We start from the raw sequence: 54,697 nt of genomic DNA on the forward strand, positions 1-54,697 counted from the left end.
CTGCGTGAGCACCTCCGCCAGCGCCGGGCGCGGCATGCCGGCAGCGGCCTCCTCCCACAGCGGCTGCGCCGTGGCGAGCTGGCGCAGCGTATGCGCCAGCAGCACCGCATCCGGCGCGGCCGGCAGCGCATGCTCGATGTCGACCGCCGGGTGCTGCTGCAGCCCCCAGACGCTGCGCACGACGGCCAGCCGCGGCGTGGCGCCGGCGTGGGCCTGCACACCGGCCTGGGCACAGAAGAAGAGCAGGTCATGCGCCAGGCGCTCCACCATGGCGTCGGGCGTGGCCAGCGGGCCGCGGCGCAGTTGCGCCAGCAAGCGCGCGGTCATGCGCTTGAGGTGCACCTCGGGCGTCAGCAGACCCTTGGCCTGGGCCTCGAACACGGCCGCGGCCAGCCCCCACAGCGTGGCCATGCGGCCGTCGGCGGCACCGCGCGCCAGGGCGGCGAACACGTCACTCAGGCCCGCCGCGGCCGGGCCACGCGGGTCGCGCATCACCGCCAGCGTGAGCTGCTCGGCGGCGGCGCGCGTGGCCGCGTCGGGCTGCAGCGGCGGCACGCGCTCGTCGGCCGGCAGCGCCAGCCAGCGCCAGGGCATGGGCCAGAGCTCGGCCGGGTGCACGCGCTCGGCGCCGCTCAAGGCCTGCAGCACGCTCCAGGCCGGCACCAGCGCCAGCGGCGACAGCGGCTGCCCCGCGCGCCAGCGCCGCAGGTATGTCAGCAGCGCCGCGCAGCCCTGCTCCACGGCCTCGACCACGGTGGCCCCGGGCGGCCCGGGCTGCGCCACGGCCTTGGACAGCAGCTCCGCGGCGGCCTGCGGCACGCACGCGGCCTGCGCGAAGCCGGCCACGCGCAGCGCGCCGGCCACCTGCTGCAGCTGGCGCAGCGCCAGGCCCAGCACCACGCCGGCGTCATCGGCGGCGGCCGGCTCGGCGGCGCGGCGCAGCCGGTGCAGCGCGCGCGGCACCGCTTCGAGCAGCCGCGTGAGCTCCTCATGCACCCGGGCCAGGGCGTCCGTGTCGGCGGCTTCGAGCTCGACCGGCGTGGAGGACGGGGGCGGCGCCGCGGCGACGGACAGCAGGGAAGCGGGTGATGCGTGGGAATCCATCGGCTCAGTGGAGCTTGAAGCGGGTCACCGACTGGCGCAGCGCCTCGGCGCTGCGGGCCAGCTCCTGCACGCGCTGGGCGGTGGAGCGCGTGCCGGCCTCGGCCTGCTCGGTGACGGCAAAGATGTGCTGGATGTTGGTGGCCACCACCGAGGCCAGCTGCGCCTGCGACAGCGCCTGCCCGGAGATGCGCCCGATGTGCTCGGACAGCTCGCGCGAGACGCGGTCGATGTCGCCCAGCGCCGCGCCGGCAGCGTCGGTCAGCCGCGTGCCCTGCACCACGCCCTGCGTGGTGCGCTCCATGGCGGCCACGGCGTCCTGCGTGTCGGCCTGGATGGCGCGCACCAGCGTGGCGATCTGGCGCGTGGCGTCGGCCGAGCGCTCGGCCAGGCGCTGCACCTCCTGCGCCACCACCGAGAAGCCGCGCCCGGCCTCGCCGGCGCTGGCGGCCTGGATGGCGGCATTGAGCGCCAGCACGTTGGTCTGCTCGGTGATGTCGGAGATCAGCTCCGTGATCTCGCCGATCTCCTGCGAGCTCTCGCCCAGGCGCTTGAGCCGCTTGGCGCTGTCCTGGATCTGGTGGCGGATCGCCTCCATGCCGCGGATGCTGTCGTGCACCGCCGCCTGGCCGCGGTCGGCCGCCTGCAGCGAGGCTTGCGCCACCTCGGCGGTGTGCTGCGCCTGGGCCGAGACCTCGTGGATGTGCCCGGCCATGGCCAGCACCGACTCGCCGGTGTCGCGGATCTCGCGCAGCTGCGCGGTGGAGGCGTCCAGCAGGGCCGCCGAGGTCTGCTCCACCTGCTGCGTGGTGGCGGTCACGCGCGCGGCGGTGTCCTGCACCTGCGCCACCAGGCGGCGCAACTCCTCGATGGTGTAGTTGATGGAGTCGGCGATGGCGCCGGTGACGTCGTCCTCGCTGACGGTGGCCTGGCGCGTGAGGTCGCCGCCGGCCACGGCCTGCAGCTCGTTCATCAGGCGCAGGATCGCCGACTGCGTGGCCTCGTTGCGCCGCTCCTCCTCGCGGCGGCGCGCTTCGGCGTCGCGCCGGCGCGCCTCGGCCAGCATCGCGCGCTGCGCCTGGTCGTGCACGTACACGCGCACCAGCCCCGCGCCGCCGCCCAGCGCGGCCAGCGTGCCCAGCAGCATCAGCAGTTCGGCCAGCCCGCCGAAGCCTGCCTCGCGCTCCAGCTGGTGCTGCAGGCTCTCCAGCCCGCGGCGCAAGGGCTCGCTATCGGCCAGGATCTCCTGGCGCGCCGCGCGCGCGGCGGCCAGCGGCTGCAGCTGCTCCAGGATCACGCCGGCCTCGCGCCGCGTGCGCCCGTACAGGTCCAGCAGTTCGGTGAGCCGCTCGCGCGTGGCGGGGTCGCGCGCGGGCACCAGGCGCTGGGCCGGGTCGCCGTCGAGCAGACCCTGCGCCAGGGTGCGGAAGGTGTCGAGATCCTGTCCCAGCCGCTGCAGCGCCTCGTGGCGCATCTCGTCGGCGCGCAGGAACTCGAAGGCGCTGCGCGGGATGCGCTGCGTGAGCATCATCAGCCGCCCCGCCACCGCCACCTGCGCGGGCGCGGCCTCGCGCTGCAGCTCCAGCGCGGCCACGGCTTCGGCGCTCTCCAGCAGCCGCGCCGACAGCGCGTTGAGCACCTGCAGCGCCTGCGCGGCCTGCGTCAGCCGCGACTGCTGCGCCAGCACGGTGCGGGCGTTCTTTTCGGCGATCTCGGCCAGCAGCAGCAGCTGCGCCACCTTGGGCTGCAGCTCCTCGGGGGCGGGCGTCATGCCGGTGCCCCCGCGCAGGCCGCGCAGGTTGCGCGCCAGCACGTCGGCGCTGTCCTCCACCTCGACGAAGGCGGCGGGCTGCCCGGCCAGCGCCTGCGTCACCGACTTGGCCAGGCGCTGCGACTGCATCAGCGCCTGGCCGCTGGCCGCCACCTGTGCCGCGCCGCGCTCGGCGCGCTGCAGTGCCAGCAGCGTGCCCGCCACCAGCGCGACCACGCCCAGCGCCAGCAGCGTCGCCAGCAGCCGCTGGCGCCGGGCCAGCGCCTGGCTGCCCGAGCGGCGCGAGCGCCGCGCCACGCGGCCGCGCCCGGACTGGCCCGCGGCGGCGGCCGCCTCGTCGGCCGGCCCCGGCCAGGGCCGCTCGGCGCCCGCGGCGCTGCCCCCGGGCGCGGCGGCGTTCATGTCCAGCGTCAGCCCGGCGGCGCCGGCCAGCGACTCGGCCGCCAGCGTGCTGTCGCCCGACCCGGCCCAGGCCGGACGCGCCGCCTCGGCCCGGGACTTGATGAGCCGGCGCAGCTTCATGCCGTCCCCGGCAGCGGCTGGGCCACGTGCAGGAAATGCGTGTCGCGCGCCAGCGCCGCCAGCCGCAACGCCTGCCAGGTGCGCCCTTGGTTGTCGCCGTAGAGCTCGCCCGCGAAGGCCGGGCGCGAAGCGGGCGCATCGCCCGCCGGGGCGCCGGCCGCCGTACCGGCCGGGATGCCGCCCAGGGCAGCCGCGTCCGCGCCGTTGACAGGCGGCGTGGGCAGGGGCACCAGTTGCGCCGCGCTGCGCAGGCCCGCCAGCCGGTCCACGCGCAGCGCGCAGTGCAGGCCCAGCGCCGGATTGAGGGCCACCAGGCGCGAGGCCGGGCTGTGCGGCGCGCCCGGCGGGCGCAGGCCCAGGAACACCGCCAGGTCCACCACGCCGTGCAGGTGGCCGCGCAGGTTGAGCACGCCTTCGAACCAGGGCTGCGCATGCGGCAACGGCAGCAGCGGCGGCGCGTGCTCGACGATCTCGCCGGCCTCCTGCAGCGGCAGCAGCAGCCGCGCGCCGGCGCACTCCACCGCCAGCCAGGCCGGGGCCTCACCTGCGGGCACCTCCTGCAGCCGCTGCGCCAGCCTTGCCTGCAACTCCTTCAGCGCGTCCTTGCGAGCCATGGGCTGCGGCGACGGCGGTACGCGGGCCCTCAGCCCAAAGCCTTGATCTTGCTGAGCAACTCGGCCGCGTCCACGGGCTTGACGACATAGTCGCGCGCGCCCTGGCGCATGCCCCAGACCTTGTCGGTCGTCTGGCCCTTGCTGCTGCAGATGATCACCGGCAGGTCGGCAAATCGTTCGTCGCGCGTGATGGTGCGCGTGAGCTGGAAACCATTGGCGCCGGGCAGCACCACGTCCATGAGCACCAGGTCGGGCTTGTCTTCGGCCAGGCTGGAGAGCGCCTGCTGGCCGTTCTCGGCCGTGCGCACGGTGTAGCCGGCCTGGCGCAACAGTTCGCTGAGGTGGTGCAACTCGGTGCGCGAATCGTCCACCAGCAGGATCTTTTGAATCGGCATCGGGAGTCCTTGGGCCGCGCGAGGTCGGGCGCGGCAACGCGATACGGTAACGCCTTCAGCCCGGCAGCGGACCGTGCCGGGCTACGGCCTGCAGCAATTGGTCCTTGGTGAAGGGCTTGGTCAGGTGATCCTGCGCCCCGGCCAGCCGCGCGCGGGCACGGTCGAAGAGGCCGTCCTTGGAAGTGAGCATGACCACCGGCACCTGGGCAAAGCGCGGATTGCGCCGCAGCAGCGCACAGGTCTGGTAGCCGTCCAGCCGCGGCATGAGGATGTCGCAGAAGATGAGCGCGGGCTCGAACTCGTCGATGAGCGCCAGCGCGTCGAAACCGTCCTCGGCCAGCAGCACCTCATGGCCGCCCTGGTGCAGGAAGATCTCGGCGCTGCGCCGGATGGTGTGGCTGTCGTCGATCACCAGCACCTTCAGCGGCGTGGTGTTCAGGGCAGCGGCGTCGAAAGCGGAGGCAGGGACGGTGTCGATCATGGAATGAAGGTCGTTCCGCTCGGGGCCGCGGCCCGGTGCAGATCAGATCTGCACCATCTCGAAATCTTCCTTGCGCGCGCCGCACTCCGGGCAGGTCCAGTTCATGGGCACGTCTTCCCAGCGGGTGCCGGGCGCGATGTCGTGTTCGGGGTCGCCGGCGGCTTCGTCATAGATCCAGCCGCAGATGAGGCACATCCAGGTTCGGGGTTCGCTCACTTGGTATTGTCAATCACTACAATCAACGGGCATTGTAGCCACGGCCTGCAGGGCGCCAGGCGCGGCTTCTGGCAGGCTGCCATGCCTCTTTTCACAAGTCCTGCGCCCCCGGCCGGCGCCGGCGCCGCAGGACCTTCAGGACCATCCATGAACCCCGATCCGAACCCCGCCGCGGCCTCCGACGAAGCGGCGCAGGAAGCCCCTGCGCCGGCCTGCGTGATGAGCTTCAACGCTGCCGATCCCAGCGGCGCCGGCGGCGTGGCCGGCGACGTGGCCACCATCGCCGCCATGGGCGCGCACGCGCTGCCCGTGACCACCGCCATCCTCATGCGCGACACCGCCGAGGTGTTCGACCAGCACGAGCTCGACGCCGAGGTGGTGACGGAGCAGGCGCGCTCCATCCTGGAGGACGTGACGATCTCGGCCTGGAAGGTCGGCTTCCTGGGCTCGGCCGAGGTGGTGGCGGCGGTGGCCGAAATCCTCTCCGACTACCCCGACGTGCCGCTGGTGGCCTACATGCCCAGCCTCAATTGGATCGAGGAGGAAGACCAGCGCGAGCCCTACCTCGACGCCTTCCGCGAGCTGATCCTGCCCGCCACCGAGGTGCTGGTGGGCAACCACAAGACGCTCACCGACTTCCTGCTGCCCGACTGGGAAAGCGAGCGCCCGCCCTCGGCGCGCGAGCTGGCCGTGGCCGCCGGCGAGCACGGCGCGCGCTTCGTGCTGGTGACGGGCGTGCACCTGCAGTCGCGCGGCGGCGAGCAGTTCCTCGACAACGTGCTGGCCTCGCCGCAGGCCGCGCTCACGGGCGAGAAGTTCGAGCGCTTCGACACCGCCTTCGTCGGCGCCGGTGAAACGCTCTCGGCCGCGCTGGCCTCGCTGCTGGCCGCCGGCACCGAGCTGCAGGCCGCCGTGGGCGAGGCCCTGGCCTTCCTGGACCAGAGCCTGGACGCGGGCTTCCGCCCCGGCATGGGCAACGTGGTGCCGGACCGCTTCTTCTGGGCGCTGCCGCCGGAGGAAGAAGGCCTGGAGGGCGAAGCCCAGCCCGGGCAGGCCGTCGAGGCCGCGCCCGCCGCGGACAACAACAAGGGGGCCTCGCGCCGTGTCCACTGAAACCACCAATGCCGCGCTGTTCGAGCGCGCCCAGGCCGTCATTCCCGGCGGCGTGAACTCGCCGGTGCGCGCCTTCCGCGCCGTGGGCGGCACGCCGCGCTTCATCCGCCGCGCCCAGGGCGCCTACATGGTCGATGCCGAGGGGCAGCGCTACATCGACTACATCGGCTCCTGGGGCCCGATGATCCTGGGCCACGGCCACCCCGCCGTGCTCGACGCCGTGCAGCAGGCCGCCACCGAGGGCTTCAGCTTCGGCGCCCCGACCGAGCGCGAGGTCGAGCTGGTCGAGGCCATCATCGAGCAGGTGCCCAGCGTGGAGCAGCTGCGCCTGGTCAGCTCCGGGACGGAAGCGGCCATGAGCGCCATCCGCCTGGCCCGTGGCGCCACCGGCCGCTCGCTGCTGATCAAGTTCGAGGGCTGCTACCACGGCCATGCCGATGCGCTGCTGGTCAAGGCCGGCTCGGGCCTGGCCACCTTCGGCCACCCCACCAGCGCCGGCGTGCCCGCCGAGGTGGTGCAGCACACCATGGTGCTCGAATACAACAACGTCGAGCAGCTGGAAGAGGCCTTCGCGCTGCAGGGCGCCGACATCGCCTGCGTGATGGTCGAGCCCATCGCCGGCAACATGAACTTCGTGCGCGCCAGCGTGCCCTTCATGACGCGGCTGCGCGAGCTGTGCACGCAGCACGGCGCGCTGCTGGTGTTCGACGAGGTGATGAGCGGCTTCCGCGTCGCGCTGGGCAGCGCGCAGTCGCTCTACGCGGAATTGATCCCGGGCTTCAGGCCGGACATGAGCGTGTTCGGCAAGGTCATCGGCGGCGGCATGCCGCTGGCGGCCTTCGGCGCCAGCCGCGCCGTCATGCAGCACCTGGCCCCGCTGGGCCCGGTCTACCAGGCCGGCACGCTCAGCGGCAACCCGGTGGCCACCGCCTGCGGCCTGGCCACGCTGCGCGAGATCGCCAAGCCCGGCTTCTTCGAGGCGCTGGGCGCCAAGACCAAGCGGCTGGTCGATGGCCTGGTGGCCGTGGGCCGCGAGACCGGCGTGCCGCTGGTGGGCGACTGCGAGGGCGGCATGTTCGGCTTCTTCTTCGCCGAGGCACTGCCGCAGAACTACAAGGCCGTGATGGCCGGCGGCAGCGAGCGCTTCAACCGCTTCTTCCACGCCATGCTCGACCGCGGCGTGTACCTGGCCCCGGCGATGTACGAGGCCGGCTTCGTCAGCGCCGCGCACAGCGACGCCGACATCGCCGCCACGCTGGAGGCGGCGCGCGCGGCCCTGCGCGCGGCCTGATCCGCGTCAAGCGGCCCGGCACGCCGACCGGGCCCGAGCCGCCCCGAGCCCCGCCAAGGGGCTCTGCGGGCGGCTTCTAGAATTCGCCGGATGCACATCCACATCCTGGGCATCTGCGGCACCTTCATGGGCGGTCTGGCGGCGCTGGCGCGCGAGGCCGGCCACCGCGTCACGGGCTGCGACGCCAACGTCTACCCGCCCATGAGCGACCAGCTGCGCGCCCTGGGCATCGAGCTCATCGAGGGCTTCAGCCCCGAGCAGCTGGCGCTCAAGCCGGACATGTTCGTGATCGGCAACGTGGTCAGCCGCGGCAACCCGCTCATGGAGGCCATCCTCGACGCCGGGCTGCCCTACACCAGCGGGCCGCAGTGGCTGGCGCAGGAGGTGCTGCAGGGTCGCCATGTGCTGGCCGTGGCCGGCACGCACGGCAAGACCACCACGACCTCCATGCTGGCCTGGGTGCTGGAGCACGCCGGGCTGCAGCCGGGCTTCCTCGTCGGCGGCGTGCCGATGAACTTCGGCGTCTCGGCACGGCTGGGCGCCGGCAAGTGCTTCGTGATCGAGGCCGACGAGTACGACACCGCCTTCTTCGACAAGCGCAGCAAGTTCGTGCACTACCGGCCGCGCACCGCCGTGCTCAACAACCTGGAGTACGACCACGCGGACATCTTCCCGGACCTGGCGGCCATCGAGACCCAGTTCCACCACCTCGTGCGCACCGTGCCTTCCTCGGGTCGCCTGGTGGTCAACGCCCGCGAGGAGGCGCTGCAGCGCGTGCTGGCGCGCGGCTGCTGGAGCGAGGTGCAGCGCTTCGGCACGCGCAAGGAGGAGCCGGGTGCGCTGCGCGCGCGCGGCGAGCCCCATGCCTTCGACGTGCTGCGTGGCGGACTCAAGATCGCGCGCGTGGAATGGGAGCTGCTGGGCGAGCACAACCAGCTCAATGCGCTGGCGGCGCTGGCCGCGGCCGAGCATGTGGGCGTGGCGCCGGAAGTCGCGGCCGAGGCGCTGGGCCGCTTCCAGAACGTGCGCCGCCGCCTGGAGCTGCGCGGCGAGGCCGGTGGCGTGAAGGTCTACGACGACTTCGCGCACCACCCCACCGCGCTGCGCACCACCGTCAACGGGCTGCGCCGCCGCGTCGGCCTCGGGGCGCGCATCCTGGCCGTGTTCGAGCCGCGCTCCAACACCATGAAGCTCGGCACCATGAAGGCGCAGCTGCCCTGGGCGCTGGAAGAGGCGGACCTGAGCTTCTGCCACTCCGGCGGCCTGGGCTGGAATGCCGCGGAGGCCCTGGCCCCGATGGGCGAGCAGGCCGTGGTCTGCGAGGACATCGACGCGCTGGTCAAGGCGGTGGTGAAGGCGGCGCGGCCCGGCGACCACATCCTGTGCATGAGCAACGGCAGCTTCGGTGGCATCCACGCCAAGCTGCTGCAGGCGCTGGACAAGCTGGAGAACCGGGCGTGAACACGCCGGCCCGGGCGCCCACGCACCTGCTCTACCTGCACGGCTTCCGCTCCTCGCCGCGCTCGTTCAAGGCGCAGCGCATGGCGGCCTGGATGCAGGCCCACCGGCCCGACGTGCACTGGTGGTGCCCGCAGCTGCCGCCCTCCCCGCGCGAGGCCGTCGATCTGCTGCTGCAGGGCACGGCCGCCTGGCCGCGCGACGGCATGGCGGTGGTCGGCAGCTCGCTGGGCGGCTTCTACGCCACGGTGCTGGCCGAGCGCCTGGGCTGCCGCGCCGTGCTGATCAACCCGGCGGTGGAGCCGGCACGCGACCTGGCCAAGTACATCGGCGAGCAGACGGCGTTTCACGATCCGCAGCAGCATTTCTTCTTCCGGGCCGAGTTCGTGGACGAGCTGCGCGCGCTGCAGCCGCCGGCCCTCACGCAGCCCCAGCGCTACCTGGCGCTGATCGCCACCGGCGACGAGGTGCTGGACTGGCGCGAGATGGCGGCGCGCTATGCGGCCTGCCATCCGCACGTCATCCAGGGCAGCGACCACGCCCTCTCGGACTTCGACGCCCACCTGCCCCGCCTGCTGGGTTTCCTGGGCCTGCAAAACGCTTCAAGCTGAGCCCAGCGAGCCGCCGGCAGCACCCCGCCGGCGGCCTCGCGCGACCGGGGGCCGGCGGTACGGCGCTTGCCCTTGAGGGCGCTGGCAATCTCCGGCCGACCAGGGCCTGCCTTGGCCCGACCCTTCCAGGCAGTTCGGAAGGCGTGTGGCACCATCGATGCGCGCGCACCGGCTGTGGAGGCGCGGCAGAGGTGTTGCGATGCCGGTGTCGCTCTCACCATTCCTGGAGCTTGACTCATGCGTTTGAAGAACAAGGTTTGCATCGTCACCGGCGCCGCGCAGGGCATCGGGCTGGCCACGGCGAAGAAGTTCTGTAGCGAGGGCGCGGTGGTCGTGCTGTGCGACGTCCGCCCGGATGCGGTCGATGCCGCCGTGGGGCAATGCCTGGAGGCCGGCGGCCGGGCCGAGGGCCAGGTGGTCAACGTCACCGACCGGGCGCAGATCGACGCCATGGTGGCAGCCGTCAAGGCACGGCACGGGCGCATCGACGTGCTGGTCAACAACGCCGGCATCACCAAGGACGCGCGGCTGCAGAAGATGACGCTGGAGCAGTTCGACGCCGTGATCGACGTCAACCTGCGCGGCGTCTTCCACTGCTCGCAGGCGGTGGCCGACACCATGGTGGCGCAGGGCAGCGGCGTGATCCTCAACGCCTCCAGCGTGGTGGGCCTTTACGGCAACTTCGGCCAGACCAACTACGCCGCCAGCAAGTTCGGCGTCATCGGCTTCACCAAGACCTGGTCGCGCGAGCTCGGCCCCAAGGGCGTGCGCGTCAACGCGGTGGCGCCGGGCTTCATCCAGACGCCCATCCTCGACACCATCCCGCAGAAGGTGATCGACCAGCTCGTGGCGCAGGTGCCGCTGGGCCGCCTGGGCAAGCCCGAGGAGATCGCCAACACCTACGCCTTCCTCGCCAGCGACGAGGCCAGCTACATCAACGGCGTGGTGATCGAGGTCGGCGGCGGCCTGACGGTCTGAAGCGGGCGTCCCGCCCGGGCTGAGCCCTTCGGCAAGCTCGGGCCGGACGGGAACTTCTCCCGTCCCGCCAGGCGCGACACCCCTGCCCCGGCGGGCCTTGTGGCCGCTGCGGCGACAATACGGGGGATGTACGCCCTGTTCGATGAAGCCGGCAAGTTCCTGGCCGGCCGTGTGATGTCCGAAGCCGAGAGCTCGCTGCAGGTCGAGCTCGACTCCGGCAAGCGCGTCAAGGTCAAGTCCGCCAACGTGCTGCTGAAGTTCGACAAGCCCGCGCCCGCCGAGCTCCTGGCCCGCGCCCAGGCCATCGCCCCCGAGATCGATCTCGATCTGGCCTGGGAATTCGCGCCCGAGGGCGAGTTCGGCTTCGCGGCGCTGGCGCGCGACTACTTCAGCGCCAGCGCCTCGCTGGAGCAGCAGGTCGCGGCGCTGCTGCGCCTCTTCGAGGCGCCCCACTACTTCCGCCGCGCCGGCAAGGGCGTGTTCAAGAAGGCGCCGGAGGAGATCGTCAAGGCCGCGCTGCTGGGCATCGAGCGCAAGAAGCAGCTCGCCGCGCAGATCGAGGCCTGGGCCCAGGAACTCGTGGCCGGGCGCTGCCCCGAGCCCGTCCGCGAGCAGCTCTACAAGATCCTGTTCCGCCCCGACAAGAACGCGGCCGAGTACAAGGCCGTGGTCGATGCGGCCAAGCTGGCGCAGCGCGCGCCGCTGGACCTGCTCAAGGACGCCGGCGCCATCACCAGCCCCTACCAGTTCCACTGGCGGCGCTTCCTGTTCGAGCAATTCCCCAAGGGCACTGGCTTCCCGGCCCTGCAGGCGCCGGCCATCAAGGAGGAACTGCCGCTGGCGCCGGTGGCCGCCTTCTCCATCGACGATTCGGCCACGACCGAGATCGACGACGCACTCTCGGTGCAGGGCTTGGGCAGCGGCATGGTGGTGCTGGGCATCCACATCGCGGCGCCGGGCCTGGCCATCGCGCCCGAAGGCGCCGTGGACAAGGTCGCGCGCGACCGGCTGTCCACCGTCTACATGCCGGGCTGGAAGCTCACCATGCTGCCCGACGACGTGGTGCAGGCCTACACGCTCATCGAAGGCCGCGACTGCCCGGCCGTGAGCCTGTACGTGACCTTCGACGAGGCGACGCTGGAGATCCGCAGCCGCGAGACGAAGCTGGAGCGCGTGCCCATCGTGCGCAACCTGCGCCATGACCAGCTCGACGACGTCATCACCGAGGCCAGCCTGACCGGCGAGGCGCCCGCCGACTACGAGTTCGCACCCGAGCTGGCCTTCACCTTCCGCCTGGCCCGGCATCTGAAGGCCCAGCGCGAGGTGGTTCGCGGCAAGCCCGAGAACTTCAACCGCCCGGACTACAACTTCCGGCTGCTGGACAACGGGGGCGAGCCCACCGGCGAGGAAACGGTGCAGATCAGCACGCGCCGCCGCGGCGCGCCGCTGGACCTGATCGTCTCGGAGGCCATGATCCTGGCCAACAGCAGCTGGGGCGGCTGGCTGGCCGAGTGCGGAGTGCCCGGCATCTACCGCAGCCAGGCCAGCCTGGCGCCCGGCATCAAGGTGCGCATGGGGGTGAAACCCGCGCCGCACGCCGGCATGGGCGTGGCGCAGTACACCTGGGCCACCTCGCCGCTGCGCCGCTACGTGGACTTGGTCAACCAGTGGCAGATCATTGCCTGTGCGCGCCACGGGCGCACCGCGCCGCTGTCCGCGCCCTTCAAGCCCAAGGACGCCAATCTCTTCTCGATCATCTCGGGCTTCGACGCCGCCTACGGCGCCTACAACGACTTCCAGCACGGCATCGAGCGCTTCTGGACCCTGCGCTGGCTGCAGCAGAACGGCGTCACCGAGCTCGACGCCGCGGTGCTCAAGGACGGCCTGGTGCGGGCCGACACGCTGCCGCTGGTGTTCCGCGCGCTGGGCTGCGAGGGCCTGCCGCGTGGCGCGCATGTGCGCGTGCGCGTCACCGGCTGCGACCTGCTGACGCTGGACCTGCACGCCAGCCTGCTGGCGCGCCTGGACGACGCGGCGCCGGCGCAGAGCCTGGCCGAACCCGAGGCCGAGGAGGCGGAGGAAGAGGAAGAGGCCAGCGGGCCGCTGGCGCTGGCCATCGACGTGGCCGATGCCGATGCCACCGTGGCGGCCGAGCCGCCCAGTCCCGCCGCCTGAGCCGCCATGCGCGCGCTGCGACTGCCGGCGCTGAGCCCGCTGCAGTGGGCGCTGGGCGTGTCGCTGCTGGCGCATGCGGGCCTGCTGGGCCTGCGCCTGGCCGACCCGCAAGGCTTCGCGCGGCTGTTCAAGGACGCGCCGCTGGAAGTGGTGCTGGTCAATGCCCAGGCGCAGCTGGCGCCCAAGCGGCCGCAGGCGCTGGCGCAGCACAACCTGGCCGGCGGCGGCGATGCCGAGGCCGGGCGCGCCACTTCCCCGCTGCCGGCCGCGGCGCTGGAGGCGCCGGGCGAGTCCAGCGAGGATGCGCAGCGCCGCATCGAGCAGCTGCAGCAACAGCAGCGGCAGTTGCTGGCCCTGGCGCGCGAGGCCCTGGCGCAGATGCCGCGCCCCGATCCGCAGCGCGACCAGGGGCAGCCCCAGGCGCAGGAGCAGGAAGAGCGCCACCGCCAGCTGCTGCGCCATCTGGCCGAGATCGAGCGCCGCGTGAACGAGGACAACGCCCGCCCGCGCCGGCGCTACGTCAGCCCCGCCACGCGCGAGGTGCCCTACGCGCGCTACTACGACGCGCTGCGCCATCGCGTCGAGGCGCGCGGCACGCAGGACTTCCCGCAGGCCGAGGGCAAGAAGCTCTACGGCGAGCTGACCATGGCCCTCACCGTCGATGCCCGGGGCCAGCTGCTCGAAACGAAGGTGCTCAAGCCCTCGGGCCAGCCGCTGCTGGACCGCCGCGCCGAGGCCATCGCGCGGGCCGCCGGCCCCTACGGCCTTTTCGATACCGAGCTGCGCGCGCTGGCCGACCTGCTGGTCATCACCGCTCGCTTTCGCTTCACCCGTGAAGACGGCGTGCAGGCCGTCCCGATGGGCGGCGCGCCCTGAACGTCCGCCTGGACGCCTCCCCAAGTTCTTTCTTCATCCGGCTCCCATGACCGACCTCGACCGCTACGCCGTCTTCGGCCACCCCGTGCAGCACAGCCTGTCGCCCCTGATCCACCAGGCCTTTGCCGAGCAGACCGGCCAGCGCCTGAGCTACACGCGGCTGTGGGCGCCGCTGGACGGCTTCGAGGCCGTGCTGCGCGCCTTCATCGCCGGCGGCGGGTGCGGCGCCAACGTGACGGTGCCCTTCAAGTTCGAGGCGCTGCGCCTGGCCACGCGGCGCAGCGAGCGCGCCGAGCTGGCGCAGGCGGCCAACGTGCTGAGCTTCGACGGCGAGGAGATCCATGCCGACAACAGCGACGGCGTCGGGCTGGTGCGGGACATCGAGATCGGCGCCGGCCGTGCGCTGGCCGGGCGGCGTGTGCTGCTGGTGGGCGCGGGCGGCGCGGGCGCGGGCGTGCTGGGGCCGCTGCTGCAGGCAACGCCGGCCGAGATCGTGGTGGCCAACCGCACCGAGGAGCGCGCGCAGGATCTGGTGCTGCGCCATGCCGAGCTCGCGCAATCCTGTGGCGTGCAACTGCACGCCGCGCCCATGCAGGCGCCGGGCAAGGCCTTCGACGTGGTGCTCAATGCCAGCGCCAGCAGCCTGGAAGGTGCCGCCTCGCCCGTGCCGGCGCAGGTGCTGCGCGCCGGCGCACTGGCGGTGGACCTGATGTACGGCCCCAAGGCCCAGCCTTTCCTGGACTGGGCCCGCGGCCATGGCGCCGAGGCGCGCGACGGCCTGGGCATGCTGGTGGAGCAGGCCGCCGAGGCCTTCGCCGCCTGGCGCGGCGTGCGGCCGGACACGGCGCCGGTGCTGGCGGCGCTGCGCGCGCGCCAGGGCTGACGCGCCGACGCCCATGGGAGCCGCCAAGTCCTTGCCCATCCAGTCCGGCCGCGGGGTCGGCGTGCTGCGCCAGCTGGTGCGGCTGCTGGGGCTGCTGGTGATCTGCATGCTGTCGCTGCAGCTCTACTTCGTCGGCCGCGTGGCGCTGATGCGCTGGGTCGATCCCGCCTCCACCAGCTTCGAGCGCAGCGAAGCCTGGCGGCTGCTGCGCGAGCAGGGCCGCATCGAGTGGGCGCAGGAGTGGGTGGATGGGGAGCGGATATCGCCGCACCTCAAACGTGCCGTGATCGCCAGTGAAGATGCTGGTTTCACCCGGCATGGCGGCGTCGAGTGGGACGCCGTCGAAAAAGCCTGGGACAAGAACCAGCGTGTGCAGGCCCGCGTGGAGCGGCTCAATGAACAGGCCGAACGCCGCGCCGTGTCGCGCGGGCGCGAGCCGCCGCCGGCGGCGGTGCCCAAGATCATCGGCGGCTCCACCATCACGCAGCAACTGGCCAAGAACCTGTTCCTTGACGGCGAGCGCACGCTGGTGCGCAAGAGCCAGGAGCTGGCGATCACGCTGACGCTGGAGGCGTTGCTGGACAAGCGGCGCATCCTGGAGATCTATCTCAACCACGTGGAATGGGGCGAGGGCGTATTCGGCGCCCAGGCCGCGGCCCGGCACTACTTCCGTACCGACGCTGCCAAGCTCGGCCTTGGTCCATCGGCGCGGCTGGCGGTGATGCTGCCCGCGCCCAAGCGCTTCGAGCAGCGGCCGGCCTCGCCCTACGTCGTCTCGCGCGCCGCCACCATCGCCGCGCGTGCCGGCGCCGTGCAGTTGCCCTGAATTGAGGACAGTTGCGGAACGTTGAGTGCAAGTCCGCGCCGTCGCCGGGCCCGCGACAGGGTCGGGACCGCCGGCGCGGCCGGGCTTCCTAGAATGGTCCGCATGGCAACACCCCTGAGCGCCGAACTCGCCGCCGCCGCCGCCCGGCTGGTGGTGGAGGAAGGCATGGAATACGGACCGGCCAAGAAGCGTGCCGCGCGCGACCTCGGCCGCGGACGCGGCACGGAGCTGCCCAGCAACGACGCGGTGGAGGAGCAGGTGCGCGAGTACCTGCAGGTCTTCTGCGCCGATACCCAGCCCGGCGAGCTGGCGGCGCTGCGCCGGCTGGCGCTGCGCTGGATGCAGCGGCTGGCGGAGTTCCGCCCTCACCTTTCAGGCGCGGTTTGGCGCGGCACGGCCACGCGGCTGTCCAGCCTGCATCTGGATCTGTACTGCGATGACCCGAAAGCGGCCGAGATCGGGCTTCTCAACCAGGGTGTCGATTACGAGCTCGCCGGCCAGCAGGCGCGCGGCGCGGGCCAGGACCCGTATGACGTGCTCAGCGTCAGCAGCCGCTGCGAGGAGCTGGGCGACATCGTGACGATCTACCTGCACATCCGCGACCACGACGAGCTGCGTGGCGCTCTCAAGCCCGATGCCACGGGCCGCACGCTGCGCGGCGATGCCGGAGCGCTGCGGCGCCTGCTGGAAGACGACGCGGCATGAAACGCCGGCTGTGGCTGACCACGGCCGCGGTGGCCGCCGCCGGTGGTGCCGGGCTGGCCTGGTGGCGCTCGCAACCGCGGGGCACACCCGCGCCGGCCGCGCTGTGGGCGCTGGAGCTGGAGCGTCCGCAAGGCGGCCGTCTAGCGCTGGCGACGCTGCGCGGTCAACCGCTGCTGCTGAACTTCTGGGCCACCTGGTGTCCTCCCTGCGTCAAGGAAATGCCGGAGCTGGACCGCTTCAGCCGCGATTTCGCGGCGCGCGGCGGGCGTGTGCTGGGCGTGGCCATCGACGGCCCCGCACCGGTGCGCGAGTTCCTGCAGCAGCGTCCCGTGGGCTACGACATCGCCCTGGGCGGTCTGGCCGGCACGGACCTCATGCGGCAGCTCGGCAACCAGGCTGGCGTGCTGCCCTTCACCGTGCTGCTCGATGCCGCCGGTCATCTGCACCAGAGCCACGCGGGCGAAACCACCCGCGAAGAGCTGCTGCGCTGGGCTGAAAGCCTGGGTTGAGACCTCCGCCCGCGTCGTTGCCGCAGCAACAAGAGGTTTCACTTGGCTTGATGAGTCGTTGAGCAGGCTCAAAAAGCTTGCGCATCGATTTTTTGTGAACACGACGGCAACCGCATGCAAAACGCGTAAAGTTCGGCCCTTTGCAATTCCGGGGCAGGCCAAGCCCGCACCGGAAACGATGTCCGGCCAAATGGACTGGCGTTACATCCTGTTAACGCGCGTCAACGATGTTGCTGACGAATGCCGGACGTTGCCAACAAACCACTGCATGAAAGCGGTGCAGCGGCCGTGACGGGTTCACTGCCGCCACCGAGGCCCTGGAGAAGCTGATGGACCTGCGCAAGCTCAAGACCTTGATCGACCTCGTGTCGGAATCGAACATCTCCGAGCTGGAGATCACGGAAGCCGACGGCAAGGTGCGCATCGTCAAGGCCGATCCGCAAGCGGCTGCCACGGCCCCTGCGCCGGTGATGAACGTGGCGCAAGCCCAGCCGGCCCCCCTGGCGGTACAGGCAGCGCCGGTCCAGGCGGCTGCAGCGGAGGCGGCACTCACGGGGCATGTCGTGAAGTCGCCCATGGTAGGCACGCTCTATCGCTCGTCGAGCCCGGGCGCCAAGCCGTTCGTGGACGTGGGCCAGGCCGTCAAGGAAGGCGAGACGATCTGCATCATCGAGGCCATGAAGATCATGAACGAGATCGAGGCCGACAAGTCCGGCACCATCACGCAGGTGCTGTGCGAGAACGGCCAGGCGGTGGAATACGGCCAGCCGCTGTTCGTCATCGAGTAAGCCTGCAGGCGCTTCGCGCGCCGCCGCCCGCCGCCTGCGTGGGCTGACACGGCGCGGATTCCAGCCCATCCGGGACGGCGAACGAGCCGCAGAGAAAAAGCATGTTCAAAAAGATATTGATCGCCAACCGCGGCGAGATTGCCTTGCGCATCCAGCGCGCTTGCCGTGAGTTGGGCGTGAAGTCGGTGGTGGTGTATTCCGAGGCCGACCGCGACGCCAAGTACGTGCGCCTGGCCGACGAGGCCGTGTGCATCGGCCCGGCGCCCTCGGCACAGAGCTACCTCAACATGCCCGCCATCATCTCCACCGCGGAGGTGACGGATGCCGAGGCCATCCATCCCGGCTACGGCTTCCTGTCGGAGAACGCCGACTTCGCCGAGCGCGTGGAAAAGAGCGGCTTCACCTTCATCGGCCCCACGCCCGAGTCGATCCGCATCATGGGCGACAAGGTCGCGGCCAAGCAGGCCATGATCCGCTCGGGCGTGCCCTGCGTGCCCGGCTCCGAAGGCGCGCTGCCCGACGATCCCAAAGAGATCATCCGCATTGCCCGGTCCATCGGCTACCCGGTGATCATCAAGGCCGCCGGCGGCGGCGGCGGGCGCGGCATGCGCGTGGTGCACACCGAGGCGGCGTTGCTGCATGCGGTGCAGACCACGCGCCAGGAGGCCGGCGCGGCCTTCGGCAATCCGGCCGTGTACATGGAGAAGTTCCTGGAGAACCCCAGGCACGTCGAGATCCAGGTGCTGGCCGACGAGCACAAGGGCGCGGTGTGGCTGGGCGAGCGCGACTGCTCGATGCAGCGCCGCCACCAGAAGGTCATCGAGGAAGCGCCGGCGCCGGGCATTCCGCGCCGCCTCATCGAGCGCGTGGGCGACCGCTGCGCCGCCGCGTGCAAGAAGATCGGCTACCGCGGTGCGGGCACCTTCGAGTTCCTGTACGAGAACGGCGAGTTCTACTTCATCGAGATGAACACGCGCGTGCAGGTGGAGCATCCGGTGACGGAGTTCGTCACGGGCATCGACATCGTGCAGATGCAGATCCGCGTGGCTGCCGGCGAGAAGCTGCCGTTCGGCCAGCGCCAGATCCAGACGCGCGGCCATGCCATCGAGTGCCGCATCAACGCCGAGGACCCGTACAAGTTCACGCCCTCGCCGGGCCGCATCACCATGTGGCACCCGCCCGGCGGCCCGGGCGTGCGCGTGGACTCGCACGCGTACACCAATTACTTCGTGCCGCCGCACTACGACTCGATGATCGGCAAGATCATCGTCTACGGTGACACGCGCGAGCAGGCGCTGGCGCGCATGCGCACCGCGCTGGAGGAGACCGTGGTCGAGGGCATCCAGACCAACATCCCGCTGCATCGCGAGCTGATGGTGGACGCCAAGTTCCGTGAAGGCGGCACCAGCATCCATTACCTGGAAGGCTGGCTGGCCCAGCACAAGAGGTAAACGTCATGTTCGAGCTGGTGCTGCGCGCGCCGGAGGCGCTGGTGGAGCCGGTGTCCGAAGCGCTGATGGACGAGTTGGAGGCGCTGTCGGTGTCGGTGGAGGACGCCGACGTCGATACCGAGGCCGAGCAGGCGCTCTTCGGCGAGCCGGGCATGCCCGCGCCCAAGAGCGGCTGGCAGCGCTCGACGCTCAAGGCGTTGTTCGCGCAGGAGGCGCAGGCCACCGAGGCGGCCACGCTGCTGCTGGCCCAGGAATGGGGCGGCGAGCTGCAGGTGCAGTCGCTGCAGGAAGTGGCGGACCAGGACTGGGTGCGGCTGACGCAGTCGCAGTTCGCGCCGGTGGAGATCACGCCCGAGTTCTGGATCGTGCCGAGCTGGCATGAGGCGCCCGGGCAGGCGCGGCAGGTGATCCGGCTCGATCCGGGCCTGGCCTTCGGTACCGGCACCCACCCCACCACGCGCATGTGCCTGCGCTGGATCGCGCAGCAGCCCGCCGAGCGCCGTGCGCGCTGGCAACGCGTGCTGGATTACGGCTGCGGCTCCGGAATCCTGGCCATTGGCGCGGCGCTGCACGGGGCCCAGGAGATCGATGCGGTGGACATCGACCCGGCCGCGGTGCAGTCCACCCAGGACAACGCCCAGGCCAACGGCGTGAGCCTGCGGGCGGGGCTGCCCGAGCTGGCGCAGGGCCGCTATCCGCTGGTGCTGGCCAACATCCTGGCCACGCCGCTGAAGCTGCTGGCCCCGCTGCTGGCCGGCCATGTGGCCCCGGGCGGCGACCTGGTGCTGGCCGGCATCCTGGAACGCCAGGCTGACGAGCTCAAGGCGGCTTACGCGCCCTGGTGCGAGCTGCAGGTCAGCGATTGCGAGGACGGCTGGGTGCTGATGACGGCGCGTCTGGCCGACGAAGGCTGACGCCGCGATGAGCCAGGCCGCGCGCTGTCCCAGCTGCCGCACGGTCTTCCGCGTGCAGCCGCAGCAGCTGGAAGCTTCGGGCGGCTGGGCGCGCTGCGGCCAGTGCGGCGAGGTGTTCAATGCCCTGCAGGCGCTGGTGGCCATGCCGCCGGCGCCTTCCGCCGCGCCCCGCCCTGCTCCACCGGGCGGCGCGTGGGCCGGCGTCGCCGGCGTGGATCACGCCGGCACGCCGCCGGTGTCGGCGCTGTACCGCCGTGCCGAACCCGACGCGGCCGCGACACCGCTGCGCGGCACCCCCATCCCGCCGGCGCCGCATGCGCCGGTTCGAGCCGCCGCGCCGGCGCCGCATGCGGTTGCAGGCGCACCCGTCACCAGGGCCGCACCGCGCGAGCAACCCGCCGCACCGGCCGGTCCCGCCGCTGCCGTCCTGCCCCCGTCAGCTGGCGCACCGATGGCGGCTGCGGCGCTGCCCGGTGCCGCGCCCTTTCTGGCCTCCATCCTGCCCGACGTGCCCTCTCCCTCGCCCGCGGCCGATACGCAGTTCGGCACCCTGCCCGCCACGCCGCCCTCCTTCATGCAGGAGCCCGCGGCGGCGCAGCGCAAGGAAGACCCGCATCGACCCTGGTGGACTGCGCTGGTGGTCGTGCTGGCACTGACCGCGCTGCTGCAGGTGCTGCTCATCGCCCGGCCGACGCTGAGCGCGCGCTCGGATGTCGCGCGCATGCTGCTGCAACCGCTGTGCGTGCTCGCGCGCTGCAATGCCGAAGCCGCGCCGCGGCGCCTGGCCGCCCTGACCGTGGAAAGCAGCGCGCTGTCGCGCCTGTCGGGCGACAGCCAGCGCTACCGGCTGTCGCTGGTGCTGCGCAATCGCGACGTGCAGGCGCTGCGCTGGCCCGCCGTCGACCTGCGGCTCACCGACGCGCACGGCGTGCTGCTGGTGCGCAAGGTGCTGCGCGTGCGGGAACTGGGCGCCAGCACGGCGGCGCTTCCGCCCGGCCAGGAACAGCCGCTGCAAGCGGTGCTGGACATGGGCGAGCTGCCTGTGGCCGGCTATTCGGTCGAGCTCTTCTATCCCTGAACCCTACGGAATCCCCATGCCCGTTCTCGTCTGCGGCTCGCTCGCCTTCGACACCATCACGACCTTCCCCGGGCGCTTCGCGCAGCAGATCCTGCCCGAGCAGGTGCACATCCTGAACGTGTCCTTCCTGGTGCCGACGATGCGGCGCGAATTCGGCGGCTGCGCGGGCAACATCGCTTACACGCTCAAGGCCCTGGGCGGCGAGCCGGTCGTCGCGGCCGCGCTGGGCAACGACGGCGAGCCTTACCTGCAGCGGCTGTCGGCACTGGGCATCGACAGCTCCTGCGTGCGCGTGGAGGCCGACAGCTACACGGCGCAGGCGATGATCATCACCGACACCGACAACAACCAGATCACCGCCTTCCATCCCGGCGCGATGCAGCAGGCGCACCTCATCGACGTGCCCGAGCGCGACGATCTGGCGCTGGCCATCGTGGCGCCGGACGGGCGCGAAGCCATGCTGCGCCACGCCGCACAGCTGCACGAGCGCGGCATCCCCTTCATGTTCGATCCGGGCCAGGGCCTGCCCATGTTCGATGGCGAGGCGCTGCGCGGCTTCATCGAGCAGGCCAGCTGGGTGGCGGTCAACGACTACGAGGCGCGCATGCTGTGCGAGCGCATGGGCGAGAGCCTGGAGCAGCTTTCGCGCCGGCCACACCTGCGCGGCGTGATCGTGACGCTGGGCGCGCAGGGCTGCGAGCTGTGGCAACAGGGCGAGCGCACCCTCGTGCCGGGCGTGCCCGCCGAGCGCGTGGTCGATCCCACGGGCTGCGGCGACGCCTTCCGCGGCGGCCTGCTCTACGGGCTGGAGCGTGGCTGGACGCTGCAGCGCTGCGTCGAGCTGGGCAACCGCATGGGCGCGCTCAAGATCGCCCAGGCCGGCCCGCAGAACCACGGCGTCGGGCGCGTCGAAGCCCAGGCTTGAGGTCCGAACCCTGAAAGCGACGCGGCCCGCAAGGCCGTGAGGCCTGCGGGCCGTTGCACACGCGCCGCGGGCGCGGCGCGACGGCTCAGGGCTTCTCGCCCGTCGGGAACGGCCAGGCGGCCGCGGGGCTCAACGCGGTCTTGGCCGCCGATGCAGCGCCCGAGCTGCCGGCAGCCTTCTTGGCCGGAGCCTTCTTGGCGGCGGCCTTCTTGGCCGGAGCCTTCTTGGCGGGTGCGGCGGCAGCCTTCTTGGCCGCGGCCTTTTTCGCCGGTGCAGGCGCAGCGGCAGCCTTCTTGGCAGGCGCCTTCTTCGCCGGAGCGGCGGCAGCCTTCTTGGCCGCAGCCTTCTTCGCCGGCGCCTCGGCGGCCTTCTTGGCCGCAGCCTTCTTCGCCGGAGCGGCGGCAGCCTTCTTGGCCGCGGCCTTCTTCGCCGGTGCAGGCGCAGCGGCAGCCTTCTTGGCAGGCGCCTTCTTCGCCGGTGCCGCGGCGGCCTTCTTGGCAGCGGCCTTCTTCGCCGGCGCCTCGGGGGCCTTCTTCGCTGCCGTAGCTTTCTTCGCCGGGGCCTTCTTGGCCGCAGCCTTCTTCGCAGTTGCCATCACGTTCTCCTTGATCAAGTGACAAAGCGCCGTGCCGCGTTACCGCGGCCCGGCTCTGCCCACCGTCCGATGTTCTGCCCTCATGGGTGCCCGGTACGGTGAACGGGGGAGCGCAGGCCCGGCAGCGCTTCTGATGTCGCTGCTTGGGCCTGCGCGGATCTTGATCGCTTGCTTCTTCTTATGGGCCGGTGATCGGGACCACGGCAAAAGGCCTGCCTGCGGATTGATCAGCCCTGCCGGTCACGCGCGCCGGCAGAGGCTGCGCCTGGGCTCAGTCCCAGCTCAGTGCGCCGCCGCTCTGGTACTCGATCACGCGGGTTTCGAAAAAGTTGCGCTCCTTCTTCAGGTCAATCATCTCGCTCATCCACGGGAACGGGTTCTCCTCGTTCGGGAAGAGCGCCTCCAGGCCGATCTGCGTGGCGCGCCGGTTGGCGATGTAGCGCAGATAGCCCTTGAACATGGACGCGTTGAGGCCCAGCACGCCACGCGGCATGGTGTCCTCGGCGTAGCGGTACTCCAGCTCGACGGCCTTGAGGAACAGCGCCTTGATCTCGGCGCGGAACTCCGGCGTCCACAGCTGCGGGTTCTCCAGCTTGATCTGGTTGATGAGGTCGATGCCGAAATTGCAGTGCATCGACTCGTCGCGCAGGATGTACTGGTACTGCTCGGCCGCGCCGGTCATCTTGTTCTGCCGGCCCAGCGCCAGGATCTGCGTGAAGCCCACGTAGAAGAACAGCCCTTCCATCAGGCAGGCGAAGACGATCAGGCTCTTGAGCAGCGTCTGGTCGGCCTGCAGCGTGCCGGTCTTGAAGGCCGGGTCCATGATCGCGTCGATGAACGGGATCAGGAACTCGTCCTTGTCGCGGATCGAGGAGACCTCGTGGTAGGCGTTGAAGATCTCGCCCTCGTCCAGGCCCAGCGACTCGACGATGTACTGGTAGGCATGGGTGTGGATCGCCTCCTCGAAGGCCTGGCGCAGCAGGAACTGGCGGCACTCGGGCGCCGTGATGTGGCGGTAGGTGCCCAGCGTGATGTTGTTGGCCGCCAGCGAGTCGGCCGTGACGAAGAAGCCGAGGTTGCGCTTGATGATGCGGCGCTCGTCCTCGGTCAGGCCGTTGGGGTCCTTCCACGTCGCGATGTCGCGCGACATGTTGATCTCCTGCGGCATCCAGTGGTTGGCGCAGGTGGCGAGGTACTTCTCCCAGGCCCACTTGTACTTGAAGGGCACGAGCTGGTTGACGTCGGTCTGGCCGTTGATGATGCGCTTGTCGGCCACGTTGACGCGGCGCTGGCTCAGCGGCTGAGCCGATGCCGAAGAGGGCGCTGCAGGCTGGGCCTGAAACGCGGAGGCAGAAGCAGCAAAGGAGGCCTGGGCCAGGCCTTGCGGGAGATTGCTTGGGGTCGTCTGCGGCGTACCGGCTTCGCGTTGGACGTCGTCTTCCCAGACCAGCATGTGTGTACTTCCTAATGTGCGGAAATTATGAGAGGGATGCGATCAAACACCAAGCACTTGTTGCCCTGCTGAGCAGTGGCATGAGCCCCCTTCCTGCACCGCGGTGCGGACTTCGTGGAAGAAGTCCGCACTGCAACGATGAGGGGCGAGCAAGCGGCTTGCCGATCACATCCGGCCGAGGCCGTCAGGCGCTCACTGACAGGCTTCGCAGCCCGGGTCGTCGATGGCGCAGAACTTGATGTCGGTGGCCGGCACGGCCGCCTCCACCGCGGCCACGCTGGGCTCGACGGTTGCGGGCGCCATCACCGCGGCCGGGGCCGACAGCGAGGACACGGCATTGAGCGCGCCGGCCTGCACGGTGGACTTCTCCACGTGCGTGGCCGCCATCGTGCGCAGGTAGTACGTGGTCTTGAGGCCGCGCACCCAGGCCAGCTTGTAGGTCTCGTCGAGCTTCTTGCCCGAGGCGCCGGCCATGTAGAGGTTCAGGCTCTGGGCCTGGTCGATCCACTTCTGGCGCCGCGCCGCGGCCTCCACCAGCCAGGCCGTCTCGATCTCGAAGGCGGTGGCGTAGAGCTGCTTGAGCGACTCGGGCACGCGGTCGATGCGGCGCAGCGAGCCGTCGAAGTGCTTGAGGTCCATCAGCATCACGTCGTCCCACAGGTTCAGCGCCTTGAGGTCGCGCACCAAGTACTCGTTGATGACGGTGAACTCGCCCGAGAGGTTGGACTTCACCGAGAGGTTGCCGAAGCAGGGCTCGATGGAGGCGTCCACGCCGATGATGTTGGAGATGGTGGCCGTGGGCGCGATGGCCACGCAGTTGCTGTTGCGCATGCCGTGCTGGCGGATCTGCGCGCGCAGCGCGTCCCAGTCCAGCGTGGCGGCAGTGTCGGCGTCGATGTAGCCGCCGCGCTCCTGGGCCAGCAGCTTGAGCGTGTCCAGCGGCAGGACGCCGCGGCTCCACAGCGAGCCTTCATAGCTGGAGTAGCGCCCGCGCTCGGCCGCGAGCTCGGTCGAGGCCCAGTAGGCGTAGTAGCACAGCGCCTCCATCGAGCGGTCGGCGAACTCCACCGCCGCCTGGCTGGCGTAGGGCACGCGCAGCTGGTAGAGCGCATCCTGGAAGCCCATCACGCCCAGGCCCACCGGACGATGGCGCTCATTGGCGCGGCGCGCCTTCTCGACGGCGTAGTAGTTGATGTCGATGACGTTGTCGAGCATGCGCATGGCCGTGCGCACGGTCTTCTTCAGCTTCTCGTGGTCGATGCCGCCGTCCTTGAGGTGGTGCGCCAGGTTCACCGAGCCCAGGTTGCACACGGCGATCTCGTCCGGACCGGTGTTGAGCGTGATCTCGGTGCACAGGTTGGACGAGTGCACCACGCCCACGTGCTGCTGCGGGCTGCGCACGTTGCAGGCGTCCTTGAACGTGATCCAGGGATGCCCGGTCTCGAACAGCATCGTCAGCATCTTGCGCCACAGGTCCTTGGCGGCCATGCGCTTGAAGAGCTTGATCTCGCCGCGGTCGGCCATGGCCTCGTAGGCCGCGTAGGCTTGCTCGAAGTCCTTGCCGAACTTGTCGTGCAGGTCCGGGCAGGTGGAGGGCGAGAACAGCGTCCATTGGCCGCCCTCCATCACGCGCTTCATGAACAGGTCCGGAATCCAGTTCGCGGTGTTCATGTCGTGCGTGCGGCGGCGGTCGTCGCCGGTGTTCTTGCGCAGCTCCAGGAACTCCTCGATGTCCAGGTGCCAGGTCTCCAGGTACGCGCACACCGCGCCCTTGCGCTTGCCGCCCTGGTTGACGGCCACGGCCGTGTCGTTGACGACCTTGAGGAAGGGCACCACGCCCTGGCTCTTGCCGTTGGTGCCCTTGATGTAGGAGCCCAGCGCGCGCACGTTGGTCCAGTCGTTGCCCAGGCCGCCGGCGAACTTGGACAGCAGCGCGTTCTCCTTGAGCGCCTCGTAGATGCCTTCGAGGTCGTCTGACACGGTGGTCAGGTAGCAGCTGGAGAGCTGCGAGCGCCGCGTGCCTGCGTTGAACAGCGTGGGCGTGCTGCTCATGAAGTCGAAGCTGGAGAGCACGTCGTAGAACTCGATGGCGCGCGCCTCGCGCTCGCCCTTCTCGCCCAGCGCCAGGCCCATGGCCACGCGCATGAAGAAAGCCTGCGGCAGCTCGATGCGCTGCTCGTCGATGTGCAGGAAGTAGCGGTCCACCAGGGTCTGCAGGCCCAGGTAGTCGAACTGCAGGTCGCGCTCGGGCTTGAGCGCCGCGCCCAGCCGGGCCAGGTCGAAGCCCAGCAGCGCCTCGTCCAGCAGCTCGGCCTCGACGCCCCTGGCGATGAAGCCCGGGAAGTACTCGGCATAGCGCGTGACCATCTCGGCCTGCGTCACTTCCTGCCCCAGCACCTGCTTGCGCACCGTGTGCAGCAGCAGCCGCGCGGTGGCGCGGGTGTAGCCGGGCTCCTTCTCGATGAGCGTGCGCGCGGCCAGGATGGCGGCCTTGTGCACCTCTTCCATCGGCACGCCGTCGTAGAGGTTGCGCTGCGTCTCGGCCAGGATCGGCTCGGGCTTGACGTCCTCGCCCAGGCCCACGCAGGCTGACTCCACCAGGGCCTGCAGCCGGGCCTCGTCCAGCGGCACGCGCTGGCCGTCCTCGACCACGTGCAGCACCGGCTTGGCCGCCGCCGCCTGGGCCGCGGCAGCCGCCGCAGCCGCACGCTGGGCACGCTCCTGCGCATGGCGCTCGCGGTACAGCACATAGGCGCGCGCCACGTCATGGTGGCCGCTGCGCATGAGCTGCAGCTCGACCTGGTCCTGCACGTCCTCGATGTGGAAGGTGCCGCCGGTCGGGCGCGAGCGCAGCAGCGAGCGCACCACGGCTTCGGTGAGCGCATCCACCGTCTCGCGCACGCTGGCCGAGGCCGCGCCCTGGCTGCCACGCACGGCCAGGAAGGCCTTCATCAGCGCCACGGCGATCTTGCTGGGCGTGAAGGCCACCACTGCGCCGTTGCGCCGGATGATCTGGTAGCCCTCGTAGCTGGTGCGCGCCGGTGCCGCGGCAGGCTCGCCGAGGAAGACGCCGCCGGCGTCGGAGGGTGCATGCAGTTCGGGTGCGCTCATGTCTTTCCTTCTGGTCAACGAGAGTCCTGCCGCCGCCGCACGCTCGACGGCATGCGGCCGGGCTGGGCAGGCTCTACAGCCACCCCGGCACAGGCCCTGGCCAGGGCCTATCGAAGCGGGGCATGTGCAAAAACTTGTGGATAACCGGTGGGTCGCCGGTGGATGGCGGACGCTACCTGTGGGGTGCCGGGGCGTATTAGAACACTACATCTAGTGTCCAGAAAGGTCAGACCGCACATTTGCCACAGTCATGGGGCAAGCTGCCCAGGGCGGCATCCGGATTGCAGGCAAGGGGATTCGGCGCCGCTGAGCCGGCGCGGGAAGTTGCGCCTGAAACGGTCTTCAGGGACGGATGTGCAGGGCTCGGCCCTCCAGCGGCCAGCCGCTCAGCCGCGCCAGCAGCGGCCAGCTGAAGCCGGCACCGGGGTCGTGCTTGCGCCCCGGCGCAATGTCCTCATGGCCGGTAGCGTGGAGCAGCGGATAGCGCCGGGCCAGCGCCCGCAGCAGCCGTGCCAGGCGGCGGTACTGCCCCGCGGCAAAGGAGTGGCCTTCCAGGCCTTCGAGCTCGATGCCGATGGAGAAGTCGTTGCAGTTGTCACGGCCGCGCCAGCTGGAGCGGCCCGCATGCCAGGCGCGCTCGTCACAGGACACGAACTGCAGCAGCTCGCCGTTGCGGCGCAGCAGGAAGTGCGCCGACACCTCCAGGCCGCGGATCTGCTGGAAGTAAGGGTGCGCGTCCCAGTTCAGGCGGTTGGTGAACAGGCGCTCGATGGCGTCACCGCCATAGACCCCCGGCGGCAGGCTGATGGAGTGGATCACCGCTAGGTCGATGTCCACGCCGGCGGGGCGCGGACCGAAGTTGGGCGACGGGCAGCGTCGCGCCGGCGCATACCAGCCCTGGCTCCAGTCGGCCTCGGCCGCCGGCGGCGCACTGCCGCTCATACCGGGCGGGGTCCGGCGCTGCGGTGCGCGGCGCAACAGTAGGCGTGCCCATCCGGGTTCATCAACGCTTCGCTGCGCGGCAGGTGCACCCCGCAATGGCTGCAACGCACCATGGGCTCCAGCTGCGGCGGCTCGGGCCGGCGCGGCGGTGGCGGCGGAGGAGGCGGCAGCGAGGCGCGGCGCATGGCCCACAGCACCAGCACCACGACAGCAATCAGCAGCAGGTATTTCATGGCGCCGACTCCCTGAAGAGGGCCGGACCGAGGCGGGGAACAGGCGCAGTGATCATGGTCATGGCAGCGGCCCCACGGCAAGGCGTAGCGCCGACGTCAGGCGACGACGCGGTGCAGCACCACCTCCAGCACGAAGCGCGAGCCGATGTAGGCCAGCAGCAGCAGCGCCGCGCCGGCGTAGAGCCAGCGCGTGGCGCGGCGTCCGCGCCAGCCCCAGATCAGCCGTCCGGCAATGAGCAGTGCAAAGGTGGCCCAGCCCAGCAGCGAGAACACCGTCTTGTGGTCCCAGCGCCAGTGCGGACTGAGCCAGGCGCCCAGCAGCAGTGCGGCGCTGAGCACCACGAAGCCGGCCTCGACGAAGCGGAAGGTCAACCGCTCCAGCCGCAGCAGCGGCAGCCCGAACGGGCCGCCGGCACCCTGGGGCGGAATGAGCTTCAGGCGCAGCAGGCGCTCGGCACGGTCCAGCAGCATGGCGTGCAGCACCGCCGCGCCGAACATGCCGTAGGAGGCGATACCCAGCAGCCAGTGCAGCGGCAGCCAGGCAGAACCGCCTTCGAGCCGCATCTCACCGGGAAAGGCCGCGGCCAGCAGCACCACCGGCGCGCCCACGGTGGCGAGCTGGCGCCGCACGCCCGGCAGCGAGAACAGGCGGCTCTCCACGGCATGCACCGCCAGCACGAACCACACCGTCAGCGACAACGCCGGCCCGAAGCCGAAACGCACGCCCGGCGGCTCGCGCCCGACGGCGCTGATCTCCAGCACCAGCGCCAGACCGTGCAGCACCCAGCCCAACTGCAGTGCAACCGTGTGCAGCCGCCGCCCATCGGGGGCAGGCAGCATGGCGACGAGGTAGGCCAGCGCGGCGCCCAGCGCGGGCAGCCAAGGCCATGCGACGGCGGCCCCTACAGGGCCGGACGATAGAATCATCCGGACAGTGTACTTTCGCGGTTTGCGCCTCCCGGCGCGTCACGCCGCCCTCCCCGCCATGGCTTCCGCCCTCACCGACCGCCTATCGCGCCTGGTCAAGACCATGCGCGGCCAAGCCCGCATCACCGAAAGCAACGTGCAGGACATGTTGCGCGAGGTGCGCATGGCGCTGCTCGAAGCCGACGTCGCGCTGCCCGTGGTGCGCGACTTCATTGCCCGCGTCAAGGAAAAGGCGCTGGGGCAGGAGGTGGTGGGTTCGCTCAATCCCGGCCAGGCGCTGGTGGGCATCGTGCACAAGGAGCTCGCCTCGACCATGGGCGAGGGCATCTCGGACATCAACCTCGCCGCGCAGCCGCCCGCGGTGATCCTGATGGCGGGCCTGCAGGGCGCGGGCAAGACCACCACCACCGCCAAGCTGGCCAAGCACCTCATCGAGCGCCGCAAGAAGAAGGTGCTCACGGTCTCGGCCGACGTCTACCGCCCCGCCGCCATCGAGCAGCTCAAGACGGTGACGAAGCAGGCGGGGGCCGAATGGTTCCCCTCGGCACCGAACCAGAAGCCGCAGGACATCGCGCTGGCGGCGCTGGACCACGCGCGGCGCCACTACTTCGACGTGCTGCTGGTGGACACCGCCGGCCGCCTGGCCATCGATGAAGCGCTGATGGCCGAGATCCGCGATCTGCACGCCGCGCTCAAGCCGGTCGAGACGCTGTTCGTGGTGGACGCCATGCAGGGCCAGGACGCGGTGAACACCGCGCGCGCCTTCAAGGAGGCGCTGCCGCTCACGGGCATCGTGCTGACCAAGCTCGACGGCGACTCGCGCGGCGGCGCGGCGCTGTCGGTGCGCCAGGTGACCGGCGCGCCCATCAAGTTCGCCGGCGTCTCCGAGAAGATCGACGGGCTGGAGGTCTTCGACGCCGATCGCCACGCCGGGCGCGTGCTGGGCATGGGCGACATCGTGGCCCTGGTCGAGGAGGTGCAGAAGGGCGTGGACCTGGAAGCGGCGCAGAAGCTCGCCGCCAAGGTCAAGAGCGGGGACGGTTTCGATCTCAACGACTTCCTGGCCCAGATCAGCCAGATGAAGAAGATGGGCGGCCTCTCCGGTCTCATGGACAAGCTCCCCGCCCAGCTCACCGCCAAGGCCGGCCAGGCCGACATGGACCGCGCCGAGCGCGACGTGCGGCGCATGGAGGGCATCATCAATTCCATGACGCCGCTGGAGCGGCGCAAGCCCGAGCTCATCAAGGCCAGCCGCAAGCGCCGTATCGCCGCCGGCTCGGGCGTGCAGGTGCACGAGGTGAACAAGCTGCTCAATCAGTTCGAGCAGATGCAGGGCATGATGAAGAAGATGAAGGGCGGCGGGCTGATGAAGATGATGAAGCGCATGGGCGGCATGAAGGGCCTCAAGGGCATGCTGCCGCCGGGCATGGGCTGAGGCCCGCGGCTCCGTGCCTGTCTGCACAGGCATGGGCGGGCCGAAGGCCCCGAGTTCCGCAAGGGGCTGGGGCGAGCAATGTTTGCACTAATAAATAGAGGGCGGACGCCGCAAGGCGCCCGCCCTCTTCTCTTTTGGAGCCGGCCCTCAGCCCAGCAGCGCCTGCGCGAACTCGCGCGCGTTGAAGGTCTCCAGGTCTTCCAGCTTCTCGCCCACGCCGATGAAGTACACCGGCACGGGCCGCTCGCGCGCGATGGCCGCCAGCACCCCGCCCTTGGCCGTCCCGTCGAGCTTGGTGACGATCAGGCCGGTGAGCGTCAGCGCCTCGTCGAAGGCCTTCACTTGCGTCAGCGCGTTCTGGCCGGTGTTGCCGTCCACCACCAGCAGCACCTCGTGCGGCGCGTCGGCCTGGGCCTTGGTGATGACGCGGCGGATCTTCTTGAGCTCCTCCATCAGGTGCAGCTGCGTGGGCAGGCGCCCGGCGGTGTCGGCGATGACGACGTCGCAGCCGCGTGCACGGCCGGCCACGACGGCGTCGTAGGTCACGGCGGCCGGGTCGCCGCCCTCCTGGCTCACGATCTCGACACGGTTGCGCCCGGCCCACACCGCCAGTTGCTCGCGCGCGGCGGCACGGAAGGTGTCGGCCGCGGCCAGCAGCACGCGCTGCTCGGCATCGGCCAGGTGGCGCGTGAGCTTGCCGATGCTTGTGGTCTTGCCCGCGCCATTGACGCCCACGACCATGACCACCGTGGGCGAGGCCTCGCCGATGGTCAACGGCTTCTCCAGCGGCGCCAGCAGCTCGGCGATGGCATCCACCAGCAGCGCCTTCACGGCCGCGGGATCGGTGGCCTTGGCCTCCTTGACGCGGCGCCTGAGGTCCTTGAGCAGATGCTCGGTGGCCTTGACGCCGGCATCAGCCATCAGCAGCGCCTCTTCGAGCTGCTCGTACAGGTCCTCGTCGATCTTGGTGCCGGTGAAAACCTGCGCGATGCCGCTGCCGGTCTTGCGCAGGCCCTGCTTCAGACGCTCCATCCAGCCGGCGCGCGGTGCGCTGGGCTTCTCGGTGGTCTCCTGCAGGGCGGGCTCGTCAACGGCCGGGGCTTCGACCGGCTCGACGGCGGGTGTCGGCTTGCCGCCGAAGAGGCCACCGAACCAGCCGTTGCGCGCGGCCGGCGCTTCGGCAGCGGGCGTGGACTCGGGGGCCTCGGGCGCGGCCGGCGGAGGGGCTGAAGACGCATCCTGCGGCGCGGCCGGCGCGGGCGTCTTCTTCTTGAAAAAGCTGAACATGAAGAAATTGTCTGATGAATTCGTCAGGGGGCTTGCACTGATCTCAAAAATATCGATAGAATGGCGGTCTCGCAGGCGCTTTAGCTCAGTCGGTTAGAGCGACGGAATCATAATCCGCAGGTCCGGGGTTCGAGTCCCTGAAGCGCCACCAAATCCGAAGCCTTGCAGATCACCCGGTCTGCAAGGCTTTTCGTTTTGTGCGATCCGTCACGGGCGCACGCGCTTCTTCAGCAACGGGCATGCTCAGCAGCACCATGACGTCCTTTGCCCTGCTCGACGATTGCACCGCCTCGATGGAGGCTCCGCGCAGCCGGCTCTACAGCGGCTTCGTGCGCGAGCACCGCTGTACCGACCCGCGCATGCTGGAAGCCGTATGCGCCGCGGCCCAGACTGACCTGCGCACCGGGCTGCACGCGCTGCTGCTGGCCGATTACGAATGGGGCGCCAAGCTGCTGCACGCCGGCGCTGAGGCGCTGGACCCGCAGGACGCCAGCGGCCTGCGGCTGCTGATGTACCGCGAGCTGCGTCACCTCGGGCGCGAGGAGGCGGATGCCTGGTTGGAGATGCAGGACGCCGCCACGCCGGGACTGCCCACCGCCGGGCTGCTGTCGCTGCAGCCGAGCGTGGACCGCACCGGCTTCGAGGCCGCCATCGCGCGCATCCACGAGGCCATCCGCACCGGGGAGAGTTACCAGGTCAACTTCACTTACCGGCTCACCGGCCAGGCCTACGGTGAACCCCTGCGCCTGTACCGACGCCTGCGCCAGCGCCAGCCGGTGCCCTACGGCGCCTTCATCCAGCTGCCCGAAGGGGCCAGCGTGCTGTCGTGCTCGCCCGAGCTGTTTCTGCGCCATGAGCAAGGGCTGCTGACGGCGCGGCCGATGAAGGGCACGGCCGCGCGCCGCACCGACCCGCAGGAGGACGCCGCCGTCGCGCGCACGCTGGCCCAGGACACGAAGAACCGGGCCGAGAACCTGATGATCGTGGACCTGCTGCGCAACGACCTGGGCCGCATCGCCGAGACCGGCTCGGTGCGGGTACCGGCGCTGTTCACGCTGGAGCCCCACGGCCAGATCTGGCAGATGACCTCCACCATCGAGGCGCGGCCGCAACCGGGGCTGGACCTTCCTTCCCTGCTGCGCGCCACCTTCCCCTGCGGCTCCATCACCGGAGCGCCGAAGCTGCGCACGATGCAGCTCATCGCCGAGCTGGAAACGACGCCGCGCGGCCTCTACTGCGGCGCCATCGGCTGGCTCGACGCCCCGCAAGACGATGCGGCCTGTGGCGACTTTTGTTTGTCGGTGGCCATCCGCACCCTGGTGCTCAGCCCGCCAGACCATGACGGCCTGCGCGCCGCACGGCTGGGCGTGGGCGCCGGCATCGTGCTGGACAGCCAGGCCGCGGCCGAGTTCGACGAATGTCGCCTGAAGGCCCGCTTCGCCACCGGGCTGGGCCATGAGTTCGAGCTGTTCGAGACCCTTCTTGCCCAGCAGCCCCAGGGCTTCAGGCATCTGGAGCGGCACCTGGGGCGGCTGCGGCGCAGCGCACAGGCGCTGGAGTTTCACTTTGACGAAGCGGCGGTCCGCCGACAGCTCGATACGGCATTGACCACCTTGCCGGGCCAGGTGCCGCACCGCGTGCGCCTGGCACTGCGACAGGACGGTCACTGCAGCATCACTCAGGCGCCGCTGGCACCGTTGCCAGCGGCGCCGGTTGGACTGCTGCTGGCGGCCGAGCCGCTGGAGCCTTCGCCGCTGTCGCGCCACAAGACCACGCTGCGCGCCCGCTACGACGCCGGCGTGCGCGCCGCCGAACAGGCAGGGGCCTTCGACATGCTGTTCTTCACGCCCGAGGGCCGGCTGATCGAGGGCGGGCGCAGCAACGTCTTTGTGCAGCTCGACGGCCGCTGGTGGACGCCGCCGCTGGAGGACGGCGCTCTGCCGGGCGTGATGCGCGAGGTGCTGATGGCGCAACTCGGCGCGGCCGAGCGCAGCCTGCGGCGCGAGGACGTGCTCAATGCGCAAAGCCTGACTGTCTGCAACGCCCTGCGCGGCGCACTGCCGGCCCGGCTGGTGGACGCCGACTAAAATTTCGCCTTCGCCTGCGGGCCCCGCTGCCCGCATCCACAGCCCCTGGATCTACCCCATGCCCGCTGTGCCGGCGCCGCGCTGCCCCGCATGGGGCGGGCTGCCGTCACGCGCATGCCCGGACCGCGTGCTGAAGCCTCCTCGCTGAAGGACTTCCATGAGCGCCAAGAAAGTATTCATCCGCACCTTCGGCTGCCAGATGAACGAGTACGACTCGGACAAGATGGCCGACGTGCTGCAGGCCGTCGAAGGCTACGAGCCCACCGACGATCCCGAGCAGGCCGACCTCATCCTCTTCAATACCTGCTCGGTGCGCGAGAAGGCGCAGGAGAAGGTCTTCTCCGACCTGGGCCGCGTCAAGCACCTGAAGAAGAAGGGCGTGCTCATCGGCGTGGGCGGCTGCGTTGCCAGCCAGGAGGGCGCCGCCATCATCGAACGCGCGCCCTACGTGGACATGGTGTTCGGCCCGCAAACGCTGCACCGCCTGCCGCAGATGATCGAGGCGCGCCAGCGCCAGCAGCGCCCGCAGGTGGACATCAGCTTCCCCGAGATCGAGAAGTTTGACCACCTGCCGCCCGCGCGCGTGGAAGGGGCCTCGGCCTTCGTCTCGATCATGGAAGGCTGTTCCAAGTACTGCAGCTACTGCGTGGTGCCCTACACCCGCGGCGAGGAAGTGAGCCGGCCCTTCGAGGACGTGCTGACCGAAGTGGCCGGCCTCGCCGACCAGGGCGTCAAGGAAGTGACGCTGCTGGGCCAGAACGTCAACGCCTACCGCGGCAGGATGGGCGACGGCGGCGAGATCGCCGACTTCGCACTGCTGATCGAATACGTTGCTGAAATTCCGGGCATCGAGCGCATCCGCTACACGACCAGCCATCCCAACGAGTTCACGCAGCGGCTCATCGACGTCTATGCCAAGGTGCCGCAGCTGGTGAGCCATCTGCACCTGCCGGTGCAGCATGGCAGCGACCGTGTGCTCATGGCCATGAAGCGCGGCTACACGGCGCTGGAATACAAGAGCACGGTGCGCAAGCTGCGCGCGGTGCGCCCCGGCATCAGCCTGTCCAGCGACTTCATCGTCGGCTTCCCCGGCGAGACGCAGGAGGACTTCGAGCGCACGCTCAAGTTGATCGAGGATGTGGGCTTCGACGCCAGCTTCAGCTTCGTGTTCTCGCCGCGCCCCGGCACGCCAGCCGCGGCGCTGCACGACGACACGCCGCAGGACCTGAAGCTCAAGCGGCTTCAGCAGCTGCAGGCATTGATCGAGGAGAACGTGCGCCGCATCAGCGACAGCCGCGTCGGCACCGTGCAGCGCATCCTGGTGGAAGGCCCGTCACGCAAGGACCCGAGCGAATTCATGGGCCGCACCGAGTGCAACCGCATCGTCAACTTCAAGGGCCAGCCGCGCCTGGTGGGGCAGATGGTCGATGTGCGCGTCACGCAAGCGCTGCCGCATTCGCTGCGCGGCGAGCTGGTGCTGCGCGGGGATGAGGCGGCGGCCTGATCCTCATGGTGCGCGCCGAGGGCCGCGGGGCGGCCCCGTTCCCGCTCAGTGCAGGTCGCTGAGCTGCACGCGCGGCGTGGCGAACTCGCGGCCCACCATGGCGCGCGCGAAGAGGTAGTTGCCCTTGGCACGCTCGCTCAGCGCGTCGAGGTTGACGTGGCCGTGGCGGTCGCATGGGAAGGCCAAGGCATGGCCCTCGCGGTACAGCGAAGGAAAGCGGATCTCGTAGGCCTCGGCGGACTGGGCAAGGGGCTCGGACATCATGGCCTTCTCCTGCATTGTTCGGTGCTTGACGATCTCACTGTGCAGCCAACGGCTTGCATCTGGCTGTCAGGAGATAAGCAACGTGCGTGCCGGCACTCGGCGCAACGTGATGTCTGAACGCTTCCTACAAAAGCGACGTACGGCCTGACGCCGCAGGCCCGGGCTTCCTACAGACGAACCTTCGCCCCGAAGCCGGCCCACCACAGCGCCAGCGCGCAGCTGAGGGTCATGGCGCCGTAACTGAGCATGCGGCCATCGCGACCGCTGATGACCAGCATGGCCGCCAGTGCCAATGCCGCGCCGGCACAGCCCCAGCGCAGCAAGCGCAGCCAAGGCACGGCAGCAAGCTCACGGCGCCAGCACAGCTTGGCCGCCGTCGCGCCCAGCGCGCCGACCACCAGCGCAGGGGCAAAAAAATTGAGCAGATGCCACAGCGCATCCAGCGGACCCATGGCGCGTGCTCCCTCGTGCCTTTCCGTGCCGTTTGATGTTCGTCAAGCGTCGCGCCTCGAGCGGCAGCGACCATAACCGGCCGGAAAACGGCCCAAACGGCAGATCATACAATTCCCACCATGAGCGTTTTTGCCCTCGGCCTGAACCACCAGACCGCCCCGCTGGACCTGCGCGGGCGGTTCGCGTTCGCCGCGGAGCAACTGTCGCCGGCTCTGCGCGGCTTCAGGGAGCGGCTGCAGCGCGCGATGCCCGAGGCGGCGCTGGTTTCCACCTGCAATCGCACCGAGCTGTACGTGGCCGCCGATCCCGGCCGCGCGTGCGAGCTGGTGCAGCCGGCGATGGACTGGCTGGCCGAACAGGGTGGCGTCGCAGGCGCGCAGCTGCAGTCCTACAGCTACGTGATGGAGAACCGCGAGGCCGCGCGCCACGCCTTCCGCGTGGCTTCGGGACTGGACTCCATGGTGCTGGGCGAGCCGCAGATCCTGGGCCAGATGAAGCAGGCGGTGCGGCAGGCCGAATCTGCCGGCACGCTGGGCACCACGCTGCATCAGCTGTTCCAGCGCAGCTTCTCGGTGGCCAAGGAAGTGCGCACCTCCACCGAGATTGGCAGCCACTCCATCAGCATGGCCGCCGCCGCGGTGCGGCTGGCGTCGCAGCTGTTCGAGGACCTGCAGGACATCAAGGTGCTGTTCGTGGGCGCGGGCGAGATGATCGAGCTCGTCGCCACCCACTTCGCCGCCCGTGAGCCTAAGGCCATGGCGGTGGCCAACCGCACGCTCGAGCGCGGCGAGAAGCTCGCCAGCCGCTTCGGCGCCCAGGCATTGCGCCTGGCCGACCTGCCGAGCTGCCTGCACGAGTTCGACGCCATCATTTCCTGCACCGCCAGCACGCTGCCCATCATCGGCCTGGGCGCGGTGGAGCGCGCGCTCAAGGCGCGCCGGCACCGCCCGATGTTCATGGTGGACTTGGCCGTGCCGCGCGACATCGAGCCCGAGATTGCGCAGCTCTCCGACGTCTACCTCTACACCGTGGACGACCTCTCTGCCCTGGTGCAGAGCGCCGGCGAGAAGCGCCAGGCCGCCGTGCAGCAGGCCGAGGCCATCATCGACGCCGGCGTGCAGAGCTTCAGCCACTGGCTGGACCAGCGCGGCAGCGTGCCGCTGATCCAGGCCCTGAACCAGCAGGCCGACCGCTGGCGCAACACCGAGCTGGCGCGCGCGCGCAAGCTGCTGGCACGCGGCGAGGATGTCGACGCCGTGCTGGAAGCTCTGAGCCGAGGCCTGACGCAGAAGATGCTGCACGGCGCTTTCGCCGAGTTGCACGCGGCCGACGGCCCCCAGCGCGAGCAGGTGGCGCACACGGTGTCGCGCCTGTTCCTGCGCCAGACTAGCCGCAATCCCGAATCCGAAGGCGGCCGCTAGCCGCCCTGCCCTGCCGCCGGGTGCGCGGGGCTGCCGTGTGCCCGGCGTACGCCCCATGAAAGACACCCTGCGCCAACAATTCGAACGCCTGGCCATGCGCCAGGCCGAGCTCGACGCCACGCTGACCGACCCGCAACTGATGTCGGACCTCAAACGCTGGCGTGCGCTGTCGCGCGAGCAGGCCGAGGTGGCCGAGGTGGTGACCGACTTCCGTCACTATCAGCAGCGCGAGCAGGATCTGGCCACGGCGCGCGAGCTGCTGGACGACCCGGACATGGCTGACATGGCGCGCGAGGAGATCGCCGGCGCCCAGGCTGATCTGGAGCGGCTGCAGCTCAAACTCCAGGCTGCCCTCCTGCCGCGCGACCCGGACGATGCGCGCGACGCCTTTCTGGAAATCCGTGCCGGTACCGGCGGCGACGAGTCGGCGCTATTTGCTGGTGATCTCGCGCGCATGTACCTGCGCTACTGCGAACGCCAGGGCTGGCGCACCGAGGTCATGAGCCAGAGCGACTCGGAGCTCGGCGGCTACAAGGAGATCGTGCTGCGCATCGAGGGCGATGGCGTCTATGGCCGGCTGCGCTTCGAGAGCGGCGGCCACCGTGTGCAGCGCGTGCCCGCAACGGAAAGCCAGGGCCGCATCCACACCAGTGCCTGCACCGTGGCGGTGATGCCCGAGGCCGACGAAGCGGAGGAGATCACGCTCAATCCGGCGGAGCTGCGCATTGACACCTTCCGCGCCAGCGGCGCCGGCGGTCAGCACATCAACAAGACCGACAGCGCGGTGCGCGTGACGCACCTGCCCACCGGTCTGGTGGCCGAGTGCCAGGACGATCGCAGCCAGCACCGCAACAAGGCCAAGGCGCTGGCGGTGCTGGCGGCACGGCTGCGCGACAAGGAAATGAGCGAGCGCGCCGCCAAGGAGGCGGCCACGCGCAAGGGGCTCATCGGCAGCGGTGACCGCAGCGACCGCATCCGCACCTACAACTTTCCTCAGGGCCGGCTCACCGACCACCGCATCAACCTCACGCTCTACAAGCTCGGGGCGGTGATGGATGGCGAACTGGATGACGTCATCGCCGCACTGCAGGCGGCACGCGCCGCCCAACAGCTCGCGGCGCTGGAAAGCAGCGGCACGGCATGACGGCACAAGACACCCGGCCTGCGCCCGGCACGGTGGGCGAGGCCCTGGCCCGAGCCAAAGCGCGGGGCCTGGATCGGCTCGATGCCCAGCTGCTGCTGGCACACCACCTGGACCGCCCGCGCAGCTGGCTCCTGGCGCATGACGACGCGGTGCTGACGCCGGCACAGCGTGACGCTTTCGACACTGACGTGGCGCGCCGCGCCGATGGCGTACCGATCGCCTACCTGCTGGGTCAGCGCGAGTTCCACGGCCTGCTGCTGCAGGTCACGCCTGACGTGCTGGACCCGCGCCCGGACACTGAGACGCTGGTCGACTGGGCCCTGGAGCTGCTGGACGGGGAGCTTGCAGCGCTGCCGGCGCCGCAAGTGCTGGACCTGGGCACCGGCAGCGGCGCCATCGCGCTGGCCGTCAAGCAGGGCGCGCCGCGCGTGCGCATGCGTGCGCTGGACGCCAGCGCTGCGGCCCTGAATGTGGCCCAAGGCAATGCACAACGCCTGGGTATGGAGGTGAGCTTCACGCAGTCCGACTGGTGGAGCGCCCTGACATCGCCCCGATTGCACCTGGCGTTGAGCAATCCGCCCTACATCGACGGCGACGACCCCCACTTGGCGCAACTGCGCCACGAGCCGCTGCAGGCGCTGACGCCCGGGCCCGATGGCCTGCAGGCGATCACGCACATCGTGCAAGGCGCTCCGGCGCATCTGGAGCCTGGCGCCTGGCTGCTGCTCGAACATGGCTTCGACCAGGGCGCCGCGGTACGTCGGACTCTGGAGCAGCAGGGCTTCGCCGCCGTGACCACGCGGCGCGATCTCGCCGGCCATGAGCGCTGCAGCGGCGGACGCTGGCCGGGCTGAGCTCAGCATCCAGAGTGGTTTGCCACGCGCCACCCGGACTTTGGAAGGTCGGGTTCGCACCCGGCTGAACACCGCCCACAGCCACGCCGGGCCGGCGTAGCATGAGGCGGCAGTGGTTCGGCAAGGGGGTACGCGATGAAGGCGATCCGGGAACTGGCCATGCTGTGCATGGCCCTGGGCAGCGTGGCCGTACAGGCGGAGGGCGGGCTGCGGGTGGCGCCGGAGGAGGCGCCGTGGCCACGCTGGCAGGCGCGCGTCGGGATGGACCTGGCGCCGCCATGGCGCGGCAGCGAGTTGTCGCCCTCGGGCGGCGGCCTGCGCAGCATGAAACTGCTGGGCGACGTGTACCTCAGCGGCCCGGGCTTCGGCGACGGTCAGGTACAGGGCGGGCTGCGTGCCACGGGCGGGCTGCTGCTGGGCAGCCGCTCACCGCTGCTCGGTACGGCGTCGGTGGCGCCGCTGTCGGTCAACGTCAGGCACAGCCTGCTCCCACCCGGTCGCGGCGATGAGGCCTTTGATGCACCACCGGTGGGCTACCTGGGTATCGGCTACAGCAGCCTGTCGCTGCGTGGCGGCTGGGGCTTCAGCGCCGACCTGGGCGTGATGACCGGCTCGGGGCTGCGCCCGCCTGAAACCCGCAGCAGTCTGGATGAGGCCGTGCGTGAGCTGCGATTGCGGCCGGTGCTGCAGTTGGGCGTGTCTTACGCTTTCTGACAGGCCAGGGGCTTTGACCTGCGGTACGGCGACGGCGTACCGCATGGCTTATAACCCCGGCTGTTTGACCTCAATTTCCAAGAGACACCATGGACGACGTTCAAAAGCGCATCGATGACCTCGTGAAAAGCAACCGCGTGGTGCTGTTCATGAAAGGCACGGCGCAGTTTCCGATGTGCGGTTTCTCCGGCCGCGCCATCCAGATCCTGAAGGCCTGCGGCGTGCAGGACCTGAAAACCGTCAACGTGCTGGAGGACGAGGGCGTGCGCCAGGGCATCAAGGCCTACGCCAACTGGCCCACCATCCCGCAGCTCTACATCAACGGCGAGTTCGTCGGCGGCTCGGACATCATGATGGAGATGTACCAGGCCGGCGAACTGCAGCAGGCACTGACGCAGCAAGGTTGAGCGTGCAACGTCTGGTGGTGGGCCTCACCGGTGCCAGCGGTGCGGTCTACGGCGTGCGGCTGCTGCAGCGCGCACGCGCCTTGGGCGTGCACACACACCTGGTGGCCACGCCCGCGGGCGTGCTCAACGTGCACCACGAGCTTGGGCTGGACCGCCGGGCGCTGGAAGCCCTCGCTGACGAGGCGCATGCGCCCGGTGACGTTGGCGCCTGCATCGCCAGCGGCTCGCACCCGGTGGACGCGATGCTCATCGCGCCCTGCTCCATGAAGACACTGGCCGCCGTGGCGCACGGCTTCGGGGACAACCTGCTCACGCGTGCGGCCGATGTCATGCTCAAGGAGCGGCGGCGTCTGCTGCTGCTGGTGCGCGAGACACCTTTCAACCTTGCGCACCTGCGCAACATGATGTCTGTGACGGAGATGGGAGGCATCGTCTTCCCGCCGCTGCCGGCCTTCTACAACCACCCAGGCAGCATCGACGAGATGGTGGACGACACGGTGGAGCGCGTACTGGCTCTGGCCGGCATCACGAGCGCCCAACCCCGAGCCTGGCAAGGCCTGTGAGGTACGGCCGCGCGCAGCGGCTGCATTGGCTCAGTCTTCCAGTACCCACTGTCGCCGGGCGCCGAATACCAGGTTCGGATACTCGGCGCGACCGCGGCTGCCGTTGTAGCGGCCCAAGGCCATGAACAGGTCGCCGTTTTCGCGCTCGAGGTAGTGCCGCAGGATCACGCAGCCAAAGCGCAGGTTGGTCTGCATGTGGAACAGCCGGCTGGAATCGCCATCGCCAATGAGGCGCACCCAGAAAGGCATCACCTGCATGTAGCCGCGTGCGCCGGCCGGACTGACCGCGTACTTGCGGAAATTGCTTTCGACTTGCACCACGCCGAGAACCAACTCCGGTTCCAGGCCCGCGCGCCGGCTCTCGTACCACAACGTTTCCAAGAACTCGACGCGCGTGCGGCGTTCGCTCTTGCGAGGCTGCAGCCGCTCACTCATGGCCGTGAGCCAGCGCAGGTAGGCCATGCGCTGTGCCGTGCTGGCGAATTCCGGACGCGGCGGCGCCTCGGCCGCTACAGCGGCAGAGAGCGCGGAGCGCACTGCGTCGGACAGATCCTCCTCCCGCTGGGCACCGGCCCAGACACTGCCCAGCGGCAGAGCCAGTGCGGCAGCCAGCAGGCGGCGGCGCTTCACACGCCGAGCTTGTCCTTCAGGAAGGCATCGACCTCGGCCACGGCCACCGGTGTGGCCTGGGCATCGCGCCGCCCCTGGTATTCCAGTCGTCCGTCCTTGAGGCCGCGGTCGGAAATGACGACCCGGTGCGGTACGCCAATAAGTTCCCAGTCGGCGAACATCGCGCCCGGGCGCTCGCCGCGGTCGTCGAGCAGCACATCCACGCCCAGTGCCTGCAGCGACTGGTACAAGCGCTCGGCCTCTGCACGCACTGCCTCGCTGCGGTCCATGCCGATGGGGCAGACCACCACGCGGAACGGTGCCATCGCGTCCGGCCAGATGATGCCGCGCTCGTCATGGTTCTGTTCAATGGCAGCACCCAGCAGCCGCGTCACGCCGATGCCGTAGCAGCCCATCTCCATGAACTGAGGCTTGCCCTTCTCGTCCAGGTACGTGGCGTTCATGGCCTGGGAGTACTTGGTGCCGAGGTAGAACACATGCCCCACCTCGATGCCGCGTTGAATCGCCAGCGTGCCGCGGCCGTCGGGCGACGGGTCGCCTTCCACCACGTTGCGGATGTCGGCCACCGCGTCGGGCTCGGGCAGGTCACGGCCCCAATTGGCGCCGGTGTAGTGGAAGTCCGCGTCGTTGGCGCCACAGACGAAGTCACTCATGTTCGCCACCGTACGGTCGGCCACCACTTTCACCGGCTGCTTCAAACCGATGGGCCCCAGATAGCCAGGCTTGCAGCCGAAGTGAGCGTCGATTTCGGCAATGGTGGCAAAACGGAAGCCGCCCTTAAGCCCTTCGATCTTGCTGGCCTTGACCTCATTGAGCTCATGGTCACCACGCACCAGCAGCAGCCAGACCGTGGTCTTCACCACCTTGCCGTCTTCACCAAGCTCGTCGGTGGCCAGAGCCAGCGACTTCACCGTGCGCTGCAGCGGCAGGTCCAGCAACTCGGCCACATCGGCACAGGTAGCCTTGCCCGGCGTGGGCGTTTTCACCAGTGGCTCGGCGGCCGCAGCGCGTTCGGGAATCAGCGACAGCGCCTCGGCCAGCTCGATGTTGGCGGCGTAGTCGCTGGCGGGACAGTAGACGATCGCATCCTCGCCGGTGTCGGCAATGACCTGGAACTCGTGCGAGCGGTCGCCGCCAATGGCACCAGTGTCGGCTGCCACAGCACGGTACTGCAGCCCCATACGGTCGAAGATGGCCACGTACGCCTTGAACATCGCGTCGTAGCTGCGGCCTGCAGCCTCCATGTCGCGGTCGAAGGAGTAGGCGTCCTTCATCGTGAACTCACGGCCACGCATGATTCCGAAACGAGGACGGCGCTCGTCGCGGAACTTGGTCTGGATGTGATAGAAGTTTTTGGGCAGTTGCTTGTAGCTGCGCAGCTCTTGGCGCGCGATGTCCGTTACCACTTCTTCGGAGGTGGGTTGGATGATGAAGTCCCGGTCATGCCGATCCTTTACGCGCAGCAATTCCGGCCCCATCTTGTCGAAACGCCCCGTTTCCTGCCAGAGCTCCGCGGGCTGTACCACGGGCATGAGCAACTCGATGGCGCCGGCACGGTTCATTTCTTCCCGGATGACGGCCTCCACCTTGCGGATGACACGCAGCCCCATGGGCATGTAGTTGTAGATGCCCGCGCCCAGGCGCTTGATCAATCCGGCGCGCATCATGAGCTTGTGGCTCACGATCTCGGCATCGGCGGGAGCCTCCTTGAGCGTGGAGACAAAGAACTGCGAGGCTTTCATGGATACGAAATCAGGAGATTGCACATCGGCGCCACGAGAGGTGGCGGGAGCCCGGGAGTTGCGGGTTAGCGAGGTGACGCAGGCCGCAGCGAGCCGGTGCAATAATCAAATCAATTCAAGAATTGGGGTTGATTATGCTCGACCGTGAAGGCTTCAGGCCCAACGTCGGCATCGTCCTGCTCAACGCGCGGAATCAGGTGTTCTGGGGCAAGCGGCTACGCACTCACTCCTGGCAGTTCCCGCAAGGCGGTATCAAGTACGGCGAGACGCCTGAGCAGGCCATGTTCCGCGAACTGCACGAGGAGGTTGGGCTGCGTCCGGAGCATGTCAAGGTGCTAGCCCGCACGCGCGATTGGCTGCGCTATGAGGTGCCCGACCACTACATCCGGCGCGACGCGCGTGGTCACTACAAGGGACAAAAGCAGATCTGGTTCCTGCTCAAGCTACTCGGCCGCGACTCGGACATGAACCTGCGCGCCACCGATCATCCCGAGTTCGACGCTTGGCGCTGGAACGACTACTGGGTGCCGCTGGACATGGTGATCGAGTTCAAACGCGACGTGTACCAGATGGCGCTCACGGAACTCGCGCGCTTCCTTCCGCGCGCCAATCCGCACAACCGCTACCTGCGCGCCGGTATGCGCTCGCACCAGCGGCACGAAGAGCCGTCTGAGACGTCATCGCTGCCGCCGCCGGCCAATCCAGGCAGTCGCGCCTGAATCCAAGCCATTGACAGTAGCGCCGGGCCTGACTAGCTCGGGCTCGCCACTGCGGCGACCACAATCAGACCACCAGCACCAAGTTTGCGCGGTCAATAAGCTCGGGCTCATTCACATAGCCCAGTAGCCCCTCGATCTGCGAAGAGGGCTTGCGCATGATCAACCGTGCTTCAGCGCTGGAATAGTTGGCCAGACCGCGCGCCACTTCAGCACCTTGCTGCTCACGCACCGCGATGACGTCACCGCGGTGAAATTCGCCCTGCACCTCCACCACGCCGATAGGCAACAGGCTCTTGGCTTCCTCGCGCAGCTTGGCCACCGCACCCGCGTCCACCACCACACCCCCACGCAACTGCAGATGGTCCGCCATCCACTGTTTGCGCGCGGCCAGCTTGGGCGTTGAGGCAATGAGCGCCGTGCCGATGGATTCACCCTGCGCCAAGCGCAACAGCACCTCACTCTCACGCCCGTACGCAATCACGGTGCTCGCGCCACTGCCCGCGGCACGCTTGGCCGCCAGGATCTTGGTGAGCATACCGCCACGCCCAATGCTTGAACCCGCGCCGCCGGCCATCTGCTCCAGCTCCGGCGTGCCTGCAGGCGCTTGTTCGATGAAGCGTGCATCGGGGTTCTTGCGCGGGTCGGCAGAGTACAGGCCGCGCTGGTCAGTGAGGATCACCAGCGCGTCGGCTTCCACCAGATTGGCCACCAGGGCGCCCAGCGTGTCGTTGTCACCAAACTTGATCTCGTCGGTGACCACCGTGTCGTTCTCGTTGATGACCGGAATCACCTTGAGCGACAGCAGCGTCAGCAGCGTGGAGCGTGCGTTGAGATAGCGCTCGCGATCTGCAAGGTCGGCGTGCGTGAGCAGCACCTGGGCACTGCCTATGCCCTGCTCGCGCAGTTTGCTCTCGTACATCTGCGCCAGGCCCATCTGGCCCACAGCAGCCGCTGCCTGCAGCTCGTGGAGCTCCTTCGGCCGCGCCGCCCAGCCTAGGCGCTTCATGCCTTCGGCAATGGCGCCACTGGAAACCATAATGACTTCACGCCCCTGCTGCGCCAGCGCCGCGAGTTGCCGACACCAGTTGCCAATGGCCTCGGCATCGACGCCGCGGCCCTCGTTGGTCACCAGACTGGAACCGACCTTGACGACGATGCGCCGCGCCTGCCGCAGGACCTCACTCATGCCACTCCTCCATCAGCGCTTTGCACACCGTCGAAACGCGGATCGGCTTCGGGCGGCGCCGGATGCTTGTGCGCCTGCACATGGTCGAAGATCGCACGCAGCAGCGGATCGAGGCCCTCGCGCGCCAGCGCCGAGATCTCGAACACCGGGCCCTTCCAGCGGTAGCGCTTGACGAAGTCCTTGACGCGCGCGGCACGGTCTTCCAACGGAATCATGTCCAGCTTGTTGAGCACCAGCCAACGGGGCTTGTCGTACAGCGTCTGGTCGTATTTCTTGAGCTCAGCCACGATAGCCTTGGCCTGCGCCACCGGATCAATGCCCGCGTCAAAAGGCGCCAAGTCCACCACGTGCAGCAGCAGGTGCGTGCGCTGCAGGTGGCGCAGGAACTGGTGTCCCAGACCAGCGCCTTCGGCGGCGCCTTCGATCAGGCCCGGCACATCGGCAACCACGAAGCTCTGTTCCGGCCCCACCCGCACCACGCCCAGATTGGGATGCAATGTGGTGAAGGGGTAGTCGGCAATCTTGGGTCGCGCATTGGAGATGGCGGCGATGAGCGTGCTCTTGCCCGCGTTGGGCATGCCCAGCAGACCCACATCGGCGAGCACGCGCAGCTCCAATTTGAGCTTCCTGCGCTCGCCCGGCCAGCCCGGCGTCTTCTGGCGCGGTGCACGGTTGGTGCTGCTCTTGAAATGCAGGTTGCCGAAGCCGCCGTCGCCGCCCTTGCAGATCAGTACCTTTTCATCAGGCGCCAACAACTCCGTGATGAGTTCGTCGGTTTCAGCGTCCTTGATGATGGTGCCCAACGGCATCCGCAGCACGATGTCTTCACCTGCCGCGCCGAACTGGTCCGAACCGCGCCCGGGCTCGCCATTGCGTGCTTCATGCCGGCGCGCATAGCGGTAATCGATGAGCGTGTTGAGGTTGCGATCCGCCACGGCCCAGATGCTGCCGCCGCGGCCACCGTCGCCGCCGTTGGGACCGCCAAAGGGAATGAACTTCTCGCGCCGGAAGCTCACGCAGCCCGCGCCCCCGTCGCCCGCTGCAACATCGATGGTGGCTTCATCTACGAATTTCATGACGCAAGAATATTCAGATCGGAAACGACAAAGCCCCGGCGAGCCGGGGCTTGGCTTATGCGAGGCGCGTCAGCTCAGACCGGGGTGACGAAAACCGTCTGGCGGTTGAGCGCACCCTTGGTAGCAAAGGACACCTGGCCGTCCACAAGGGCGAACAGCGTGTGGTCCTTACCCACGCCGACGTTCGTGCCGGCATGGAACTTGGTGCCGCGCTGGCGCACGATGATCGAGCCGGCCGAAATGGTTTGGCCGCCGAACACCTTCACGCCCAGCATCTTGGGTTGCGAGTCACGGCCGTTCCGGGTGGAACCGCCGCCTTTTTTCTGTGCCATGGTTCAGCTCTCCTGCGACTGATCAGCCGTTGACCGCGCCGATCTGGATTTCGGTGAAGGTCTGGCGATGACCTTGGCGCTTCTGGTAGTGCTTGCGACGGCGCATCTTGAAAATGCGCACCTTGTCATGCTTGCCGTGCGCCACGACAGTGGCAGTGACCGTGGCGCCGCTGACCAGAGGCGTGCCCACCCTCAGCTCCGCGCCGTTGCCGACAGCCAGAACCTGGTCGATCACGATCTCCTGGCCCACGTCCGCAGCAATCTGTTCTACCTTGATCTTTTCGCCGACTGCAACCTTGTATTGCTTGCCGCCGGTTTTTATGACCGCGTACATATGTGACCTTTCTCTTGACTTCCGTGCACCACGACACCCGAAGCGCACGGAACCTATGATTCTAGCCCACACACTGCCATATCCCACTGACACGCAGGGAAAGCATGCTTTCTTGCCACGCCAGAGGCACGCCACATACCCCAAGGGCCGGGGGCTATGTGCAGGGCGCTTCCTATAATCCGCGCCGACTTTTAGAGCACCCATGACTTCTTCGGCTTCCACACCCAATTCCTCCTCCGCCGACGAGCTCATGGCGCAGGAGATGCAGACCGTCGACGCCGTCATCGTCGAGCGCCTGCGCTCCGACGTGGCACTGATCAACCAGATCGCGCACTACATCATCAGCGCCGGCGGCAAGCGTGTGCGCCCGCGTCTGGTGCTGCTGTTCGCGCGTGCGCTGGGCTTCAAGGGGCCGGAGCGCTTCACCCTAGCGGCCATTGTCGAGTTCATCCATACCGCCACGCTGTTGCACGACGATGTGGTGGACGAGTCTTCCTTGCGTCGTGGCCGCCAAACTGCCAATGCGTTGTTCGGCAACGCCGCCAGCGTGCTGGTAGGCGACTTTCTGTACTCGCGCGCTTTCCAGATGATGGTGTCCGTCAACCGCATGCGCGTGCTCGACGTGCTGGCCGACGCCACCAACGTCATCGCCGAAGGCGAAGTGCTGCAGCTGATGAACATGCACGATCCCGATCTTGCGATCGATGACTACCTGCGTGTTATTCGGTACAAGACCGCCAAACTTTTCGAAGCCAGCGCGCGCCTGGGCGCTGTACTGGCCGAGGCGGACCCCGCTACCGAGGAGCGCTGCGCCGATTACGGCCGCTCGCTGGGCACGGCGTTCCAGCTTGTGGACGATCTGCTTGACTACCAGGGCGACACGCAGGAACTGGGCAAGAACGTTGGCGACGATCTGCGCGAAGGCAAGCCCACGCTGCCGCTGCTCATCGCCATGGCGCGCGGCACTGAGGAAGAGCGGCTGATGATCCGCCACGCCATCGAGCGCGGCGAGGTCGAGCGCCTTCCCGACATCGTGGAGATCGTGCGCCGTACGGGCGCCCTGGAAGCCACGCGTGCGGCCGCGCGCGCCCAAGCCGACCAAGCACGTGCCAGCCTGGAAACTCTGCCGGATAGCGAAGCTCGAAAAGCTCTGCTAGAATTTTGTTTTCGCTCGGTGGACAGATCCTTCTGAAGAATCTGATACACTAGTGAAAGTTGAGGCAGCAAACATAAGCTGCCTGAACAAAACGGGGTGTAGCTTAGCCTGGTAGAGCGCTACGTTCGGGACGTAGAGGCCGGAGGTTCGAATCCTCTCACCCCGACCAGGTTTCCTTCTTTGTCATCTCCCAGACTCCTGTGACAGGGGGCGCGACACGCAAGGTGTCGCGCGGAGAGCGGCTCCCTGGGTCTCACGACCTCTCACTCTTTCGGAACTTTTTCACGCCAGCGGTTGCCTCGTGCGTGCTTGTGTGCGTCATTGGGGCTGCTGCGCGTTGCGGCATGTCCTGCGCGCGGACGATGATTTTTTATCGCCCTCTACCGCGCATGCCCTTGTCCACCACCCCACCCCTCGCTCCGCTGCCGAATTCGCTCACCGGCGCTGCTCGTGTCCTGGTGCACGCAGGCAAGCTCGATGCGGCCAAGGCGCTGAAGCTGGCGGAGTCAGCCCGAGAACAGCGCCTCGGCTTCGCAGCCGTTGCGGTGAACACAGGCGCGCTATCGGCAGCCGAGCTTGCTCACACGCTGGCGCGCGTCCTGGCCATGCCGTTGCTGGACCTGAACGCCTTCGATCCCCGCGCCCTACCCCGCGGTGTGATTGACCCGCGCCTGGCGCGCCAGCACCAGCTCGTCGCACTGGGCCGGCGCGGGAACCGGCTTTTCATTGCCGGCGCTGATCCGACCGACCACGCTGCGGCTGAACGCATCAAGTTCACCACCCAGCTCACGCCCGAGTGGGTTGTGGTCGAGCAGGACAAGCTGGCGCGGCTGCTGGAAACGCTCGCTGACCAATTGCCGTTGCCGCCTGGCAGCGCCGATTTCAATTTCGATCTCGCCGACGAAGCATCGGCCGCCGCCGAGACCCTTCCGGTGTCGGCCGAGGTGGAGGACGCCCCCGTGGTGCGCTTCCTGCACAAGATGCTGGTCGATGCCGTCAACGCCCGCGCCTCGGACCTGCACTTCGAGCCCTACGAGTCGCACTACCGGGTGCGCTTTCGCATCGACGGCGAGCTGCGCGAGGTGGTGCAGCCGCCACTGGCCATCAAGGACAAGCTGGCTTCGCGCATCAAGGTCATCAGCCGGCTCGACATCGCCGAGAAGCGCGTGCCTCAGGACGGGCGCATGCAGTTGAGCTTCGGCACGCGCACCATCGACTTCCGCGTCAGCACGCTGCCCACGCTGTTCGGCGAGAAGATCGTCATCCGCATCCTCGACGCCTCCAGCGCGCGGCTGGGCATCGACGCGCTAGGCTATGAGCCCGAGGACAAGGCGCGGCTGCTGCACGCCATCCACCGCCCTTACGGCATGGTGCTGGTCACCGGCCCCACCGGCTCGGGCAAGACGGTGTCGCTCTATACCGGCCTGCAGCTGCTCAACCGGCCCGGCGTCAACATTTCCACCGTCGAGGACCCGGTCGAGATCCGGCTCAGCGGCATCAACCAGGTGGACGTCAACGAGAAGGCCGGGCTCACCTTCTCCGCCGCGCTGCGCGCCTTCCTGCGCCAGGACCCGGACATCCTCATGGTGGGCGAGATCCGCGACCTGGAAACGGCCGACATCGCCGTGAAGGCGGCGCAGACCGGCCACCTGGTGCTGTCCACGCTGCACACCAACGACGCGCCCTCCACGCTCACGCGGCTGCTGCAGATGGGCGTGGCGCCTTTCAACGTCGCCTCCAGCGTGCTGCTGATCACGGCGCAGCGCCTGGCTCGGCGGCTGTGCGAGCAGTGCAAGGCACCCGTGAACCATTCGCGCGAGGCGCTGCTGCAGGCAGGCTTCGCGGCCGAGGAGCTCGACGGCCGCTGGCAGCCCTACCGGGCCGTGGGCTGCGCCGCCTGCAACAATGGCTACAAGGGGCGCGTCGGGCTGTACCAGGTGATGCCGGTGAGCGAGGCGCTGCAGCGCCTGATCCTGGCTCAGGGCACGGCACTGGACATCGCCCAGCAGGCGCGGCGCGAGGGCGTGCGCGACCTGCGCCAGGCCGGGCTGCTGAAGGTGCGCGCCGGCATCACCTCGCTGGAAGAAGTCCTCAGCGCCACCAACGACTGAAGGCAACCCAACGGCACCGTGTCCGGCAACGACCGACACGGCGACCGGCGCAGACACGACATCGCCTCGGGAGGGAGCACATGGCAGGCGCAGCGACGAAGGCCAGGGAGTTCATCTACGAGTGGGAAGGCCGCGACCGCCAGGGCAAGTCCGTGCGCGGCGAGATGCGCTCGGCCGGCGAAGCCGCGGTGGGCGCGCACCTGCGCCGCCAGGGCATCGCCGTGCGGCGCGTGCGCCGGCGCCGCCTGCCCGGCGGGCGTGCCATACGGCGCAAGGACATCGCCCTGTTCACGCGCCAGCTCGCCACGCTGCTGCGCGCCGGCGTGCCGCTGCTGCGGGCCTTCGACATCGTCGCGCGCGGCAGCGGCAACCCGCGGCTGGCGCGGCTGCTGCAGGCGGTGCGCGCCGATGTCGAGACCGGCACCAGCCTCTCCGCGGCCTTGCGCAAGCACCCGCAGCACTTCAGCGCCCTCTATTGCAACTCGGTGCAGGCCGGCGAAAGCGGCGGCGTGCTGGAGCCGCTGCTGGAGCGGCTGGCGCTGCACGAGGAAAAGGCGCTGGCGCTGCAGGGCCGCATCCGCTCGGCACTGTTCTATCCGGTGATGGTGCTGGCGGTGTCGGCGCTGGTGCTGGCGCTGATCCTGGGGCTGGTGATCCCGGCGTTCAGCGACGTGTTCCGCTCTTTCGGTGCCGCCCTGCCCGCGCCCACGCGGGCCGTGATCGCGCTGTCGGAGCTCTTTCTGGCCTGGTGGCCGGCGTTGCTGGCACTGCTGGCCGGCAGCACCTGGGCAATGGCGCGGGCCTGGCGCCGCTCGCAGCGGCTGCGCGACGGCGCGCAAGCGCTGCTGCTGAAGACACCGGTGTTCGGCCCGCTGGTGTTCAAGGCGGTGCTGGCGCGCTGGACGCGTACGCTGTCCATGCTCTTTGCCGCCGGCGTGCCGCTGGTGGAAGCCCTGTCCTCGGCTGGCGCGGCGGCAGGCAACGCGGTGGTGGCGCGCGCCACGGCCCAGGTGCGCAAGGCGGTGGCCGCCGGCACGGCGCTCAGCGCCGCACTGCAGGCCAGTGGCGTGTTTCCGGGCCTGGTGCTGCAGCTCGCGGCCATCGGCGAGGAGTCCGGCACGCTCGACGCCATGCTGGCCAAGGCGGCCGAGTTCTATGAGAACGAGGTGGACGAGTCCGCCCGCGGGCTGGCCAGCCTGATGGAGCCGGCCGTGATCGTGATCCTGGGCGGGCTCATCGGCGGCATCGTGGTCGCGATGTACCTGCCCGTCTTCAAGCTGGGAGCCATCGTCTGACCGATCTGACCTTCCTGCAGCCGCTGCTGCACCCGCTGCCGCTGGCCCTGCTGGGGCTGTGCATTGGCAGCTTTCTCAACGTGGTCGTGCACCGCCTGCCGCGCATGCTGGAGCGCCAGTGGTGGCAGGACGTGGCGCAGCAGCTGGCCGATGCCGACTCGCACGCGCGCACACTGGGCCGTGCGCCCGCCCCGGTCCTGGCCGACAGCGCCGGGGCGCTCCAGCAAGCGCTGGATGCGCTGCCGGCGCTGACGCTGTCGCGCCCGCGCTCGCAGTGCCCGCACTGCGGCGCGCCCATCGCCTGGCACGACAACCTGCCGCTGCTGGGCTGGCTCAAGCGGCGCGGCCGCTGCGCCGCCTGCGGCGGCCGCATCGCGCTGCGCTACCCGCTGCTGGAGCTGGGCACAGCCGCGCTCTTTGCCGCCATCGGCGCGCGCTTCGAGGCGCAGCCGCTGGCGCTGCTGTGGTGCGCAGTGGCGGCGACGCTGCTGGCGCTGGCGCTCATCGACTGGGACACCACCCTGCTGCCCGATGCGCTGACCCTGCCGCTGCTGTGGGCCGGCCTGGTGGCGGCAGCACTGGACTGGACCCTGCCGCTGCCGCAGGCGCTGTGGGGCGCGGTGGCGGGATACGGGTCGCTGTGGTCGGTGTACTGGCTGTTCAAGCTCGCCACCGGCAAGGAAGGCATGGGCTACGGCGATTTCAAGTTGATGGCGGCGCTGGGCGCCTGGTTCGGCGCCTGGATGATCATTCCCATCCTGCTCATGGCCTCGCTGCTGGGCGCGGTGGTCGGTATCGGCATGAAGCTGACCCACTCGCTGCGCGATGGCGTTTATGTGCCCTTCGGCCCCTTCCTGGCCGGGGCCGGGCTGGTGGTGATGTTGGCCGGCACGCGGGCGGTGCTGGGCTGGATGGGATGGAGCTTTTGATGACTTCGACGACAACCACGACAGTGACGACGACGGCCGCCTCGGCTCCCCCCGCCACGCCGCTGCGCATCGGCCTCACCGGCGGCATCGGCAGCGGCAAGAGCACCGTGGCGGCGCTGCTGGCCGGGCTGGGCGCGGCGGTGATCGACACCGACGCCATCTCGCGCGAGCTCACCGCGCCGGGCGGCGCGGCACTGCCGGCCATCGCCGCGCGGTTCGGCCCCGAGGCCATCGGCGCCGACGGCGCGCTGGACCGCGCCTGGATGCGCCAGCGCGTGTTCGCCGACGCGGCGGCGCGCCAGCAGCTCGAAGGCATCCTGCACCCCATGATCGGGGCCGAGGTGCAGCGCCGCAGCGCCGCCGCCGGGGCCGCGCCGCGGGTGTTCGACGTGCCGCTGCTGGCCGAGTCGCTGCACTGGCGCGAGCGCGTGCAGCGCATCCTGGTGGTGGATTGCAGCGAGGAGACGCAGGTGCAGCGCGTGATGCAGCGCTCGCAATGGAGCGAGGACACCGTGCGCCGTGTCATCGCGCAGCAGGCGCCGCGCGCGCGGCGGCGCGCCATCGCCGACGCCGTCATCCACAACGACGGGCTGAGCCTGGAGGCGCTGGCGCTGGAGGTCGAAACCCTGTGGCGGGGCTGGTGCCCGGCCGCGTGAAAGAATCCGCGCCCCAGCTGTCCCTTGAGCGGCGCCCCGGGCGCCCTCATCTCCGGTTTCATGACCGCTCCCCGCCTCGTTCCCTGCCCTCATTGCGGCCAGCCCGCACCCTTCGAGCCCTCCAACCGCTGGCGCCCCTTCTGCAGTCAGCGCTGCCGCGAGATCGACCTCGGCGCCTGGGCGCGCGAGGACTACCGCGTGCCCGACCGCGGTCGCGACGGCGCCGCGCCCGACGCGCCGGACGAATCTCAGGATTTCCCGCACTGATTCGGCGCACCCCCTTGAAGCGTCGGCGGCCATCCCTATAATCAATTCGCTAGCACTCGCCGCCGGTGAGTGCTAACAGCCGGTCGGTGTGGCCGGCTGCGATTTCGTGAAGCGCGCCTGGTGGCGCGTTCCTGACCTCCCAGACCGAACCAAGGAGAAGCAATGAAACTTCGTCCGTTGCATGACCGCGTGATCGTCAAGCGTCTCGAAAACGAAACCCGCACGGCCTCGGGCATCGTGATCCCCGACAACGCCGCGGAAAAGCCCGACCAGGGCGAGGTGCTGGCCGTCGGTCCGGGCAAGCGCAACGACAAGGGCGAGTTCGTGGCCCTGAACATCAAGGTGGGCGACCGCGTGCTGTTCGGCAAGTACAGCGGCCAGACCGTCAAGGTCGACGGCGACGAGCTGCTGGTGATGCGCGAAGAGGACCTCTTCGCCGTCGTCGAGAAGTAATCGCTCCTCTTCCCACCCGCATCTACTGAATCCGGAGAATTCCAATGGCAGCTAAAGACGTCGTGTTCGGCGGTGAAGCCCGCGCCCGCATGGTCGAAGGCGTGAACATCCTGGCCAACGCCGTGAAGGTCACCCTGGGTCCCAAGGGCCGCAACGTGGTGCTGGAGCGCTCCTTCGGCGCCCCGACCGTGACCAAGGACGGCGTGTCCGTGGCCAAGGAGATCGAGCTCAAGGACAAGCTCCAGAACATGGGCGCCCAGATGGTCAAGGAAGTGGCTTCCAAGACCAGCGACAACGCCGGTGACGGCACCACCACCGCCACCGTGCTGGCCCAGGCCATCGTGCGCGAAGGCATGAAGTACGTGGCCGCCGGCATGAACCCGATGGACCTCAAGCGCGGCATCGACAAGGCCGTGCACGCCCTGGTCGAGCAGCTGCGCGCCGCTTCCAAGGCCACCACGACCTCCAAGGAGATCGCCCAGGTCGGCGCCATCTCCGCCAACTCCGACGAGTCGATCGGCCAGATCATCGCCTCGGCCATGGACAAGGTCGGCAAGGAAGGCGTGATCACCGTCGAAGACGGCAAGAGCCTGGACAACGAGCTGGATGTCGTGGAAGGCATGCAGTTCGACCGCGGCTACCTGTCGCCCTACTTCATCAACAACCCCGAGAAGCAGTCGGCCATCCTGGACAACCCGTTTGTCCTGCTGTTCGACAAGAAGATCAGCAACATCCG

General features: G+C 69.4%; 56 protein-coding genes and 2 tRNA genes (2 of these 58 cut by a window edge). 37 read left to right on the plus strand and 21 right to left on the minus strand.

All coding sequences use genetic code 11. The features are described from left to right. The 6 genes in view from HHL10_RS09185 to HHL10_RS09210 are tightly spaced (at most 55 nt apart) and all read right to left on the minus strand, a layout consistent with a single transcriptional unit that may run on beyond the window. A protein-coding gene (locus HHL10_RS09185; RefSeq protein WP_169160064.1) for a response regulator crosses the window boundary here: on the minus strand, window positions 1-1,104 show its 5' portion. 5,190 nt of this gene lie to the left of the window's left edge; 1,104 of the gene's 6,294 nt are visible here — the first part of the coding sequence; the start codon lies at window positions 1,102-1,104; the stop codon falls past the left edge of the window. Window positions 1,105-1,108: 4 nt separating this feature from the next. Then, a complete protein-coding gene (locus HHL10_RS09190; RefSeq protein WP_169160065.1) occupies window positions 1,109-3,394 on the minus strand; it encodes a methyl-accepting chemotaxis protein in 2,286 nt (761 codons plus the stop codon). Next, entirely contained in the window at window positions 3,391-4,008 is a 618-nt protein-coding gene (locus tag HHL10_RS09195) for a chemotaxis protein CheW (protein ID WP_169160066.1), read from the minus strand. The genes HHL10_RS09190 and HHL10_RS09195 overlap by 4 nt, the downstream gene beginning before the upstream one ends. Window positions 4,009-4,037: 29 nt before the next feature. Further along, window positions 4,038-4,403, minus strand: a complete 366-nt coding sequence (locus HHL10_RS09200) for a response regulator (protein WP_169160067.1) — start codon at window positions 4,401-4,403, stop codon at window positions 4,038-4,040. Window positions 4,404-4,458: 55 nt separating this feature from the next. Continuing rightward, entirely contained in the window at window positions 4,459-4,884 is a 426-nt protein-coding gene (locus HHL10_RS09205; protein ID WP_169160068.1) for a response regulator, read from the minus strand. 42 nt (window positions 4,885-4,926) lie between these two features. Next, window positions 4,927-5,079 (minus strand): rubredoxin, encoded by a 153-nt coding sequence (locus HHL10_RS09210; RefSeq protein ID WP_028996429.1) that lies wholly within the window; start codon window positions 5,077-5,079, stop codon window positions 4,927-4,929. Between the two features lie 168 nt (window positions 5,080-5,247). Between HHL10_RS09210 and thiD the strand changes: the two genes are divergently transcribed. From thiD to HHL10_RS09295, 17 genes are all read left to right on the plus strand, one after another. Continuing rightward, window positions 5,248-6,213 carry a bifunctional hydroxymethylpyrimidine kinase/phosphomethylpyrimidine kinase gene (gene thiD, locus HHL10_RS09215; RefSeq protein ID WP_169160069.1) on the plus strand — a complete coding sequence of 322 codons (966 nt, stop codon included), beginning with the start codon at window positions 5,248-5,250 and terminating at the stop codon, window positions 6,211-6,213. Next, window positions 6,203-7,504 (plus strand): glutamate-1-semialdehyde 2,1-aminomutase, encoded by a 1,302-nt coding sequence (hemL, locus tag HHL10_RS09220; protein WP_169160070.1) that lies wholly within the window; start codon window positions 6,203-6,205, stop codon window positions 7,502-7,504. Before thiD ends, hemL begins: the two co-directional genes overlap by 11 nt. 90 nt (window positions 7,505-7,594) lie before the next feature. Further along, complete coding sequence (gene mpl, locus HHL10_RS09225; RefSeq protein ID WP_169160071.1) at window positions 7,595-8,965, plus strand: UDP-N-acetylmuramate:L-alanyl-gamma-D-glutamyl-meso-diaminopimelate ligase; 1,371 nt, start codon at window positions 7,595-7,597, stop codon at window positions 8,963-8,965. Then, window positions 8,962-9,573, plus strand: a complete 612-nt coding sequence (locus HHL10_RS09230) for a YqiA/YcfP family alpha/beta fold hydrolase (RefSeq protein ID WP_169160072.1) — start codon at window positions 8,962-8,964, stop codon at window positions 9,571-9,573. Before mpl ends, HHL10_RS09230 begins: the two co-directional genes overlap by 4 nt. A 237-nt stretch (window positions 9,574-9,810) precedes the next feature. Next, on the plus strand, window positions 9,811-10,551 hold the full coding sequence (gene fabG, locus HHL10_RS09235; protein WP_169160073.1) for a 3-oxoacyl-ACP reductase FabG: 741 nt from the start codon (window positions 9,811-9,813) through the stop codon (window positions 10,549-10,551). 126 nt (window positions 10,552-10,677) lie between these two features. Then, complete coding sequence (locus HHL10_RS09240) at window positions 10,678-12,726, plus strand: ribonuclease catalytic domain-containing protein (RefSeq protein WP_169160074.1); 2,049 nt, start codon at window positions 10,678-10,680, stop codon at window positions 12,724-12,726. A gap of 6 nt (window positions 12,727-12,732) precedes the next feature. Then, window positions 12,733-13,602 (plus strand): energy transducer TonB, encoded by an 870-nt coding sequence (locus tag HHL10_RS09245; RefSeq protein ID WP_205832965.1) that lies wholly within the window; start codon window positions 12,733-12,735, stop codon window positions 13,600-13,602. Between the two features lie 46 nt (window positions 13,603-13,648). Beyond that, the gene (gene aroE, locus HHL10_RS09250) at window positions 13,649-14,485 is read left to right on the plus strand and encodes a shikimate dehydrogenase (protein WP_169160075.1); all 837 of its coding nucleotides are present in this window, start codon (window positions 13,649-13,651) and stop codon (window positions 14,483-14,485) included. 13 nt (window positions 14,486-14,498) lie between these two features. Then, window positions 14,499-15,311, plus strand: a complete 813-nt coding sequence (locus HHL10_RS09255; RefSeq protein WP_205832966.1) for a transglycosylase domain-containing protein — start codon at window positions 14,499-14,501, stop codon at window positions 15,309-15,311. A gap of 102 nt (window positions 15,312-15,413) precedes the next feature. Then, window positions 15,414-16,016 carry a hypothetical protein gene (locus HHL10_RS09260; protein ID WP_169160076.1) on the plus strand — a complete coding sequence of 201 codons (603 nt, stop codon included), beginning with the start codon at window positions 15,414-15,416 and terminating at the stop codon, window positions 16,014-16,016. Beyond that, window positions 16,013-16,525: a TlpA family protein disulfide reductase gene (locus tag HHL10_RS09265; RefSeq protein WP_169160077.1), complete on the plus strand. Its 513-nt coding sequence runs from the start codon at window positions 16,013-16,015 to the stop codon at window positions 16,523-16,525. Before HHL10_RS09260 ends, HHL10_RS09265 begins: the two co-directional genes overlap by 4 nt. A 58-nt stretch (window positions 16,526-16,583) precedes the next feature. After that, entirely contained in the window at window positions 16,584-16,817 is a 234-nt protein-coding gene (locus HHL10_RS09270) for a hypothetical protein (protein WP_169160078.1), read from the plus strand. Window positions 16,818-16,854: 37 nt separating this feature from the next. Further along, the gene (gene accB, locus HHL10_RS09275; RefSeq protein ID WP_169160079.1) at window positions 16,855-17,313 is read left to right on the plus strand and encodes an acetyl-CoA carboxylase biotin carboxyl carrier protein; all 459 of its coding nucleotides are present in this window, start codon (window positions 16,855-16,857) and stop codon (window positions 17,311-17,313) included. A 101-nt stretch (window positions 17,314-17,414) separates the two neighbouring features. Next, on the plus strand, window positions 17,415-18,764 hold the full coding sequence (gene accC, locus HHL10_RS09280; protein ID WP_169160080.1) for an acetyl-CoA carboxylase biotin carboxylase subunit: 1,350 nt from the start codon (window positions 17,415-17,417) through the stop codon (window positions 18,762-18,764). A 5-nt stretch (window positions 18,765-18,769) separates the two neighbouring features. Next, window positions 18,770-19,678: a 50S ribosomal protein L11 methyltransferase gene (prmA, locus tag HHL10_RS09285; RefSeq protein WP_169160081.1), complete on the plus strand. Its 909-nt coding sequence runs from the start codon at window positions 18,770-18,772 to the stop codon at window positions 19,676-19,678. 7 nt (window positions 19,679-19,685) lie between these two features. Further along, on the plus strand, window positions 19,686-20,756 hold the full coding sequence (locus HHL10_RS09290; protein ID WP_169160082.1) for a zinc-ribbon and DUF3426 domain-containing protein: 1,071 nt from the start codon (window positions 19,686-19,688) through the stop codon (window positions 20,754-20,756). 16 nt (window positions 20,757-20,772) lie between these two features. Next, the gene (locus tag HHL10_RS09295; protein ID WP_169160083.1) at window positions 20,773-21,681 is read left to right on the plus strand and encodes a carbohydrate kinase family protein; all 909 of its coding nucleotides are present in this window, start codon (window positions 20,773-20,775) and stop codon (window positions 21,679-21,681) included. An 85-nt stretch (window positions 21,682-21,766) separates the two neighbouring features. On the opposite strand, the gene HHL10_RS09300 is transcribed toward HHL10_RS09295, so the two are convergent. The 6 genes from HHL10_RS09300 to HHL10_RS09325 form a co-directional block, all read right to left on the minus strand. Beyond that, on the minus strand, window positions 21,767-22,294 hold the full coding sequence (locus HHL10_RS09300) for a hypothetical protein (protein ID WP_205832967.1): 528 nt from the start codon (window positions 22,292-22,294) through the stop codon (window positions 21,767-21,769). 253 nt (window positions 22,295-22,547) lie between these two features. Next, on the minus strand, window positions 22,548-23,729 hold the full coding sequence (locus HHL10_RS09305; protein ID WP_169160084.1) for a ribonucleotide-diphosphate reductase subunit beta: 1,182 nt from the start codon (window positions 23,727-23,729) through the stop codon (window positions 22,548-22,550). Between the two features lie 192 nt (window positions 23,730-23,921). Beyond that, window positions 23,922-26,840 (minus strand): ribonucleoside-diphosphate reductase subunit alpha, encoded by a 2,919-nt coding sequence (locus HHL10_RS09310; protein WP_169160085.1) that lies wholly within the window; start codon window positions 26,838-26,840, stop codon window positions 23,922-23,924. Window positions 26,841-27,182: 342 nt separating this feature from the next. Continuing rightward, window positions 27,183-27,782, minus strand: a complete 600-nt coding sequence (ampD, locus tag HHL10_RS09315; RefSeq protein WP_169160086.1) for a 1,6-anhydro-N-acetylmuramyl-L-alanine amidase AmpD — start codon at window positions 27,780-27,782, stop codon at window positions 27,183-27,185. Then, window positions 27,779-28,015, minus strand: a complete 237-nt coding sequence (locus HHL10_RS09320) for a PP0621 family protein (protein ID WP_169160087.1) — start codon at window positions 28,013-28,015, stop codon at window positions 27,779-27,781. Before HHL10_RS09320 ends, ampD begins: the two co-directional genes overlap by 4 nt. A 96-nt stretch (window positions 28,016-28,111) precedes the next feature. Beyond that, entirely contained in the window at window positions 28,112-28,942 is an 831-nt protein-coding gene (locus tag HHL10_RS09325; RefSeq protein WP_169160088.1) for a cytochrome C assembly family protein, read from the minus strand. Between the two features lie 58 nt (window positions 28,943-29,000). On the opposite strand from HHL10_RS09325, the gene ffh reads away from it, so the two are divergent. Beyond that, on the plus strand, window positions 29,001-30,377 hold the full coding sequence (gene ffh / locus HHL10_RS09330; protein ID WP_169160089.1) for a signal recognition particle protein: 1,377 nt from the start codon (window positions 29,001-29,003) through the stop codon (window positions 30,375-30,377). 147 nt (window positions 30,378-30,524) lie between these two features. Here ffh and ftsY read toward each other — a convergent pair whose 3' ends face one another. Further along, on the minus strand, window positions 30,525-31,664 hold the full coding sequence (gene ftsY / locus HHL10_RS09335) for a signal recognition particle-docking protein FtsY (protein WP_169160090.1): 1,140 nt from the start codon (window positions 31,662-31,664) through the stop codon (window positions 30,525-30,527). A gap of 74 nt (window positions 31,665-31,738) precedes the next feature. Between ftsY and HHL10_RS09340 the strand changes: the two genes are divergently transcribed. The 3 genes from HHL10_RS09340 to miaB all read left to right on the plus strand — a co-directional run bounded on the left by HHL10_RS09340 (window position 31,739) and on the right by miaB (window position 35,255). After that, a tRNA-Met gene (locus tag HHL10_RS09340) sits at window positions 31,739-31,815 on the plus strand. An 88-nt stretch (window positions 31,816-31,903) separates the two neighbouring features. Further along, a complete protein-coding gene (pabB, locus tag HHL10_RS09345; protein ID WP_235971243.1) occupies window positions 31,904-33,751 on the plus strand; it encodes an aminodeoxychorismate synthase component I in 1,848 nt (615 codons plus the stop codon). A gap of 157 nt (window positions 33,752-33,908) precedes the next feature. Next, on the plus strand, window positions 33,909-35,255 hold the full coding sequence (gene miaB, locus HHL10_RS09350) for a tRNA (N6-isopentenyl adenosine(37)-C2)-methylthiotransferase MiaB (protein ID WP_169160092.1): 1,347 nt from the start codon (window positions 33,909-33,911) through the stop codon (window positions 35,253-35,255). 45 nt (window positions 35,256-35,300) lie between these two features. Here miaB and HHL10_RS09355 read toward each other — a convergent pair whose 3' ends face one another. Beyond that, entirely contained in the window at window positions 35,301-35,516 is a 216-nt protein-coding gene (locus tag HHL10_RS09355; RefSeq protein WP_169160093.1) for a hypothetical protein, read from the minus strand. 170 nt (window positions 35,517-35,686) lie between these two features. After that, window positions 35,687-35,971, minus strand: coding sequence for a hypothetical protein (locus tag HHL10_RS09360; RefSeq protein ID WP_169160094.1), 285 nt, complete (start codon window positions 35,969-35,971; stop codon window positions 35,687-35,689). Between the two features lie 120 nt (window positions 35,972-36,091). Here HHL10_RS09360 and hemA point away from each other — a divergent pair, with 120 nt between their 5' ends. From hemA to HHL10_RS09390, 6 genes are all read left to right on the plus strand, one after another. Continuing rightward, window positions 36,092-37,393, plus strand: a complete 1,302-nt coding sequence (hemA, locus tag HHL10_RS09365; RefSeq protein WP_169160095.1) for a glutamyl-tRNA reductase — start codon at window positions 36,092-36,094, stop codon at window positions 37,391-37,393. A 55-nt stretch (window positions 37,394-37,448) separates the two neighbouring features. Then, window positions 37,449-38,537, plus strand: a complete 1,089-nt coding sequence (gene prfA / locus HHL10_RS09370; RefSeq protein ID WP_169160096.1) for a peptide chain release factor 1 — start codon at window positions 37,449-37,451, stop codon at window positions 38,535-38,537. Beyond that, on the plus strand, window positions 38,534-39,391 hold the full coding sequence (gene prmC / locus HHL10_RS09375; RefSeq protein ID WP_169160097.1) for a peptide chain release factor N(5)-glutamine methyltransferase: 858 nt from the start codon (window positions 38,534-38,536) through the stop codon (window positions 39,389-39,391). Before prfA ends, prmC begins: the two co-directional genes overlap by 4 nt. Window positions 39,392-39,526: 135 nt before the next feature. After that, window positions 39,527-40,105 (plus strand): hypothetical protein, encoded by a 579-nt coding sequence (locus tag HHL10_RS09380; RefSeq protein ID WP_169160098.1) that lies wholly within the window; start codon window positions 39,527-39,529, stop codon window positions 40,103-40,105. Between the two features lie 89 nt (window positions 40,106-40,194). After that, window positions 40,195-40,512: a Grx4 family monothiol glutaredoxin gene (gene grxD / locus HHL10_RS09385; RefSeq protein ID WP_169160099.1), complete on the plus strand. Its 318-nt coding sequence runs from the start codon at window positions 40,195-40,197 to the stop codon at window positions 40,510-40,512. Beyond that, a complete protein-coding gene (locus HHL10_RS09390) occupies window positions 40,509-41,075 on the plus strand; it encodes a UbiX family flavin prenyltransferase (RefSeq protein ID WP_205832968.1) in 567 nt (188 codons plus the stop codon). Before grxD ends, HHL10_RS09390 begins: the two co-directional genes overlap by 4 nt. Before the next feature lie 30 nt (window positions 41,076-41,105). On the opposite strand, the gene HHL10_RS09395 is transcribed toward HHL10_RS09390, so the two are convergent. Next, window positions 41,106-41,705 (minus strand): lytic transglycosylase domain-containing protein, encoded by a 600-nt coding sequence (locus HHL10_RS09395; protein ID WP_169160100.1) that lies wholly within the window; start codon window positions 41,703-41,705, stop codon window positions 41,106-41,108. Beyond that, window positions 41,702-43,447 carry a proline--tRNA ligase gene (locus HHL10_RS09400; RefSeq protein ID WP_169160101.1) on the minus strand — a complete coding sequence of 582 codons (1,746 nt, stop codon included), beginning with the start codon at window positions 43,445-43,447 and terminating at the stop codon, window positions 41,702-41,704. The genes HHL10_RS09395 and HHL10_RS09400 overlap by 4 nt, the downstream gene beginning before the upstream one ends. 134 nt (window positions 43,448-43,581) lie before the next feature. Here HHL10_RS09400 and HHL10_RS09405 point away from each other — a divergent pair, with 134 nt between their 5' ends. Continuing rightward, window positions 43,582-44,166, plus strand: coding sequence for an RNA pyrophosphohydrolase (locus HHL10_RS09405; RefSeq protein WP_169160251.1), 585 nt, complete (start codon window positions 43,582-43,584; stop codon window positions 44,164-44,166). 64 nt (window positions 44,167-44,230) lie between these two features. On the opposite strand, the gene proB is transcribed toward HHL10_RS09405, so the two are convergent. From proB to rplU, 4 genes are all read right to left on the minus strand, one after another. Further along, a complete protein-coding gene (proB, locus tag HHL10_RS09410; RefSeq protein WP_169160102.1) occupies window positions 44,231-45,352 on the minus strand; it encodes a glutamate 5-kinase in 1,122 nt (373 codons plus the stop codon). Then, on the minus strand, window positions 45,349-46,428 hold the full coding sequence (obgE, locus tag HHL10_RS09415) for a GTPase ObgE (protein WP_169160103.1): 1,080 nt from the start codon (window positions 46,426-46,428) through the stop codon (window positions 45,349-45,351). The genes proB and obgE overlap by 4 nt, the downstream gene beginning before the upstream one ends. A 74-nt stretch (window positions 46,429-46,502) precedes the next feature. Next, window positions 46,503-46,760 carry a 50S ribosomal protein L27 gene (rpmA, locus tag HHL10_RS09420; protein WP_169160104.1) on the minus strand — a complete coding sequence of 86 codons (258 nt, stop codon included), beginning with the start codon at window positions 46,758-46,760 and terminating at the stop codon, window positions 46,503-46,505. A gap of 22 nt (window positions 46,761-46,782) precedes the next feature. Next, window positions 46,783-47,094 carry a 50S ribosomal protein L21 gene (gene rplU, locus HHL10_RS09425; protein ID WP_169160105.1) on the minus strand — a complete coding sequence of 104 codons (312 nt, stop codon included), beginning with the start codon at window positions 47,092-47,094 and terminating at the stop codon, window positions 46,783-46,785. A 202-nt stretch (window positions 47,095-47,296) separates the two neighbouring features. Between rplU and ispB the strand changes: the two genes are divergently transcribed. The 9 genes from ispB to groL all read left to right on the plus strand — a co-directional run. Continuing rightward, window positions 47,297-48,286: an octaprenyl diphosphate synthase gene (ispB, locus tag HHL10_RS09430; protein WP_169160106.1), complete on the plus strand. Its 990-nt coding sequence runs from the start codon at window positions 47,297-47,299 to the stop codon at window positions 48,284-48,286. Window positions 48,287-48,342: 56 nt separating this feature from the next. Further along, window positions 48,343-48,419 (plus strand) — tRNA-Pro (locus tag HHL10_RS09435). A 220-nt stretch (window positions 48,420-48,639) separates the two neighbouring features. After that, window positions 48,640-50,361 (plus strand): type IV-A pilus assembly ATPase PilB, encoded by a 1,722-nt coding sequence (gene pilB / locus HHL10_RS09440; protein WP_169160107.1) that lies wholly within the window; start codon window positions 48,640-48,642, stop codon window positions 50,359-50,361. Between the two features lie 80 nt (window positions 50,362-50,441). Next, window positions 50,442-51,656 carry a type II secretion system F family protein gene (locus tag HHL10_RS09445; RefSeq protein WP_169160108.1) on the plus strand — a complete coding sequence of 405 codons (1,215 nt, stop codon included), beginning with the start codon at window positions 50,442-50,444 and terminating at the stop codon, window positions 51,654-51,656. Next, a complete protein-coding gene (locus HHL10_RS09450; RefSeq protein ID WP_169160252.1) occupies window positions 51,653-52,585 on the plus strand; it encodes a prepilin peptidase in 933 nt (310 codons plus the stop codon). The genes HHL10_RS09445 and HHL10_RS09450 overlap by 4 nt, the downstream gene beginning before the upstream one ends. Further along, a complete protein-coding gene (gene coaE, locus HHL10_RS09455; protein WP_169160109.1) occupies window positions 52,585-53,241 on the plus strand; it encodes a dephospho-CoA kinase in 657 nt (218 codons plus the stop codon). Before HHL10_RS09450 ends, coaE begins: the two co-directional genes overlap by 1 nt. A 60-nt stretch (window positions 53,242-53,301) precedes the next feature. Next, complete coding sequence (locus HHL10_RS09460; protein ID WP_169160110.1) at window positions 53,302-53,508, plus strand: DNA gyrase inhibitor YacG; 207 nt, start codon at window positions 53,302-53,304, stop codon at window positions 53,506-53,508. Between the two features lie 162 nt (window positions 53,509-53,670). Continuing rightward, on the plus strand, window positions 53,671-53,961 hold the full coding sequence (gene groES, locus HHL10_RS09465; protein ID WP_028996473.1) for a co-chaperone GroES: 291 nt from the start codon (window positions 53,671-53,673) through the stop codon (window positions 53,959-53,961). A 44-nt stretch (window positions 53,962-54,005) separates the two neighbouring features. Continuing rightward, window positions 54,006-54,697: the 5' portion of a chaperonin GroEL gene (gene groL, locus HHL10_RS09470; protein WP_169160111.1), read on the plus strand. Its footprint extends 952 nt past the window's final position; the window shows 692 of its 1,644 coding nt (coding positions 1-692); the start codon lies at window positions 54,006-54,008; the stop codon falls past the right edge of the window.

It is taken from the genome of Azohydromonas caseinilytica, from assembly GCF_012927045.1.
GTDB lineage: Bacteria > Pseudomonadota > Gammaproteobacteria > Burkholderiales > Burkholderiaceae_C > Azohydromonas > Azohydromonas caseinilytica.

What these genes read in the sequence shown, in the direction of transcription:
- HHL10_RS09200 (WP_169160067.1), bottom strand. Translation starts at nt 4,403, where the DNA reads ATGCCGATTCAAAAGATCCTGCTGGTGGACGATTCGCGCACCGAGTTG.
- prmC (WP_169160097.1), top strand. Translation starts at nt 38,534, where the DNA reads ATGACGGCACAAGACACCCGGCCTGCGCCCGGCACGGTGGGCGAGGCC.
- HHL10_RS09360 (WP_169160094.1), bottom strand. Translation starts at nt 35,971, where the DNA reads ATGGGTCCGCTGGATGCGCTGTGGCATCTGCTCAATTTTTTTGCCCCT.
- HHL10_RS09190 (WP_169160065.1), bottom strand. Translation starts at nt 3,394, where the DNA reads ATGAAGCTGCGCCGGCTCATCAAGTCCCGGGCCGAGGCGGCGCGTCCG.
- ampD (WP_169160086.1), bottom strand. Translation starts at nt 27,782, where the DNA reads ATGAGCGGCAGTGCGCCGCCGGCGGCCGAGGCCGACTGGAGCCAGGGC.
- HHL10_RS09255 (WP_205832966.1), top strand. Translation starts at nt 14,499, where the DNA reads ATGGGAGCCGCCAAGTCCTTGCCCATCCAGTCCGGCCGCGGGGTCGGC.
- obgE (WP_169160103.1), bottom strand. Translation starts at nt 46,428, where the DNA reads ATGAAATTCGTAGATGAAGCCACCATCGATGTTGCAGCGGGCGACGGG.
- HHL10_RS09355 (WP_169160093.1), bottom strand. Translation starts at nt 35,516, where the DNA reads ATGTCCGAGCCCCTTGCCCAGTCCGCCGAGGCCTACGAGATCCGCTTT.
- ispB (WP_169160106.1), top strand. Translation starts at nt 47,297, where the DNA reads ATGACTTCTTCGGCTTCCACACCCAATTCCTCCTCCGCCGACGAGCTC.
- mpl (WP_169160071.1), top strand. Translation starts at nt 7,595, where the DNA reads ATGCACATCCACATCCTGGGCATCTGCGGCACCTTCATGGGCGGTCTG.
- grxD (WP_169160099.1), top strand. Translation starts at nt 40,195, where the DNA reads ATGGACGACGTTCAAAAGCGCATCGATGACCTCGTGAAAAGCAACCGC.
- coaE (WP_169160109.1), top strand. Translation starts at nt 52,585, where the DNA reads ATGACTTCGACGACAACCACGACAGTGACGACGACGGCCGCCTCGGCT.
- hemA (WP_169160095.1), top strand. Translation starts at nt 36,092, where the DNA reads ATGAGCGTTTTTGCCCTCGGCCTGAACCACCAGACCGCCCCGCTGGAC.
- pilB (WP_169160107.1), top strand. Translation starts at nt 48,640, where the DNA reads ATGCCCTTGTCCACCACCCCACCCCTCGCTCCGCTGCCGAATTCGCTC.
- HHL10_RS09310 (WP_169160085.1), bottom strand. Translation starts at nt 26,840, where the DNA reads ATGAGCGCACCCGAACTGCATGCACCCTCCGACGCCGGCGGCGTCTTC.
- HHL10_RS09290 (WP_169160082.1), top strand. Translation starts at nt 19,686, where the DNA reads ATGAGCCAGGCCGCGCGCTGTCCCAGCTGCCGCACGGTCTTCCGCGTG.
- HHL10_RS09195 (WP_169160066.1), bottom strand. Translation starts at nt 4,008, where the DNA reads ATGGCTCGCAAGGACGCGCTGAAGGAGTTGCAGGCAAGGCTGGCGCAG.
- HHL10_RS09265 (WP_169160077.1), top strand. Translation starts at nt 16,013, where the DNA reads ATGAAACGCCGGCTGTGGCTGACCACGGCCGCGGTGGCCGCCGCCGGT.
- HHL10_RS09400 (WP_169160101.1), bottom strand. Translation starts at nt 43,447, where the DNA reads ATGAAAGCCTCGCAGTTCTTTGTCTCCACGCTCAAGGAGGCTCCCGCC.
- thiD (WP_169160069.1), top strand. Translation starts at nt 5,248, where the DNA reads ATGAACCCCGATCCGAACCCCGCCGCGGCCTCCGACGAAGCGGCGCAG.
- aroE (WP_169160075.1), top strand. Translation starts at nt 13,649, where the DNA reads ATGACCGACCTCGACCGCTACGCCGTCTTCGGCCACCCCGTGCAGCAC.
- HHL10_RS09240 (WP_169160074.1), top strand. Translation starts at nt 10,678, where the DNA reads ATGTACGCCCTGTTCGATGAAGCCGGCAAGTTCCTGGCCGGCCGTGTG.
- HHL10_RS09380 (WP_169160098.1), top strand. Translation starts at nt 39,527, where the DNA reads ATGAAGGCGATCCGGGAACTGGCCATGCTGTGCATGGCCCTGGGCAGC.
- HHL10_RS09245 (WP_205832965.1), top strand. Translation starts at nt 12,733, where the DNA reads ATGCGCGCGCTGCGACTGCCGGCGCTGAGCCCGCTGCAGTGGGCGCTG.
- rplU (WP_169160105.1), bottom strand. Translation starts at nt 47,094, where the DNA reads ATGTACGCGGTCATAAAAACCGGCGGCAAGCAATACAAGGTTGCAGTC.
- HHL10_RS09305 (WP_169160084.1), bottom strand. Translation starts at nt 23,729, where the DNA reads ATGCTGGTCTGGGAAGACGACGTCCAACGCGAAGCCGGTACGCCGCAG.
- ftsY (WP_169160090.1), bottom strand. Translation starts at nt 31,664, where the DNA reads ATGTTCAGCTTTTTCAAGAAGAAGACGCCCGCGCCGGCCGCGCCGCAG.
- HHL10_RS09205 (WP_169160068.1), bottom strand. Translation starts at nt 4,884, where the DNA reads ATGATCGACACCGTCCCTGCCTCCGCTTTCGACGCCGCTGCCCTGAAC.
- prfA (WP_169160096.1), top strand. Translation starts at nt 37,449, where the DNA reads ATGAAAGACACCCTGCGCCAACAATTCGAACGCCTGGCCATGCGCCAG.
- HHL10_RS09445 (WP_169160108.1), top strand. Translation starts at nt 50,442, where the DNA reads ATGGCAGGCGCAGCGACGAAGGCCAGGGAGTTCATCTACGAGTGGGAA.
- groES (WP_028996473.1), top strand. Translation starts at nt 53,671, where the DNA reads ATGAAACTTCGTCCGTTGCATGACCGCGTGATCGTCAAGCGTCTCGAA.
- HHL10_RS09295 (WP_169160083.1), top strand. Translation starts at nt 20,773, where the DNA reads ATGCCCGTTCTCGTCTGCGGCTCGCTCGCCTTCGACACCATCACGACC.
- HHL10_RS09325 (WP_169160088.1), bottom strand. Translation starts at nt 28,942, where the DNA reads ATGATTCTATCGTCCGGCCCTGTAGGGGCCGCCGTCGCATGGCCTTGG.
- accB (WP_169160079.1), top strand. Translation starts at nt 16,855, where the DNA reads ATGGACCTGCGCAAGCTCAAGACCTTGATCGACCTCGTGTCGGAATCG.
- ffh (WP_169160089.1), top strand. Translation starts at nt 29,001, where the DNA reads ATGGCTTCCGCCCTCACCGACCGCCTATCGCGCCTGGTCAAGACCATG.
- fabG (WP_169160073.1), top strand. Translation starts at nt 9,811, where the DNA reads ATGCGTTTGAAGAACAAGGTTTGCATCGTCACCGGCGCCGCGCAGGGC.
- HHL10_RS09405 (WP_169160251.1), top strand. Translation starts at nt 43,582, where the DNA reads ATGCTCGACCGTGAAGGCTTCAGGCCCAACGTCGGCATCGTCCTGCTC.
- rpmA (WP_169160104.1), bottom strand. Translation starts at nt 46,760, where the DNA reads ATGGCACAGAAAAAAGGCGGCGGTTCCACCCGGAACGGCCGTGACTCG.
- HHL10_RS09460 (WP_169160110.1), top strand. Translation starts at nt 53,302, where the DNA reads ATGACCGCTCCCCGCCTCGTTCCCTGCCCTCATTGCGGCCAGCCCGCA.
- proB (WP_169160102.1), bottom strand. Translation starts at nt 45,352, where the DNA reads ATGAGTGAGGTCCTGCGGCAGGCGCGGCGCATCGTCGTCAAGGTCGGT.
- pabB (WP_235971243.1), top strand. Translation starts at nt 31,904, where the DNA reads ATGCTCAGCAGCACCATGACGTCCTTTGCCCTGCTCGACGATTGCACC.
- HHL10_RS09210 (WP_028996429.1), bottom strand. Translation starts at nt 5,079, where the DNA reads ATGTGCCTCATCTGCGGCTGGATCTATGACGAAGCCGCCGGCGACCCC.
- HHL10_RS09260 (WP_169160076.1), top strand. Translation starts at nt 15,414, where the DNA reads ATGGCAACACCCCTGAGCGCCGAACTCGCCGCCGCCGCCGCCCGGCTG.
- miaB (WP_169160092.1), top strand. Translation starts at nt 33,909, where the DNA reads ATGAGCGCCAAGAAAGTATTCATCCGCACCTTCGGCTGCCAGATGAAC.
- HHL10_RS09320 (WP_169160087.1), bottom strand. Translation starts at nt 28,015, where the DNA reads ATGAAATACCTGCTGCTGATTGCTGTCGTGGTGCTGGTGCTGTGGGCC.
- accC (WP_169160080.1), top strand. Translation starts at nt 17,415, where the DNA reads ATGTTCAAAAAGATATTGATCGCCAACCGCGGCGAGATTGCCTTGCGC.
- prmA (WP_169160081.1), top strand. Translation starts at nt 18,770, where the DNA reads ATGTTCGAGCTGGTGCTGCGCGCGCCGGAGGCGCTGGTGGAGCCGGTG.